At 56.8% G+C, this 57,671-nt stretch carries 48 protein-coding genes (1 of these 48 running past the window's edge); 18 read left to right on the forward strand and 30 right to left on the reverse strand.

Translation table 11 applies throughout. The annotated features are described in order from the left end of the window. From AC2FJB_RS10715 to AC2FJB_RS10745, 7 genes are all read right to left on the reverse strand, one after another. The coding region (locus tag AC2FJB_RS10715) for a thiamine pyrophosphate-binding protein (protein ID WP_496718488.1) at positions 1–218 on the reverse strand (218 nt) is incomplete at its 3' end. A gap of 44 nt (positions 219–262) precedes the next feature. Further along, positions 263–1,666 (reverse strand): NAD(P)/FAD-dependent oxidoreductase, encoded by a 1,404-nt coding sequence (locus AC2FJB_RS10720; protein WP_496718486.1) that lies wholly within the window; start codon positions 1,664–1,666, stop codon positions 263–265. A 37-nt stretch (positions 1,667–1,703) separates the two neighbouring features. Further along, a complete protein-coding gene (locus AC2FJB_RS10725) occupies positions 1,704–2,090 on the reverse strand; it encodes a nuclear transport factor 2 family protein (protein ID WP_496718484.1) in 387 nt (128 codons plus the stop codon). Between the two features lie 21 nt (positions 2,091–2,111). Continuing rightward, complete coding sequence (locus tag AC2FJB_RS10730; RefSeq protein ID WP_117873625.1) at positions 2,112–2,615, reverse strand: universal stress protein; 504 nt, start codon at positions 2,613–2,615, stop codon at positions 2,112–2,114. A 31-nt stretch (positions 2,616–2,646) separates the two neighbouring features. Next, the gene (locus AC2FJB_RS10735; protein WP_117873627.1) at positions 2,647–3,987 is read right to left on the reverse strand and encodes a TRAP transporter large permease; all 1,341 of its coding nucleotides are present in this window, start codon (positions 3,985–3,987) and stop codon (positions 2,647–2,649) included. Further along, a complete protein-coding gene (locus AC2FJB_RS10740; RefSeq protein ID WP_117873629.1) occupies positions 3,987–4,553 on the reverse strand; it encodes a TRAP transporter small permease in 567 nt (188 codons plus the stop codon). Before AC2FJB_RS10740 ends, AC2FJB_RS10735 begins: the two co-directional genes overlap by 1 nt. A 67-nt stretch (positions 4,554–4,620) precedes the next feature. Beyond that, positions 4,621–5,637, reverse strand: a complete 1,017-nt coding sequence (locus AC2FJB_RS10745; protein ID WP_117873631.1) for a TRAP transporter substrate-binding protein — start codon at positions 5,635–5,637, stop codon at positions 4,621–4,623. Positions 5,638–5,794: 157 nt separating this feature from the next. Here AC2FJB_RS10745 and AC2FJB_RS10750 point away from each other — a divergent pair, with 157 nt between their 5' ends. Next, complete coding sequence (locus AC2FJB_RS10750; RefSeq protein ID WP_299901817.1) at positions 5,795–6,721, forward strand: LysR family transcriptional regulator; 927 nt, start codon at positions 5,795–5,797, stop codon at positions 6,719–6,721. 78 nt (positions 6,722–6,799) lie between these two features. Here the strand turns inward: AC2FJB_RS10750 and AC2FJB_RS10755 are convergent, their stop codons facing one another. After that, positions 6,800–7,144 carry a RidA family protein gene (locus tag AC2FJB_RS10755; protein WP_496718482.1) on the reverse strand — a complete coding sequence of 115 codons (345 nt, stop codon included), beginning with the start codon at positions 7,142–7,144 and terminating at the stop codon, positions 6,800–6,802. Between the two features lie 523 nt (positions 7,145–7,667). On the opposite strand from AC2FJB_RS10755, the gene AC2FJB_RS10760 reads away from it, so the two are divergent. After that, positions 7,668–9,707, forward strand: a complete 2,040-nt coding sequence (locus tag AC2FJB_RS10760) for an oxidoreductase (RefSeq protein ID WP_496718480.1) — start codon at positions 7,668–7,670, stop codon at positions 9,705–9,707. An 88-nt stretch (positions 9,708–9,795) separates the two neighbouring features. Next, positions 9,796–11,814, forward strand: a complete 2,019-nt coding sequence (locus tag AC2FJB_RS10765) for a CocE/NonD family hydrolase (RefSeq protein WP_496718478.1) — start codon at positions 9,796–9,798, stop codon at positions 11,812–11,814. 131 nt (positions 11,815–11,945) lie between these two features. On the opposite strand, the gene AC2FJB_RS10770 is transcribed toward AC2FJB_RS10765, so the two are convergent. Next, the gene (locus tag AC2FJB_RS10770) at positions 11,946–12,407 is read right to left on the reverse strand and encodes an Lrp/AsnC family transcriptional regulator (protein ID WP_496718477.1); all 462 of its coding nucleotides are present in this window, start codon (positions 12,405–12,407) and stop codon (positions 11,946–11,948) included. Positions 12,408–12,515: 108 nt separating this feature from the next. On the opposite strand from AC2FJB_RS10770, the gene AC2FJB_RS10775 reads away from it, so the two are divergent. The 3 genes from AC2FJB_RS10775 to AC2FJB_RS10785 all read left to right on the forward strand — a co-directional run bounded on the left by AC2FJB_RS10775 (position 12,516) and on the right by AC2FJB_RS10785 (position 16,292). Continuing rightward, positions 12,516–13,658 (forward strand): amidohydrolase, encoded by a 1,143-nt coding sequence (locus AC2FJB_RS10775; RefSeq protein WP_496718476.1) that lies wholly within the window; start codon positions 12,516–12,518, stop codon positions 13,656–13,658. A 14-nt stretch (positions 13,659–13,672) separates the two neighbouring features. Next, positions 13,673–14,845, forward strand: a complete 1,173-nt coding sequence (locus AC2FJB_RS10780) for a diaminopropionate ammonia-lyase (RefSeq protein ID WP_496818297.1) — start codon at positions 13,673–13,675, stop codon at positions 14,843–14,845. Between the two features lie 178 nt (positions 14,846–15,023). Next, complete coding sequence (locus AC2FJB_RS10785) at positions 15,024–16,292, forward strand: MFS transporter (RefSeq protein WP_496718474.1); 1,269 nt, start codon at positions 15,024–15,026, stop codon at positions 16,290–16,292. Positions 16,293–16,340: 48 nt separating this feature from the next. Here the strand turns inward: AC2FJB_RS10785 and ubiV are convergent, their stop codons facing one another. The 3 genes from ubiV to ubiT are packed head-to-tail and all read right to left on the reverse strand — an operon-like array spanning position 16,341 to position 18,782. Beyond that, on the reverse strand, positions 16,341–17,258 hold the full coding sequence (gene ubiV, locus AC2FJB_RS10790; RefSeq protein WP_496718473.1) for a ubiquinone anaerobic biosynthesis protein UbiV: 918 nt from the start codon (positions 17,256–17,258) through the stop codon (positions 16,341–16,343). Between the two features lie 4 nt (positions 17,259–17,262). Beyond that, a complete protein-coding gene (gene ubiU, locus AC2FJB_RS10795; RefSeq protein WP_496718498.1) occupies positions 17,263–18,240 on the reverse strand; it encodes a ubiquinone anaerobic biosynthesis protein UbiU in 978 nt (325 codons plus the stop codon). After that, complete coding sequence (gene ubiT / locus AC2FJB_RS10800) at positions 18,240–18,782, reverse strand: ubiquinone anaerobic biosynthesis accessory factor UbiT (protein WP_496718472.1); 543 nt, start codon at positions 18,780–18,782, stop codon at positions 18,240–18,242. The genes ubiU and ubiT overlap by 1 nt, the downstream gene beginning before the upstream one ends. A gap of 137 nt (positions 18,783–18,919) precedes the next feature. On the opposite strand from ubiT, the gene AC2FJB_RS10805 reads away from it, so the two are divergent. Both AC2FJB_RS10805 and AC2FJB_RS10810 read left to right on the forward strand, forming a co-directional pair. After that, the gene (locus AC2FJB_RS10805; protein ID WP_496718497.1) at positions 18,920–20,428 is read left to right on the forward strand and encodes a UbiD family decarboxylase; all 1,509 of its coding nucleotides are present in this window, start codon (positions 18,920–18,922) and stop codon (positions 20,426–20,428) included. Continuing rightward, positions 20,425–21,042, forward strand: a complete 618-nt coding sequence (locus AC2FJB_RS10810) for a UbiX family flavin prenyltransferase (RefSeq protein ID WP_496718471.1) — start codon at positions 20,425–20,427, stop codon at positions 21,040–21,042. Before AC2FJB_RS10805 ends, AC2FJB_RS10810 begins: the two co-directional genes overlap by 4 nt. A 62-nt stretch (positions 21,043–21,104) precedes the next feature. Here AC2FJB_RS10810 and AC2FJB_RS10815 read toward each other — a convergent pair whose 3' ends face one another. The 3 genes from AC2FJB_RS10815 to AC2FJB_RS10825 all read right to left on the reverse strand — a co-directional run bounded on the left by AC2FJB_RS10815 (position 21,105) and on the right by AC2FJB_RS10825 (position 27,516). Then, complete coding sequence (locus AC2FJB_RS10815) at positions 21,105–23,522, reverse strand: GcvT family protein (protein ID WP_496718470.1); 2,418 nt, start codon at positions 23,520–23,522, stop codon at positions 21,105–21,107. Positions 23,523–23,549: 27 nt separating this feature from the next. Next, positions 23,550–24,800 (reverse strand): aminotransferase class V-fold PLP-dependent enzyme, encoded by a 1,251-nt coding sequence (locus AC2FJB_RS10820; RefSeq protein ID WP_496718469.1) that lies wholly within the window; start codon positions 24,798–24,800, stop codon positions 23,550–23,552. A 241-nt stretch (positions 24,801–25,041) separates the two neighbouring features. Then, complete coding sequence (locus AC2FJB_RS10825) at positions 25,042–27,516, reverse strand: CoA transferase (RefSeq protein ID WP_496718468.1); 2,475 nt, start codon at positions 27,514–27,516, stop codon at positions 25,042–25,044. Between the two features lie 593 nt (positions 27,517–28,109). Here AC2FJB_RS10825 and AC2FJB_RS10830 point away from each other — a divergent pair. From AC2FJB_RS10830 to AC2FJB_RS10855, 6 genes are all read left to right on the forward strand, one after another. Further along, entirely contained in the window at positions 28,110–29,216 is a 1,107-nt protein-coding gene (locus tag AC2FJB_RS10830) for a saccharopine dehydrogenase family protein (RefSeq protein ID WP_496718467.1), read from the forward strand. A gap of 18 nt (positions 29,217–29,234) precedes the next feature. Next, positions 29,235–30,731, forward strand: a complete 1,497-nt coding sequence (gene amaB / locus AC2FJB_RS10835) for an L-piperidine-6-carboxylate dehydrogenase (RefSeq protein ID WP_496718495.1) — start codon at positions 29,235–29,237, stop codon at positions 30,729–30,731. A gap of 341 nt (positions 30,732–31,072) precedes the next feature. Next, positions 31,073–31,294: a hypothetical protein gene (locus tag AC2FJB_RS10840; RefSeq protein WP_496718466.1), complete on the forward strand. Its 222-nt coding sequence runs from the start codon at positions 31,073–31,075 to the stop codon at positions 31,292–31,294. 65 nt (positions 31,295–31,359) lie between these two features. After that, on the forward strand, positions 31,360–32,214 hold the full coding sequence (locus tag AC2FJB_RS10845) for a cyanophycinase (protein ID WP_117873661.1): 855 nt from the start codon (positions 31,360–31,362) through the stop codon (positions 32,212–32,214). Between the two features lie 54 nt (positions 32,215–32,268). Beyond that, positions 32,269–35,070, forward strand: a complete 2,802-nt coding sequence (cphA, locus tag AC2FJB_RS10850) for a cyanophycin synthetase (RefSeq protein ID WP_496718465.1) — start codon at positions 32,269–32,271, stop codon at positions 35,068–35,070. Between the two features lie 14 nt (positions 35,071–35,084). After that, on the forward strand, positions 35,085–36,821 hold the full coding sequence (locus AC2FJB_RS10855) for a Mur ligase family protein (RefSeq protein WP_496718464.1): 1,737 nt from the start codon (positions 35,085–35,087) through the stop codon (positions 36,819–36,821). Here AC2FJB_RS10855 and AC2FJB_RS10860 read toward each other — a convergent pair. The 5 genes from AC2FJB_RS10860 to AC2FJB_RS10880 all read right to left on the reverse strand — a co-directional run bounded on the left by AC2FJB_RS10860 (position 36,783) and on the right by AC2FJB_RS10880 (position 41,377). Continuing rightward, a complete protein-coding gene (locus tag AC2FJB_RS10860; RefSeq protein ID WP_496718462.1) occupies positions 36,783–37,199 on the reverse strand; it encodes a hypothetical protein in 417 nt (138 codons plus the stop codon). The genes AC2FJB_RS10855 and AC2FJB_RS10860 overlap by 39 nt on opposite strands. Positions 37,200–37,259: 60 nt before the next feature. After that, positions 37,260–38,039: an IclR family transcriptional regulator gene (locus AC2FJB_RS10865; protein ID WP_496718461.1), complete on the reverse strand. Its 780-nt coding sequence runs from the start codon at positions 38,037–38,039 to the stop codon at positions 37,260–37,262. A gap of 11 nt (positions 38,040–38,050) precedes the next feature. After that, positions 38,051–39,409, reverse strand: coding sequence for a TRAP transporter large permease (locus AC2FJB_RS10870; RefSeq protein ID WP_496672895.1), 1,359 nt, complete (start codon positions 39,407–39,409; stop codon positions 38,051–38,053). Continuing rightward, entirely contained in the window at positions 39,409–40,074 is a 666-nt protein-coding gene (locus tag AC2FJB_RS10875; RefSeq protein WP_117873672.1) for a TRAP transporter small permease, read from the reverse strand. Before AC2FJB_RS10875 ends, AC2FJB_RS10870 begins: the two co-directional genes overlap by 1 nt. Positions 40,075–40,138: 64 nt before the next feature. Continuing rightward, positions 40,139–41,377 carry a TRAP transporter substrate-binding protein gene (locus AC2FJB_RS10880; RefSeq protein WP_117873674.1) on the reverse strand — a complete coding sequence of 413 codons (1,239 nt, stop codon included), beginning with the start codon at positions 41,375–41,377 and terminating at the stop codon, positions 40,139–40,141. A gap of 109 nt (positions 41,378–41,486) precedes the next feature. Between AC2FJB_RS10880 and AC2FJB_RS10885 the strand changes: the two genes are divergently transcribed. Then, positions 41,487–43,082 (forward strand): GMC family oxidoreductase, encoded by a 1,596-nt coding sequence (locus AC2FJB_RS10885; RefSeq protein WP_496718460.1) that lies wholly within the window; start codon positions 41,487–41,489, stop codon positions 43,080–43,082. Positions 43,083–43,175: 93 nt separating this feature from the next. Here the strand turns inward: AC2FJB_RS10885 and AC2FJB_RS10890 are convergent, their stop codons facing one another. Both AC2FJB_RS10890 and AC2FJB_RS10895 read right to left on the reverse strand, forming a co-directional pair. Continuing rightward, positions 43,176–44,417 carry an acyl-CoA dehydrogenase family protein gene (locus AC2FJB_RS10890; RefSeq protein ID WP_496683843.1) on the reverse strand — a complete coding sequence of 414 codons (1,242 nt, stop codon included), beginning with the start codon at positions 44,415–44,417 and terminating at the stop codon, positions 43,176–43,178. 11 nt (positions 44,418–44,428) lie between these two features. Further along, positions 44,429–45,568, reverse strand: coding sequence for a phosphotransferase family protein (locus AC2FJB_RS10895; RefSeq protein ID WP_496818304.1), 1,140 nt, complete (start codon positions 45,566–45,568; stop codon positions 44,429–44,431). Here AC2FJB_RS10895 and AC2FJB_RS10900 point away from each other — a divergent pair. Both AC2FJB_RS10900 and AC2FJB_RS10905 read left to right on the forward strand, forming a co-directional pair. Next, positions 45,567–45,830 carry a LysR family transcriptional regulator gene (locus AC2FJB_RS10900; RefSeq protein WP_496818306.1) on the forward strand — a complete coding sequence of 88 codons (264 nt, stop codon included), beginning with the start codon at positions 45,567–45,569 and terminating at the stop codon, positions 45,828–45,830. The genes AC2FJB_RS10895 and AC2FJB_RS10900 overlap by 2 nt on opposite strands. A gap of 33 nt (positions 45,831–45,863) precedes the next feature. Then, positions 45,864–46,508 carry a LysR substrate-binding domain-containing protein gene (locus AC2FJB_RS10905; protein WP_496718494.1) on the forward strand — a complete coding sequence of 215 codons (645 nt, stop codon included), beginning with the start codon at positions 45,864–45,866 and terminating at the stop codon, positions 46,506–46,508. A gap of 94 nt (positions 46,509–46,602) precedes the next feature. Here AC2FJB_RS10905 and AC2FJB_RS10910 read toward each other — a convergent pair whose 3' ends face one another. The 3 genes from AC2FJB_RS10910 to AC2FJB_RS10920 all read right to left on the reverse strand — a co-directional run bounded on the left by AC2FJB_RS10910 (position 46,603) and on the right by AC2FJB_RS10920 (position 50,189). Further along, positions 46,603–47,880 carry a glycosyltransferase WbsX family protein gene (locus tag AC2FJB_RS10910; protein WP_496718457.1) on the reverse strand — a complete coding sequence of 426 codons (1,278 nt, stop codon included), beginning with the start codon at positions 47,878–47,880 and terminating at the stop codon, positions 46,603–46,605. A gap of 129 nt (positions 47,881–48,009) precedes the next feature. After that, complete coding sequence (locus AC2FJB_RS10915) at positions 48,010–49,275, reverse strand: glycosyltransferase WbsX family protein (protein ID WP_496718456.1); 1,266 nt, start codon at positions 49,273–49,275, stop codon at positions 48,010–48,012. Further along, positions 49,275–50,189 (reverse strand): class I SAM-dependent methyltransferase, encoded by a 915-nt coding sequence (locus AC2FJB_RS10920; RefSeq protein WP_496718455.1) that lies wholly within the window; start codon positions 50,187–50,189, stop codon positions 49,275–49,277. The genes AC2FJB_RS10915 and AC2FJB_RS10920 overlap by 1 nt, the downstream gene beginning before the upstream one ends. Positions 50,190–51,071: 882 nt before the next feature. Between AC2FJB_RS10920 and AC2FJB_RS10925 the strand changes: the two genes are divergently transcribed. Beyond that, complete coding sequence (locus tag AC2FJB_RS10925; RefSeq protein WP_496718454.1) at positions 51,072–51,926, forward strand: glycosyltransferase family 2 protein; 855 nt, start codon at positions 51,072–51,074, stop codon at positions 51,924–51,926. Positions 51,927–51,999: 73 nt separating this feature from the next. Here the strand turns inward: AC2FJB_RS10925 and rfbA are convergent, their stop codons facing one another. From rfbA to AC2FJB_RS10950, 5 genes are all read right to left on the reverse strand, one after another. Beyond that, positions 52,000–52,866, reverse strand: coding sequence for a glucose-1-phosphate thymidylyltransferase RfbA (gene rfbA, locus AC2FJB_RS10930; RefSeq protein ID WP_117873695.1), 867 nt, complete (start codon positions 52,864–52,866; stop codon positions 52,000–52,002). Between the two features lie 18 nt (positions 52,867–52,884). Next, positions 52,885–53,748, reverse strand: a complete 864-nt coding sequence (gene rfbD / locus AC2FJB_RS10935; protein WP_496718453.1) for a dTDP-4-dehydrorhamnose reductase — start codon at positions 53,746–53,748, stop codon at positions 52,885–52,887. After that, positions 53,745–54,785, reverse strand: coding sequence for a dTDP-glucose 4,6-dehydratase (gene rfbB / locus AC2FJB_RS10940; protein WP_496672864.1), 1,041 nt, complete (start codon positions 54,783–54,785; stop codon positions 53,745–53,747). Before rfbB ends, rfbD begins: the two co-directional genes overlap by 4 nt. Then, positions 54,782–55,351: a dTDP-4-dehydrorhamnose 3,5-epimerase gene (rfbC, locus tag AC2FJB_RS10945; protein WP_496718452.1), complete on the reverse strand. Its 570-nt coding sequence runs from the start codon at positions 55,349–55,351 to the stop codon at positions 54,782–54,784. Before rfbC ends, rfbB begins: the two co-directional genes overlap by 4 nt. A 378-nt stretch (positions 55,352–55,729) precedes the next feature. Continuing rightward, on the reverse strand, positions 55,730–57,671 hold the 3' portion of the coding sequence (locus AC2FJB_RS10950) for a dockerin type I domain-containing protein (protein WP_496718451.1). The gene runs 107 nt beyond the window's last position; only the last 1,942 of its 2,049 coding nucleotides appear in the window; its start codon lies off the right edge, out of view; its stop codon occupies positions 55,730–55,732.

Here is a 57,671-nt window from a genome sequence, read left to right on the forward strand (position 1 = left end):
TTCTGCGCAATCATCATCGACATCTTGCCGGTCGCTCGGGTGTAGCCATCCGCCATCATCCCCGCACTGCCTTCATGAGCACAGTCCCAGAACATGATCCCGGCCTTCGGGAACAAATCAGAGATCGGCATCATCGCAGATCCAATGATCCCAAACGCATGCTCAATCCCGTGCATCTGCAGAACCTTAACAAACGCCTCTTCCGTCGTCATCTTCATGTGGGTGATTCCTTATCTTTTCAGGACGCTGAAGCCCCTGTGAGTTACAGTATTTCGTCTTTGAGGTAGTAGCCGACATACGCCATGCGTTGTCCCAGACGGCGAAACGGCGTCAGGATGCCGTGGCTCGGCAACGGGGACGTGAAGATCGGCAGATCAAATGCCTTGTCCTTCTTGCCTGCAACCAGCTGCGCCATGCGTCGTCCGGCCTGAGCCGAGTACATCACGCCATTGCCGCCGTAACCCATGGCGTAGAACACGTTCTGCTCAGGATCCGGCCGGAAAATGCGCGGCATCATATCGTGGCTGACATCAACCCAGCCCCACCAGGAATAGTCGAGGTTGATATCCTTTAGCGCCGGGAACTTGCGGGCAAGTCCCTTCTTCAGCATGTCCAGATGTTTGCCGTTCTCGGCATCACGCCCTGTCACCGCGCTGCGGCTGCCGATCTGCATCCGATTGTCCGGCAAAAGGCGGTAATAGTGGCGCAGCGTTCGGGTGTCCGTCAGGGGGGATTTGGTCTGGATACCGCATTCATCCAGCTCGGCCTGTGTCAGAGGTCGTGTCACCATCGAGTTTGACAGGATTGGCATCAGGCGGTGCCTGGTGCGGGTGTTGAGACCCGGCGGAGTATAGCCCGCCGTTGCTAAGGCAACGGATTTCGCGCGCACAATACCACCCGGTGTATGCAAGTGATGTACTCCGCCTTTGGTCTGCCATCCCATGACCGGGCTGCCGGTGTGGATTTTCACGCCCAGCCTGCGCGCCATGCTGACATAACCGAAGGCCAGCTTGCCGGCGTGGATGCAGGTTCCGTCTGGTTCCCACATCGCGCCTGCGGCCTCCATGTCCCGCACATGTTTTTCATGCAGCTCATCTCGGGACAGGATACGCGAACCATAGCCGAACACATCGTTCAGCAACTTGCTCTCTTTCTTGAGCGACGACATGACTTTTTCACGATGCGCGATGTAGTAATGGCCGCCCGGCTGCGGATCACAATCGATTTCATCCGACGAGATCAGATCGTTGAACAACTCGAAAGCTTCAGTGACTTCGGCATGCATGCCTTTGGCCACATCTGTGCCCCAGCGCTGAATCCATTGCGACCGTTTCAGCCGCCCGGATGAGATCTGGGCCTGCCCGCCATTGCGGGTCGAGCATCCCCAGGCCACGGTATTTGCTTCAAGAACAACCGCTTGGATACCGTGTTCCTTGGCAAGGTGAATGGCAGTGGACAGGCCGGTATATCCCGACCCGATCACCACGACATCCGCATCCAGATCACTGGAGATCGGTCCGTCATCAGCCGGAGGTGTTCCGGCCGTTCCTATCCAATAGGTTGGCGCATGGTCGCGATTGTGACCCGGACCCGCATCCATGATGGGGTCATACTTTGGATCATAGCTGGCTTTGGGCCAGTGACGCGGGATGCTGTGGTCCACCATTCTTGTTTTTCTCCGAGGCTACGCGCAAGGCGGCGGATCAGGCTTTGAACATTGGGCGTGTCTTGCGAAGCGCCTGTTTTACGACGATCTTCCCGTCACGCACGGTAAACAGGTCTGCGCCTTCAGCTTCGACCCGCATACCGTCGGCATCGGTTCCCGAAAAGGTCCACTCGGACACGGCGCGATCGCCCTGGACAAAATGACTGTGGTGATCCCAGTGTGCGTCCTTCATGCCTGCCCAGACGCCTGAGAAGGCAGCGGCGATAGCTTCAGAACCTTCGACTTTGTTGCCGTATTTCTCGTCACCAGCCACGGTGTAGAACACGCAGTCATCGGCGAAATGGGTCATCACACCTTCGATGTCGTGACGGTTGAACGCGTCGAACGTGTCTGCCAGGTCCTGCGCAGTGAGGGTATTGCTCATGGTCTTGTCTTTCGTGGTTTTTCAGTTGGATGTTTCGTCGTCCCGGTATGGAACGACGAGCGTGGGGATATCTGCACGGCGAAGCACACGCTTGGCGACTGTGCCAAGGAACGTGTGCGAGAATCCGTGATCGTGGGCGCCCAAAACGATCAGGTCGCAATTGAGCTGATGTGCGCGTCGCAGAATCACTTCGGCGGGGTGTCCGTCGATGATTTCGATCGTTTCGATCTGATCCTGGATACCGCGATCAGCTTCGGGTAATGCAGCCCAGAATGCCTTTTGCCGCTCGGTCAGCACCGCCTTGACGTGGTCATGACGCGCTTTCAGAGCTTCATTGCGCGAGCCTGTATCTTGCATGAACATGCGAAGAGTTATCAGCGCGTCGTCGCTGAGGGGCTCGGAGACGTGCAAAACATGTAATTTTGCCCCTGTTGACGCGGCCAGGCTGGCCGCGTGCTTTAGGGCATAGGTGGAATTTCGCGACAGATCTGTCGCGAAAAGGATCTGCGTAATTGTTTGTTTCATGGTTTCAGTTCCCTTTTCCGTTCATTCGCGCCTAGTAACCGAACACGCGCGGCAGCCAGAGCGATATCTCGGGGAAGAACGCAATGATGAAGATCGCAATCGTGTTGATGAAGGCGAACGGCAGGGCGCGTAACGAAATCTCTTCAATCGAGATCTTCGATATCCCCGACGCGATGAACAGGTTTTCACCCAGCGGTGGTGTCTGGAACCCGATGCCCAGCGTACAGACCATAACCACACCAAAGTGGATCGGATCTATGCCCACGCTATAAGCTACGGGCAGCATCACCGGAACCAGGATCAGGATGGTTGCAAGTGTCTCCATGAACATGCCGACGAACAGCAGGAACAGGATCACAAGTGTCCAGATCACATAGATGTTGTCAGTAAAAGACAACATACCTTGCGCGATCACAGCCGGCACCTGGTTTTCAACCAATAGACGCCCGAATACTGTTGCCGTGAACATGATCAGAAGAACCCGACCGGTCAGCCAAGTGGTGGTTTCCAATGCACCGAACAGACTGCTCCACGACAGCTCGCGATAGATGAACGCGCCCACGATCAGCGTGTAGAAGATCGCAACAATGGCCGCTTCTGTCGGCGTGAAGTAGCCTGAATAGATGCCACCAAGGATCACCACCGGTGCCATCAGCGCCCAGAAGCCGCGATACATCTCGCACCACATAAGGCGTGCAGACCAGCCATCCGTACTGCCGGTGTAGTTGTTCTTTTTCGCTAGAATGTAGTTCATCAGCAGCAGGCTGCCTGCGATCAGGAAGGCGGGCATAAATCCAGCGATAAAGAGCTTCGGAATCGAAACGGTCTGGAACTGGCCGAATTCTTCTACAGCTTCAGGTGGGGGCGGCATGCCCAATGCAGCGATGCCAAAAATGATCAGCGGGATCGACGGTGGGATAACGATGCCCAGACCACCTGACGAGGCAGTTATGGCCGATGCAAAACCTTTCGAATAACCGCGATCGATCATGGCCGGGATCATCAGCATGCCAACGGCGGCAGTCGTTGCCGGGCCAGAACCAGAGATAGCACCGAAGAACAGGCAAGCCATGACGGTTGCAGCCGACATGCCGCCTGTGAACGGACCCGCGAAGCTTTCGGCGACATTGATAAGCCGTCGCGACAGCCCCGAGGCCTCCATCAAAGCACCAGCCAGAATGAAAGCGGGTAACGCCATCAGCGGGAAGGACCCAACCGAGGTAAAGGCGATCTGTACGAATTTGATCGGGTTTTCACCCAAGTAAAGAAAGGTGATCAAGGTTGAGACGCCAAGCGCCACGGTGATCGGAGCACCGATGAACAGCAGAAAGAGAAATCCGCCGAACAGCAGTGGGATAATTTCAGCGCCCATTACTTTTCTCCCTCAGAGCTGGAAGTGGTGTGGCTATGGCTTTCGGCCTCGGCTTTGACAGCATCTAGATCAATCGAATCCGGATCGACTATCTCTTCATCCAGCACGAGTTTTCGGTAATTCACCTGGATCACGCGGATGGTCATAAGGGTGAATGCGATAGGCAAGACGATATAGACCCAGCTCAGGTGGAACCCGAGGGTCTGCGACGACTGAAATCGATTCATCTTGTTGAAGATGAAATCAATCGCCAGATAGACGAAAACGACATTGAAGAAGATCCAGAAGAGATCCGCGAATGCCTCGATGTATTTGATCGCGCGGGGCGACAGGAACTTGAACTGAAACGTCACCCGATTATGGGCGCCCATCTTTGCCGCGTAGCTGGCGCCAAAGAAGACAAACCAGACGAACATGTAGATCGACAGTTCTTCGACCCAGGAAAACGAGAACGCAAATAGCGTTCTCACGATAACCTGAAGAAACAACAGACAAACGAATATCGCCAACAACGTGCGACAGATATAGCTTTCGATGTTGTCTACAAATCCCCAAAATTTCGACATCTGACCCTCCCTTTTTGTAGGGGGCACCGTCAGGCACCCCCCATTTCATGGACCTTTTGGTCCTTGCTTATTGCGAAACCGGCTCGCGGCCGATTTCAGCCAGCACAGCGTTGAGCTTTTCGACGCCACCGATGCTTTCATAAAACTTCGGCCACACGGCGGTGGTTGCCAGTTCGATGAATTCGGCCTCGTCGTTCTCAGGGTCGACGATTTCCATGCCTTTTTCGATCAGGATCTCTTTGATCTCAGCTTCCTTCTCGCGCAAGAAGTCGGCAGACGCCTGTGTCGCGGCTTTACCGGCTTCAAGAATGATCGCCTGATCTTCGGCGGACAGTTCCTGGAATACCTGCTCGGAAATGATGAGCGGTTCGATCGAGAAGATGTATCGGATGTTTGTCACATACTTCTGAACTTCGTAGAACTTCATCGCGTTGATGGTGGTGTAAGGGTTGTCCTGACCGTCAACAACTTTGGTCTGCAGCCCGGCGAAAGTTTCCGACCATGCCATCGGCGTCGGGCTGATACCCCAAGACTTATACGTGTCGATCATGATCTCGTTCTTGGGAACGCGGATCACGAGGCCTTCCAGATCGGCAACCGACTTGACCGGCTTTTTTGAGTTGGTGAGAACGCGGAAACCTGTGTAAGTCCAAGCGATGATGCGAACACCGGCGTCGTTGATTGTGTTCTCAGTCAGTTCCTGACCGATTGGGCCCTGGGTCAGCTTTTCGGCGTCCTCAAGGCTGAGGATCACGTAAGGCAGGGTGAACACGCCAACAGTCGGCGAGAACGGGGTAATGTTGTTGATCGCCAGCAGCGACATATCGAGCGTGCCAATGGCCGCGTCGTTGACGGTATCCTGCTCGGATCCGAGCTGACCGTTCAGGAAAAGAGTTGCCGTATGATTGCCACCCGATAGCTCTTCAAGGGCAGCTTTGAAGCCCAGTCCCGTTGCTTCTTGGCTGGAACCCCCGCTGTCGCCAACTGCGATTTTGAAGTTCTTCGCGTCAGCCGCGCCTGCGACCATCAGTGCGGCAACGGATACGGCTGCACTGATGGTGCCTAGCTTCTTGATAAATGACATGGATTTCCTCCCATTTGTCGTGTTTCGAGGTGCGCGCTGACCCGGGGAGAGATAGGCCAGTCCGATTCTACCTCGGCGACACGAAGCTAACTTGCCAACATGGTTTCGTCGTTGTTAATATTTGCGCGAAAGGTTTCACAAATATCAAACATACGATATGAAACAGAACAAACTTGATACCCGGATCGGGGACACCGACATCCGTCTTCTGCGCGTTTTTAAAACCGTCGCGGAAAGTGGTGGAATTACTGCCGCCGAGATCGAGCTGAACATCGGAAAATCGACGATCTCGAAACACTTGTCTGACCTGGAACTGAGGCTTGGCCTGAAGCTGTGCAACCGGGGACCGTCAGGATTTTCACTGACGGAAGACGGCGAGAAGGTGCTGACGGCGGCAGAAGACCTGCTTATTTCCGTGGCGCAGTTCAGAACCGAAGTCAACGAAGTCAAACAGCAATTGGCCGGCAGTATCCGCGTGGCTCTGTTCGATCAATGTACGACCAACCCTGAGGCCCAACTTGCCCGCACCATTCACAAGTTCAATGAGGCCGCACCGGCGGTTCACATTGAACTGTCGCTGGAACCTCCCAACGTGATCGAAACAATGGTCATCAGCGGGCATCTGGATGTCGGCATCATCGCGTTGCACAGACCATCGGCAAGCCTGGACTACACACCGCTCTACGGGGAAAACATGTTCTTGTACTGTGGGCAGGAACACCCCCTGTTTGATCGCCCAGATCCGGAGTTGCATTTGAGTGATCTTCGCAAGTTCAACTACGCCGGCTTGAACGTAAACTCTCCGAACCTCATCGTTGGTCAACAACTGGGGTTTCGACGTGCCGCCAAGGTGCAAAATGAGCAGGCACTGGTTATCCTGATACTTTCAGGCCGCTACCTTGGGTTTCTTCCGGACCATCTGGCGCAGGAATTTGTCGAACAGGGGATTATGAAGCAGGTTTTACCGCGGGAAATCAAATACAGAACCCGTTTCGCGGCCGTAGCCAGAAAACAACCTGCGCCAACACGCGTGGCCAAGTTGTTTCTGGAAACATTGGAAAAGGTGCATTCTCAGGTGCAGTAAGAACGTGCTCAGGGCGTCTTGTTTTCCAAACCCAAACCCGCCCGCCTGGAAGCAGCGCACGACGCGAGGCCGGGCGGATCAATCGCAGGCTGCGGTAACGATCATTTCGACCTTCAGAACATCACGGGCCAGTTTCGCCTCGCCACAGGCACGGGCCGGGGCGTGGCCCTCTGGCACCCAGGCATCCCAGACCGCGTTCATTTCGGCAAAATCGGCCATGTTCGACAACCAGATCACACATTGCAGGATGCGCGTCTTGTCACTGCCGGCCTTGGCCAGAAGGTCCTCGACCTTGGCAAGGATGTCACGGGTTTGATCCGCAACCGTTGCGGCATCCGAAACCTGTCCGCACAGATAGGCGGTTCCATTGTGTTTGACGATGCGGCTCATGCGCTGGCCGGTTTCGATGCGAGTGATGGTCACTACTGCTGTCTCCTGTCACGAAAGGTATCTTCCGACTGGGCGATAGAGTGAATCGATGCCAACTGCCACCCCGGGCATTCAACCATCGAATAATCGCCAACCTGCCGTGCGGGATCATTCAACCCGACAGCGCACTTATGTTGGGTGATCAAATATTTCGTGCGGTTTGGAGGTTCGACAAGTGACCTAACCTCTCTGTCGCTCTTCTTCCCAAGGTGTTGCAGTGCGTAGTGAGCCAGTCGGTCGGCGACCTGCAGACAGGTCGTTTTCACCGGTGTTCTTTCTGTCCTGTCTTGCGGTCATCCGCCAACGATCTGGGTGAAACATCCCGGTGTTGGGTGACAAGGAGTTTGACGGAGAAATCCCAGTCTGTTTTCAATCGGCACAGAGTTCCACCGCTCGCCTTAAACTCGGAGCGTCATATGCCACCCGACACTACCACCACAGTACTTTTTGCATTGCCGCTACGGGACAGCGAGGTTGGTCAACTGATGTCATTGGTTTTGAAAAAGGACGGGTGGTCATGATCCGCGATGTGTTGCTGCAACCGTATCAGCTGAAACATCTGACGCTGAAGAACAGGATCATGACGACCAGTCATGAACCTGCCTACCCCGAAGACGGCATGCCCAAGGAGCGTTATCGCGCCTATCATGAGATACGTGCGAAAGCTGGTGTTGCCATGACCATGACAGCTGGGTCTGCCACCGTCAGCCGCGACAGCCCGCCGGTATTCAACAACATCCTTGCCTACAAGGACGAGGTCGTACGCTGGATGGCTGAATTGACGGATGCCTGCCATGCTCATGGTTGCGCAGTGATGATCCAATTGACCCATCTGGGGCGACGCACGGGTTGGAACAAGGGCGATTGGCTGCCCTCCGTCTCTTCGTCGCATTATCGTGAACCGGCCCACCGGGCTTTTGCGAAGAAGATGGAAGACCATGATATTGAGCGGATCGTGAGCGATTATGCCGATGCAGCCGAACGTATGAAGGCCGCAGGTCTCGACGGAATCGAATTGCAAGCCTATGGCCACCTGATCGATCAGTTCTGGTCACCGCTCACCAATACGATGGACGCGCCCTATGGCGGCAGTCTCGACAATCGGTTGCGGTTCGGCTTCATGGTTCTGGATGCGATCCGCGACCGTGTCGGGACGGATTTCATCGTTGGCGTCCGCTACACAGCAGATGAGGTTGAAAAAGGCGGCATCACCGAAGAAGACGGACTGGAAATCGCCCGAAGGCTGCGCGACAGCGGTCAGGTCGATTTCCTGAACGTCATTCGCGGCCGTATTCATACAGACCCTGCCATGACGGATGTGATCCCGGTGCAGGGCATGAAAAGCGCACCACATCTGGATTTTGCCGGGCGCGTACGAGCCGAAATCGGGATGCCGACCTTCCATGCGTCACGCATTCCCGATGTGGCAACCGCACGACATGCAGTGGCGTCCGGGTTGCTGGATATGGTCGGCATGACCCGCGCACACATGGCCGACCCGATGATCGTGTCCAAAATTCAGGCCGGTCGGGAAGATGACATCCGCCCCTGCGTCGGCGCAACCTACTGCCTGGACCGGATTTATCAGGCCGGTGAAGCCCTTTGCATTCATAACCCTGCTACCGGGCGCGAATTGTCGATGCCGCACGTGATCACCGCGGCCAAGTCCCGCCGCCGGGCGGTCATCGTCGGCGCAGGGCCCGGAGGGCTCGAAGCGGCACGGGTTGCGGCAGAACGCGGTCATGACGTTACTGTTCTGGAAGCGGCCTCAGAACCCGGCGGTCAGGTTCGTCTGGCCGCGCAGTCCCGACGCCGGGCCGAGATGATCGGGATCATCGACTGGCGCATGGCGCAATGCGCTGCACGCGATGTCAGGTTCCAATTCAACACGTTTGCAGACGCGGGTGACCTAAAAGCATTTTCGCCCGATATTGTGGTTATCGCGACCGGAGGGTTGCCCGAGACGACGATATTGGAAACCGGCAACGATCTGGCGGTTTCGGCGTGGGACATCCTGTCCGGAGACGTGCACCCGGGCGAAAACGTGCTGATCTACGATGATGCGGGCGACCACCCGGCCCTTATGGCGGCCGAAATCATCGCCGAGTCCGGTTCGCGGGTTGAGATCATGACCCGCGACCGCAGCTTTGCGCCTGAAATCATGGGCATGAATCTGGTGCCATATATGCGTGCGCTGCAAAAAACGGGAGCGCTGTTCACCGTAACCCGGACGCTGAAATCGTTGGTACGCTCAGGCAATCAACTGGAAGCCGCCATTGGAACGGATTACTCGGATCTTGTTGAAAAGCGCATGTATGATCAGGTGATCGTCAATCAGGGCACCTTGCCTCTGGACGATCTCTATTTCGAACTCAAGCCGCTTTCGCGAAATCTTGGCGCTGTGGATCACGACGCTCTTGTCGCGAATTCGGGTGACATGTTTCCGCTGGTGAACCCGAAGGCTGACTTTGATCTGTATCGGATCGGAGACGCCGTTTCCTCGCGCAACATACACGCAGCAGTCTATGATGCGCTGCGGCTTGGCCTTCGGTGGTGACGCCGTCAGAGAATGCGCTTTGAACACGTACCACCGATTACCTGTACGGCATGAAACCACTTTTGCGCCCGAACGAAAAGGACCGGACATGAGCAATATTGAGGTCATCGAGACTGTTTGGATACCGCTACCTGACGGCACGAAACTCGCGGCGCGCCTGTGGCTGCCGGAAAACACGAAAATCGTCCCTGTGCCCTGCATCCTGGAATACATCCCCTATCGTCGTCGGGACAGAACACGGATGCGGGATGAAAGCATGCACCCGCATTTTGCGGACGCCGGCTATGCATCAATCCGCGTTGATATCCGGGGTTACGGTGACAGTGACGGCGTCTCCGAAGACGAGTATTCGCATCAGGAAATTCAGGACGGTCACGACGTCATCCAGTGGATTGCCGATCAGGACTGGTGCGATGGAAATGTCGGATTGTTCGGCAAAAGCTGGGGGGCATATAACGCGTTTCAGGTGGCGGCGACACGTCCTCCGGCGTTGAAGGCGATAGCCCCGGTTATGGGCACAGACGACCGGTGGCGCGAGGACATTCACTTTTACGGCGGATGTCTGGCCAACGACAATTTCTGGTGGGGCTCGATCATGCAGCTGTACAACGCCATGCCACCAGACCCAGAGATTGTCGGCGCGGACCGCTGGCTTGACATGTGGCGCGAGCGGTTGGAAGGCGCTGAGTTCTGGCCGGCCATGTGGCTGGAGCACCAGACCCATGACGAGATGTGGCGGCGCGGTTCGATCTGCGAGAATTATGCCGACGTGGATGTGCCGGTCTACTTTTTCGGCGGTTGGATGGATCTGTACCGGGATACGCCATTCCGCATCGCCGAACACCTCAGCGGACCGGTCAAGATCCTGATGGGGCCATGGGCGCATCTTTACCCGCATGAAGGGGTGCCCGGCCCCAAGGCTGATTTCGTCGGAGAGGTCATCCGGTTCTGGGATCACTGGCTGAAGGGAAAAGACACAGGGTTGATGGACGAACCGCCCTTGCGGTTTTTCCTTCAAGACAGCACAGCGCCGACCGGAACGCATCTGGAACGCACCGGGCGCTGGATCGAAGAGCCGAGCTGGCCGTCACCGAATATCACCAATGCGTCCCTGTGGCTGAATGAGCTGACGCTTGAGGCAGACCCCGTTTCCGGAGCAGAGCTTGCGATTTGCTCGCCGCAAAGCTTTGGGGCAGCCGCAGGTGATATGTGCTCTTTCGCCATACCCGGCGACATGGCGGCAGACTGCCGGATCGACGCCGCAGGCGCATTGCAGTTCAAAGCGGCACCACTTGAAGACGCACTTGATATTTTGGGGCAACCGTCCGCCGATCTGAAGGTGTCAGCAGATCAGGCTCAGGGCTTTGTCGTTGCATTGCTGGTAGACGAAGCCCCGAACGGTGCGCAGACGCTGATTGCACGGGGATTCTGCAACCTCAACCACCGGCTCAGCGATACAGAACCCACACCGATCACACCCGGAGAGGAGATGGCAGTAACCGTCCCGATGTATGGAACAGGATATCGGGTTCTGTCAGGTCATCGCATCGTCTTGCAGATTGCTTCGGCTTATTGGCCTGTTCTTTGGCCCGCCCCCGAACCTGTAACGCTTTCGATAAGGCCGGGTCGCTCGTACCTGTCTCTTCCCATCCGCAACCAAGGCATTGAAACAACAGAACCACGCCCGCTGCCCGAACCGATAGCGTCCGGTGCCCGGCCCAGAAAGACCAAAGTGAGATCGGGCTCGATGGAGCGCTCGGTCCACACGGACCTGACGAATGGCGAGGTAACTCACAGGTTTTTCCTTGACGGAGGCGTCTTCGGGCCGGTGGGTGATTTCTGTCTCGACGATATAGGGACGGTGCTCAGCGACGTGTCAGATCGGAGATATACAATCCGTCCGGGCGACCCGCTTTCGGCTGTTGCCACGATGGAGCAGACCGCCGGTTTCGACCGTGAAGGCTGGTCAGCCAGGATCTGGACCTATTCCGAACAACGGGCAACGGCCACCGAGTTTCATTTGATCTCGCGCCTGAAGGCATGGTCGGGGGAGGAGCTGATCTTTGAAGAAGAGAATTCGCATGTCATTCCGCGCAACGGAATGTAGTTGAAAACACTGTAGAACAATTGCGTTGAGACCCTTGACGGGACTTGCCTTTGCAGTCCTGTCAATCCAACCGAATGGTCCAAGCCTGCGCGGGAATGTCTGGACGGGTCTGTCGTTGCACCATGTACCGGTCAGAAACCCAAAGCGCTGCCGGATTTGATGGTATCCATTGAAACGAAGGTTTTGAACTTTCGAATATTTCCGTTTTCAAAGAACATCCGGCGGGTGAAATCTTCGTAAACCGCCATGCTTTCGACGACCACGACAACCATGAAATCCACCTCTCCGGTCACATAAAAGCACTGCTGGACTTCCGGAGCATTCAGCAGGGTTTTCTTGACGGTATCAATCTCGTCAGGGGTTTCGCTGACCAGTTCAAGTTCGACAAAGATGGTAAGCTGAAGACCAACGGCTGCCGGATCAACAATGGCGACATTGGCGCGGATCACGCCCTCGGCCTCCATCCGGCGGATACGGCGCTGCACAGAGGGTGCAGACAGGTTTACGGCCTCGCCAATCTTGTGCTGCGTGGTTTTGTTGTCTTTCTGCAGGATCCGCAGGATCGCGCGGTCGAACTCGTCTAATTGTGTCATGTGAAAGAAACTTGCATGATATGCATCAAACTAGAGCCCATTTTTCAGGTCAGTTGCAATAAAATTGTTTCGACCACGTTCACAATGCATCGAAGGGAAAGAGTCGCCGTGACCGCATTGACAGAAAGCCTGCCTGCGTTGCGCCATGAGTTTCATCGCAACCCCGAGCTTGGATTTCAGGAAATCTGGACCAAAGCACGGATTGCCGGGCATCTGCGAAGCTTGGGCATCGAGGTATACGAAGGTGTCGGCGTTGTGGGTGTCTTGAAGTCGGGCAAAGGCAACCATGCCATCGGGCTGCGCGCGGATTTCGACGCGCTGCCGATTACCGAGGTCAATACGTTTGCCCACAAGTCGCAGAACGAAGGTGTCATGCATGCCTGTGGACATGATGGCCACACGGTGATGCTGCTTGGGGCCGCCGAATTGCTGGCCAAAGATCCGGCGTTTGACGGCACGGTTGTCTTCCTGTTTCAGCCCAATGAAGAGCATGGGCTTGGGGCAAGGGCGATGATCGATGAGGGCGTTTTGAGGACCTTCCCGATTCAAGAGGTTTACGGCGCACACAATCTGCCCGGTGAGCCTGTTGGCCGGGTTTCAACCCGTGCCGGAGTGATCTGTTGCAGTGAAAGCCTGTTCGAGATCACGATTACCGGTCAGGGCGGTCATGCCTCGATGCCCCATGTCGGGCGCGAAACGATCACGCCTGCGGCGGAACTGGTATTGGCCCTGCAAACCATAGTTTCACGCAAGCTTGCACCTTCATCCGGCGCGGTTGTGTCAGTAACCGAGTTCATCACCGACGGGCAGCGAAATGTGCTTCCGGGGTACACGGTTCTGAAAGGTGACGCGCGGGCCATGTCACCGGAAGACCGTACGTTGATAGAGCGCAATATGCGCCAGATCGCAACCGGTGTGGCCGAAAGCCATGGCGTCGAAGTGACTGTGGATTTCCGCACCGAGTTCATCGAGGCAAACAACGATGACGATGCCGCATCGCACGTCATTTCAGCGGCAGCAGCCACGGGCCTTGAAGTGGACGGAGACCGCTCTGCTATGTCTTTTTCGGAAGATTTCGCTGAGTTTGCTGCCGTCGTGCCCGGGTGTTTCCTGCTTATTGGCAACGGGACCGAAGGATCAAATGGTCGTCCGCTGCACTCGGCTGATTACGATTTCAACGACGAACTGCTCCCGCTGGGCGCAAAATTCTGGGCAGAGCTGGTGCGGCAGCGCCTGCCGCTGAACCCCTGACAGGACACATGACCATGACAGAAATCATCGCTCATCAGGCAGGCAGGCCGGGTTTTGGCGCCGCTGCCGAAACCGTATTGACAAAACAGGATTTCGATCGCGCGGCTAAGGAAATCACCCAATGGGAGGGGTATGCGCCCACGCCTCTGCATTCTTTGCCCGCGTTGGCAGCCGAGATTGGCGTCGCGGAGGTCCACTACAAGGATGAAGGTCCCCGGTTTGGGCTTGGCAGTTTCAAGGCATTGGGGGGTGCATTTGCCGCGTTGCGTGTTCTGCAACGTGAAATATCACGCCGGACGGGCCAGGATGTGTCTTTGGAAGATATCCGCACTGGCCGCTGCGCTGATGAAGTTGCCGGGATCACGCTTGTTTCGGCGACCGATGGCAACCATGGTCGGTCCCTCGCGTGGGGGTGCAAACGGTTCGGCGCGCCTTGCCGGATCTACATTCACGCCGAAGTCAGTGAAGGCCGCGCGCAGGCCATGCGTGATCTGGGGGCTGACGTCATGCGCATCGATGGTGACTATGACGCCTCGGTCGATCAATGTCGACGGGAAGCCGACGAGAATGGCTGGTTCGTGGTTTCGGACACATCCTGGCCAGGTTACACCGACCCGCCGCGCGACGTGATGTCGGGCTACGGCGTCATGGTCAAAGAAGTCGTGAATGCAATGGACGCGGCGCCGACGCATGTCTTTCTGCAAGGAGGAGTCGGAGGGCTTGCCGCGGCAGTTGCGGCAGCATTGCGTCAGGCCTGGGGTGATGTCTCTCCGCGCGTCGTGGTTGTGGAACCGCATCTGGCCGCGTGTTTGTTCGAAAGCGCAAGGCAGGGGCAAGCCGCGTCTGTAGAAATCGATGAAGAGACCATTATGGCGGGTTTGTCCTGCGGTGTACCGTCTCCGATGGCATGGGAGATTTTGCGCAGTGAAGCCTCGGACTTTCTGACAATCGGCGATGAGCTGATACCGCCAACCGTCCGCCGCCTGGCGCGTCCGCAAGGCGCAGATCCGGTGATCGAAGCCGGAGAGAGCGGCGTTGCCGGATTGGCTGCATTGATTGAAGCGGCAAACAACCAAAAGCTTTTCCGGAAGCTTGGTTTGACGGCGCAGTCTCGTGTTTTGACGATCGGATCCGAAGGTGTGACGGATCCCGATATCTATGCCCTGATCATGCAAGGCGACGTGTAGCTCAGCCGCGTTTCTTGCGGTCGCAGATGCCAATCAGCTTAGTCCAAAACCCAGTTGCAATGGGTCCCAAGACGGTTGAATCCGACATATTGGCCTGCAACGGAGAAGTTCCATCAAACGACATTTCGATGTCGTAGGAGTTGTATACAGGCCTGCCCCGCATGAGTAGCCGTTGGCTATGATACGCGCGTTAAATGAAAACTGGGCGCTGTTCCTTGGGATGTTCATGCTAATGGTTGCCAACGGTCTGTTGGCGACGTTGCTGACGATCCGGGGGGCCAGCCTGGGCTTTAGTGACTTCACGATTTCCGTCATGCAGGCAAGCTATCCCTTGGGCGCGCTTGCGGGGACGGCGCTTGCCCCAAGGCTGGTCGAAAATGTCGGGCATATTCGGGCGTTTTCGGCCCTCGCCTCGCTGGTTTCAATTGCGGCCATTGTGCATCTGCTGACCAGCGACGCGATCAGCTGGAGCGTGATGCGCTTGCTTGGAGGGTTTTGCTATCCAGGGCTTTATGTCATCACCGAAAGCTGGCTGAACGCAAAAAGCGAAAACAGCATGCGTGCTCAGGTTCTGTCGCTGTATTTCATTATTCAGCTTGCCGGCCCAGCCCTCGGAACGGCCATGGTCGGTTTCCCCGACCCCACCGGAAACCTGCTGTTCGGCCTTGTTTCCATCCTGATTTCGCTTTCGATCGTGCCGCTTCTTCTGTCGGGCAACAGGGCGCCGGAATATGCCGCACCGGAACGCATGTCGGTTCCCGTGCTTTACAAGGTTTCGCCCATCGCAGTCATCGGCATCGTTCTGGTCAGCATCGGTGTCGCGGCGTCCTACATCTCGTTGCCGCTTTATGCGTTGCAAAACGGCTTTACGACGGCGCAGGCGTCAGGGGCGCTGGTGGCGGCGTTGATCGCCGGTGCGGTGGTACAATACCCGATCGGCTGGCTGTCTGATCACACGGACAGACGCTATGTGGTCATTGGGCTGGGCGTTATAACGACCCTGTCCAGTCTTTGGATGGCCATCGATACATCACCGTCTCATATCGTCTATGGTTTTGTACTGATCGCAATCGGGCTGTACCCTGCGTATTCGATCCTGACGGCGCATGCCAATGATCAACTCAAGCTGTCTCAGATCGTTCCGGCCAGTGGCACGATGGTGCTGCTACTGAATGTCGGCCTGCTGGTGGGAACCATGCTGGGACCGAACTCTATCTCTTTGTTCGGCGGGCGCGGTCTTCAGTTTCTTCTGGCGGTTATCGGTATTGCGGTCGCCCTTTTCGCATTGATCCGGCGTGTTCAGGTGGCCGCGCCCACCGACACCGGCGATGTGCAGGTCGTGGGGATTATCGGCACCGGGCAACCCGGGGTTTTGCAGGCCGAAACCTGGGTTCAGGAAGAAGAAACCAAGGCAGACCCGGACTCATCCCACGGGTTCAAAGCATAGGCTGTTTCATTCGCGTCAAGCGCGACGGACGTCGTGCCAATGTGGCGGTCAAACGGAGATCGAAGCCGCCTTTGAAGCACCGGACCATTCTGCACCACAGGACCCCGTCAGAAATCCGTCGCTCAACCGAATATCAGGATCAGCACCACGCAGGGCGCGCTCCAGTTCGCCCTGGGGAAGATCGCCGTCGATACGCTTTCGATACAGTTCGCACAGTTGATGGAAGCCGCCAGATTGCGGTGACAGGCGCAATGCCGAGATGCCAACCTGTTTCAGCAGGTCGATCTGATAGTCCGTACAGGCATAGCTGTCTGACAGGGTCTGCACACCGTTCATTGCCATGAACGGCTTGCCGTCACCCGTAAGAACGTCCAACCCATCCGGATCGTCTTCGCAGGCAAACTGGCAATTGTCCTTGCTGCGCCCATGCAATCGCGCGTGGTAACAGCGCCCGGAAATGGCCAGCGGCAACCTGCCATGCCCCCATATTTCGATCGCGACTCCCAAGTCCGAGGCAGCTTGCGCAAGCGTTTTGACCGAAGCGACGGGCAGTTCCGGCGGAAAACAAACCCGGCGCGCGCCCCGAGCGGCCAACCATTTCAAAGTGCCTTCGTTGTAGACATTTACCAACGGGCCAACGGTGAACGTGCAGGTGCCGGGCAAATGTGCCAACACGGTCAGATCGTTGATCTCGACCATGACGCCCATTTCTGCAAGCTCAGCCGTGAGTTTGCGCTCGCGTTTCAGAGTCACCAGGGCTAGGCTTGTCAGCGCAACCTCTTTGCCCGCTTCGACCAATCGGGAAATCGCCTCGGGGATACGATCCTGATAAAATGGCAAGCGCTTGGAACAGACCAGTTCTCCGAGCACGACGCGGTCGACGGGCGATCGGGCCAGATCATCGTAAAACGCAGCCCAGGTTTCGGCGGGCCAGAAGAACTGGTTCGGGCCTACTGTCAGATCCATCGGATTATCTCCACGTCTTCTTGTACGCGCCGGTCGTCATGGCCTGACCTTCGGACAATCGCGCAAGCATTCCTTCCGGCATCGGCTGGCCTGACTCCAGCGCATCGACCGCGACGCGAAAATTCCGAACGACCTGTGCGACATAGGATTTGGACCGTTGGCGCCCTTCGATCTTCAAGGCTGTCACACCTGCTTTTTGCAATTGCGGGATCAGCCGTTCTGCGTTCAGGCTGACGGGATCCTCGAACAGGTGCCCGGTTTTTTCACCGGCGGAAAAACACCCTTTGCACAATGTCGGATAAGGAGCGGGCTCATCCCGTTCGACGCGGTGGATCAGGTAACCGCCAAGGCGCGCGTTCAACGCGCCCTGTTCTTCTTGATACTGCACATGGCTGGCAGGAGAGCAGACACCGTTCATATTGGGAGACAACCCGGTGGCATAAGAGGACAGCGAGCATCGCCCCTCGGCCATGACACAAAGACCGCCGAACACGAAGACTTCGGTTTCGACGTCGGTTTCAGAGTTGATCGCGGCAATTTCCGGCACGGACAAAACGCGTGGCAAGACCACCCGTTTCACACCGAAGGTTTCGGCATAGAAATTGATCACGTCAGCATTGGCCGCCGCGGCCTGCACGGACAGGTGCCTGCGTAATCCGGGGTGGTGTCGCGCGGCGTAGTCCAGCAAACCCAGATCGGCGAGAATTACAGCATCCGCATCACAGGCTTCGGCATCCGCCACTGCCCGTTTCCAGATCTCTTCGCTGCCCGCCTGCGGGAAGGTATTGATTGCAACCAACACCTTCGATCCGTGATCGTGGGCAAAGGCAATTCCAGCCCGCATTTCAGCGCGATCGAAGTTGAGACCCGGAAAGTTGCGCGCATTGGTTTCATCATTGAAACCACAGTAAACAGTGTGAGCCCCGGCCTTGACAGCTGCACGCAGGGCGGTGGGCGTTCCCGCCGGGCAAACGATCTCCATTACCATAAAACAGCGTCCTCGGGTCGGGTCAGGTAAAGACCGGTTCGACGCTCTGCAAATGCGATGATCTGCTTCAGTGGGCGTGCAAGCGGGCCGGAAAGGGTTGCGGCCTCGTGCGCAAGATCCAGCTCTGCGTCGTCGATTGCGTAGCGCAACGCCAGTGCCGCGGCTGTGTCGCCCTCGATCACCAGATCGCGTGAAAAGAACAGGGCATCACCGTCAAACGCGCCGTGCACCAGCCCCAGCAGCGCGGCCAGTGGGCCGGAAATTCGCGCAGCCCCAACCACGCGCCCCCGACTCAACCTTATCCTTGGCGTGCCACCATTCGGTTCGAGGAGAAGGACAACCGGCAGATCCGTTGGATCGAGCACAAACGCGACCCGGCTGTAATCACCGAGCCGGTTGAGCAGGTCCGGGTGTTTCCCGGTTATCTTTCGGGAAAACGCCGTCAGTGACAGCGACAAAGGTGCAAGCGGAACAAACCGCAGGGTCGCTGCCAGAGCGGCAGGGCATCGCGGTATCTGGTTTTGGGGATCGGACAAACAGACCTCCTGCTGTCTCAACAAAGTGAACCGGTGCGGCCTTCCTAAAGCCGCCCCGGTACCCGGGACTTGACGGTTGTCAATTCGACCTGCCTCTTTCGCTGCTAGAGGGTGAGTACCACCGCCGGAGCAAACCCATTCGAACTCTGCCGCCATATCCCAGCCTTCGGCATTTTCTGAAATGGTGTCAGGAAACAGGACAGTTCAGGCGCATCCCTGACCCGGTTTCCGTGTGCCATCAAATGACCGCCGTCCACCGCGCTGTGTTAGAGGCCAATGGGCCGGTGTTGCAGTTTGACACACCGACAGGTGTACCCTCGGGGCAGTGCGACATACCGGTTGTGGTCAACCTGTTCGGAACTTCGGAACGCGTCGCCGCCGGACTGGGCGTTTCTTCCGAAGGGCTGGACGATTTTGGCGCATTTCTGGCCGCGCTTCGGGCCCCGACGCCCCCGGACGGGTTGCGGGATGCGCTGTCCCGGTGGCCGATGCTGAAGGCCGCATTGTCCACGCGACCGAAGCAGGTCAAAACCGCCGTTGTTCAGCAGGTTTGCCACCGCGGGGCCGATGTTGATCTCTCTTCGCTGCCGATCCAGACGCACTGGCCCCAGGACGTGGGGCCTCTGATCACCTGGCCTGTTGTCATCACCCGGCCCCGTGGCAGCGACCCCGACGCGGCACAGACTTACAATGCCGGCGTCTATCGCGTTCAGGTGCTGGACCGGAACCGTCTGATCATGCGCTGTTTGCCACATCGCGGCGGGGCCGCTCATCATCGCAGTTGGGCGCAGCACGGCGAAAAGACGCCGGTCGCAATTGTTCTGGGCGCAAACCCCGCGACCTTGTTGTCAGCGGCTCTGCCCCTGCCCGAAATGATGTCTGAACTGACATTTGCCGGGGCCCTGAACCAGAACCGGCCACGGTTGGTTCCAGCCAAATCCGTCCCACTGCTGGTTCCAGCAGATGCCGAGATCGTTCTTGAAGGCTGGGTTTCGCCAAGCGAGACAGCGCCCGAAGGGCCGTTCGGAGATCATACCGGGTATTACAATCCCGCCGAGCCTTTTCCGGTGATGTATGTCACGGCCGTGACCCATCGCGAAGCACCTTTGTACCTGTCAACCTATACCGGACGCCCGCCAGACGAACCTGCCATCATTGGCGAAGTGTTCAATCGCCTTGCCTTGCCGACCATTCGCGCTCAAATTCCCGAAATCCACGACCTCTGGCTGCCGCCTGCCGCCTGTTCCTATCGCATCGCCATCGTCGCCATCGACAAGCGATATCCGGGCCAGGCCCGACGTGTGATGATGGCGCTTTGGGGAATGCTGCCGCAATTCAGTTATACAAAGATGATCGTTGCGGTCGACGCTGATATCGACCCCCGAAACTGGGACGATATCGCTTGGGCGCTTGCCACGCGCATGGATCCAAGCCGTGATGTGATGACCCTGGACAGGACGCCTATGGATTATCTGGATTTCGCCTCACCCGAACCCGGCTTGGCCGGAAAGATAGGAATCGACGCCACGACAAAAACAGGCAGTGAAACACGGCGGGAATGGGGGACGGTCATGCGTACCGACAAGGTTGATCACGCATTTGCGGAAGACCTGATAAACAGATTGATGCCGGAGCTGAGAACATGACGAAAACCCGTGTAGTCTTAGGCGTATCAGGCGCTTCCGGTGCGGTTCTGAGCCTTGCGGTGGCACGACACTTGAAATCGGCGGATATCGAAATCGATCTGGTCGTCAGTCCAGCTGCCCGTCTGACGCTTGCGCAGGAATGCGGCCCGGATGCTCTGAAGGAATTGCGGCAGTCGGCAACCCGTCATCACGCGTCCGCGAATGTTGGGGCCAGTATAGCGTCCGGTTCGGTGCCGGTATCCGGGATGATCGTTGCGCCCTGTTCCATGCGATCACTGGGTGCGATCGCGCATGGCTTGGACGACAACCTGTTGACACGCGCGGCCGGAGTTCAGCTCAAAGAACGACGCCCACTGGTTCTGCTGACACGAGAAGCGCCGCTGACACTGGCGCATTTGCGCAATATGACAGCCGCCGCAGAAATGGGAGCCATCATCCTGCCCCCTGTGCCTGCTTTCTATTTGAATCCAGCCAACATAACCGAAATCGCAGATCAGATCGCAGCGCGCGCAGTTGATTGTCTGAAGGTTTGCGACCCGGCGACGAAACAGTGGCATCCCAAAAATGAGGTGGACCTTGTCGAACGGTCCGAAAGCGAATTTCATATTCCATAGCCACAGATCGCGGATGAGATCTGCGGCCATGGGATGACCTTGATCGGGCGTGGCCGGTTGCTTCAGCCGCGTAGCCTGCCACCCTGAGGATCGAACGGCGCCCCTGTCAGCACCCGTGCTTTATGTGGTTTGCCAATCACCTGGATCACCACTTCATCTCCGGGCTGTGCCACCTCGGGGTTGCGGAAACCCAATGCCAGAGATTTCCCGACTGAATAACCGTACGCCCCCGATGTGACGCGGCCGACAGGCGTACCATCAGGTGTAAAGATCGGCTCACTGCCGGTGGCGTCGGCATCCTCGGTGACGTACAATTCGAAGACGGACAGGACCTCGCGGGGTGCATTGTCCTTTATGGACAGATAGGCGGCTTTGTGCAGGAAGTCCTTGTCCAGCTTGATCAGACCCGTCAGCCCGACTTCTTGCGGCCAGTATTCCTGAGAATACTCCCGTCCCCAGGACCCATAACCCTTTTCGATGCGAAGCGACCCAAGCGCTCGTCCACCCACGTGGCCGCCGCCGCAGTCTTTGGCGGCTTCGAGCAACGCAGAGTAAAGCGCGACCTGATCGGACTCGGCGCAGTGCAGTTCCCAACCCAGATCGCCGGTAAAACTGACCCGGATGGCCACGCATTCAACACCTGCAACGGTGATCTTCCGGGACCGCATGAAGCGGAACCCTTCGTTGGAAAGGTCTGTATTGGTCAGGCGCGCCAGCGCCTCGCGTGATTTCGGGCCGGCGATGTTGAACCCCGCAACGCGGTCTGTTGCGACTTCAAGGGTCGTACCCTCGGGCATCTCAACCATTTGAAAGAAACGCTGATGATAGCGTTCAGCCATACCGGAGCCAATCATCATGTATTCGTCTTCCGCAAGCTTGGTGATGGTAAAGTCACCCGCCACGCCACCGCGAACCGAGATCAGCGGCGTCAGGCAACTGCGGCCCACATCGGTGGGCACGCGATTGGCCACCAGACGATCCAGCCAGTCATAAGCGCCCGGTCCCTTGATCACGTAGTTGGCAAAGTTCGAGATATCGATGACACCCACGCTGTCCCGCAGCATCTGCACCTCGCGCCCGACCGGATCAAACCAGTTCTGACGGGTAAAGCCGGCGGTCTCTTCTGTGCCGGGTTCATCGGCAAACCACAGTGGGTGTTCCCAACCACAGTTGAGACCAAAGACACAGCCCATCTGTTTCTGCATCTCGTAGGCGGGGCGCACACGGGCCGGGCGGCCTGCGCTGCGTTCTTCATTCGGGAAGTGGATTTTGAAGCGATGGGTGTAGGCGTCTTCGACTCGGGCCTTGGTGAACTTCTTGTCGGCCCAATCGCCAAAGCGGGCGAGATCCCAGGCGAACATGTCATATTGCGGCTCACCCTCGATCATCCATTGCGCCGCCAGCAGCCCCAGCCCGCCGGATTGCGAGAAGCCAGGGATCAGACCGCCACAGAGGAAATAGTTCTTCAGCTCGGGCACCGGTCCCCACAGCATGTTGGCATCGGGCGACCAGATCATCGGGCCGTTTATCACCCGTTTCACCCCGGCTGTGGCAGCGACCGGTACACGTTCGGTGGCGCGGATCACGTTTTCCATGATCCGGTCCAGATCGTCGGGGAACAGATCATGAGCGAAGTCGAGCGGCGTGCCGTCTTCGGCCCAGAACTTCATATCTTTTTCATAGGCACCGATCAGCAAGCCGTTGCCCTCTTGTCGGAAATAATACTCGCCGTCCCGGTCGGCGATAGACGGCAGACGGCGGCCCAGGCTGGCCACTTCGTCGATGCTCTCGGTCACGAAATACTGATGTTCAGTCGGTTGCAGTGGTAGGGTCAAGCCTGCCAGCGCTCCGACCTCGCGCCCCCAGAGACCCGCCGCGTTGACCACCCATTGGGTATGAATGTCACCCTTGGTCGTACGAACGATCCAACTGCCATCGGGTTGCTCTTCCGTGGCGATCACCGGGCAGAACCGCTCGATGGTGGCCCCCATCGCACGGGCCCCGGCGGCATAGGCATGTGGAACACCCGACGGGTCCACATTGCCGCCATCGGGTTCGTACATGATGCAGCGGATGTCATCAAACTGCGCCAGCGGGTGCAGCTCTTTGGCCTCTTCCCGGCTGACCTCGTGGAAATTCAGCCCATAGAACCGGGCCTTCGCCTCTTGCAGGCGCAACTGCTGCTCGCGCTCTTCGGTCTGGGCCAGATAGAGCGATCCGGGCTGGAACACCCCGCAGCTTTGGCCGGTTTCCTTCTCCAACTCCTTATACAGGTTCATCGTATAGTGCTGGATACGGGTGATATTGTTGTTGTCATGCAGACCGTGAATATTCGCCGCCGCATGCCAGGTTGAGCCGCTCGTCAACTCGTCGCGTTCCAGCAGAATCGAGTCCGTCCAGCCAAGCTTGGCGAGGTGATACAGGATCGACGTACCGGCAAGGCCGCCGCCGATGACAACAGCTTTTGCATGGGTTTTCATGAGTTATGTCCTTGGATATGGCGCGGCTCAGGCGGCGATTTCTTTCATGACAGCAAGGAATTTAGCGACTTCGCCAATCGAGTTGTAGTGACACATCGAGACTCGCACACAGGCGTCATAGCCAAGCGGCGTCAGGATATTGCCGGAATAGTGATCCGCCTTGCGCAGATGCGTGCGAATACCTTGTTCGTTCAGCCTTTTGACGACCTCGGACGAGGCCACGCCTTCGACACGCAGCGATACCAGACCTTCTCGCGCGGGATTGTCGGCCCCGCCCAGAATGGTGACTTTCTCCATCTCGGCCAGGCCGCTCAGATTGCCGGTGCCGTGGATCATCGCGTCGGTCAGCGCCTTTTCCTGCGCATGGATAGCATCACCCGCCGCCAGAAACTTGCCGCGCCGATCTTCGGCATCGCTGACCTGACTGCCCAGCCATTCGAAATAGGACACGACGTCTGACATAGTGGCATAAGCTCCGGTGTCGCGCGTGCCCATTTCCCAGTTGTCCGCTGGGCCATCCAGCAAGGCGTTGTGGTCCAGCGCGGTCAACCGTTCCGAAATCCAGGCGACACCGTAACCATGGCGCGAAAATACCTTGTAGGGTGAGATCACATAACCATCGACGTCATAGGCGGTCAGATCGATCCGGCCATGCGCTGCGTGCTGGATGCCATCGACGATGATGAAACAGTCCGGAGCCACGGTTCGGATGGCCTGAGAAACGGCAGCGACATCAACGCCCATTCCTGTCACCGGAGAGGTATGCAGGATCGTCGCCACTTTGGTATCCGGTGTCACAGCCGCGGCATAGGCTTCGGCCGAGACGGTGCCGGTGGCGTCAACATGGTGCAGCAAAACGTGGGTTTGCCCGGAAATGCGCGCCCAACGATCACAGGCCGAACGCGTGGCCGGGTGTTCCAATGTGGATCCCAGCACAACGCCCGGACCTGTTCCCAGACATGCGTTCATGATCAGCCGGAACAGCAGCTCTGTACCGCTTTCACCCACAAAGAACTGCCCGCCGGGTGCGTTCATGAAATCCCGCAAATCCGCCTTGGCCGCGTTGATCGTGGCAACCAGCGCATGAGATCCCGGATTGTCGCGCCCTTGGTTGTCCGGGATGGCGGCATAGCGCACCGAACTATCCAACACTGAATTCAATGTCAGTGCGCCTCCGGCATTCTCGAAAAAGATCCGCTCACCCTGTTCGGGGCAATGATCGATCTGGGCAAAGCGGCTGCGGATTTGTTTCAGCAGGCTCTCTGATATTTGGCTCATGGTCAGTGGTTCTTGTTTCGTTGTGTATGCAAAGCAGTGCTTTGACGAACCTAGGACGGTTCCTGCCGCAAGACATGCAAAAAAAACTGTGGCAAAGCGTTTGAATATTCTGTGCAAGTCGCGCGGGCACCAAACCAAAGCTTGTCACGACAGATACCACCCGTCGCCGGTGCCGAGACTCCGTGCCTGCGGCGGCGGATGGCATATCTCCTTGATTTCCGAACCGTCTGTGGCTGGTCGTTTACTCCGGCAAGTACTTTTCCGACCAGCTTTCAGCGGCTGATCCAGCAGAGATCATCGCATCGATATCCTCATCTGCATAACCGACGCTTCGCAGAATGCTGCGAGTATCCGCGCCGTATTTCGGCATCGGTCCCGGAATGACGATCCGGGCGCTTTCGGGTCGCACGGCATTTGGGGCAACCAGATCGCACCGCCGGCCCATGGGATGCATGTCATGCCGAATGACACTGAACGTTCCCCGCGTCAGGTCGATATTCCCGGCATTTTCCGGCTGCAACACGGCGTCGCGCGTGTCATGCAGCGATCCCAGAGGCATGACGGTGCTGGCGGAACCAGAAAACGCCTTTTGCCAGTATTCAACAGGTTGCCTGGCAAAACGATCCGCAAGAGCGGCCTGCAATTCCTTTTCCGGCACATCGGCCATGGTGGCAAGGTCTGAGACACGGCGCAGGGCTTCGCGCTGTTCGGCGGGTGCGGCAAAGAACATCCACCCGTCAGCCGCGCGATAGCAATGGTAGAATGGTCCCCAGCCCATTGCCTCGCGCCCGGAAGGTTCGTCAAAAGGCGCGCGGCCTTCGAAATCATACATCAACTGCGCCTGAATGAGGTTCCCGGCCGCCGCCAACGCAGCCCGCGCAATCCCGCCTTTGCCGGTTTTCTGCAATCTCAGCAAGGCCGCACCAAGCGCAACACATGCGCAATAACCGGTCAGCACGTCAATCGTACCGAAATGCGCGTGTTCTTCGGGTGTCGCCATGCCACCGCCAAAACGCACCATGACCCCTGTCGCCGCCTGCGCCAGGTCGTCATACCCCAGATGGTCCGACTTGGGTCCGCGCGCAGGACCGCCAAAGGCATCGAGTTGCACAAGTATGAGGCGGGGGTTGATCGCCGCCAGCTCTTCCTCGCTCAACCCCAAGGCATCGCGCTGCTCATCCGTGCCGTTCATCGTGATGACATCCGAGGATTCGATGAGCCACCGCAACGCCTGCTTTCCGTCATCCGAGCTCAAGTTCAGCAAAACACTTTGTTTTCCACGATGTGCGTGCAGGCCGAAAACCACGGTATTCCACGGATCGACCGAAGGCTCCACCGGCTGAACGGAAGTCACCTTTGCGCCAAATCGCGCCAGCGTGGACCCAATCGTCGGACCGGCGATCACGTTGGTCAGGTCCAACACCTTTAACCCCTCTAGCCAGCCTTGGTCACTTGCGGCTGGCGGTCCGCTGCGCGGCGGTTCAGCAAGTATCGTTGAAACGGGTGCGTCATCGGGATCCGGGCCCGGTTTTTTGACCAGCGCAGCGCCATCATCCACAAGCCAAGCAACATTTCCCATCTGCTTCATGTTCCCATGACGCGGGTCCTCTACCTCCAACACCAAACCTGAGGCCAAAGCATGTGGATCGGCCAGCCATTCCTTGCTGAACCGTTGCGCCGTTCCGGGCACCTTGGCAGACCCGAAAAGCGCTTCCCACTCATGAGACGGCCTTGTCAGGAAGGCCTTCTTCATCGCGCTGGACACACGCGCGCGATCCCTTGCTCCGACGGGGTAGTTGCGCAGCGACCATTCGTCTGGCCAGTCTGCAGCATCGAGATAGGCGTCGAAGTCCGGCAATTGATCGGCAAGGTCTTTGAGGCCAAGCGTCTCCAACACCCGCCGCGGATGTGTTTTCACACTGCCCGCGACCACATAGAACCCGCGCCCGTCGGCGCAGGTATAAGTTCGATAGAAAGGGTCCAGGAACTCTTCCAGTTCCGCAAAGCTCAGATCCGTTGGCAAGCCTTCGGCTGCGCGCCTGTCAAGTTCCACTTCGCGAGGAGACTTGTAGCGTTCGGGATAGTCTTCAATCTGCTCACAATTATAGACCAACCCTTCAAGCAACGCCGAAGCCAGAGGCACCTCGATGTGATCGCCTCCGTTCCGATCACGTGCAGCCAAAGCAAACTGCACGGCCATCGCGCCGAATGAAGCGCCATAGGCCGATGCCAGCGTCAAAGGCGAAAAGGATGGGTTGATGCCCATCAAGCGCCGGTTCAGCCCCATATCCGTGAACTGCCCGGTACGGGCAGCGATCACGGCTTCCCACGCGGGAAGATGTGCCAGCGCGGGATCGGTTGAGGCGAACCCCGGAAGTGACAATGACACGATGCGCGGATTTATGTCGCGCAGAGCTTTCGGACCCAGGCCCAGCCTCTGCATCACGCCGGGCCGGAAGTTCTCGATCACCACGTCAGCCCGGGCCACCAATTCGCGTGCGACCTTCAAACCCGCGTCCGATTTGAGGTCGATCGTCACAGCGGTTTTGCCACGTGACAGCGTATCAGTGGCCGGTTCTTTCAATCGCGGGCCACCGGGCGGGTCGATGCGGATTACTTTTGCCCCCAAATCGGCAAGCATCATGCCAACCAGTGGACCGGCCAGGTATTGGCCAAAATCGAGGACACGAATATGATCGAGCGGCCTTGCAGTCATTCGTTGCTACTCATCCAGAATGATAGATTGACTTTGCAGCGTGGGTTGTTGGCAGGTGTTCGCCATGCCCTTCCCGGAGCAGGCTGAATTGCCAAGCTTGGAACATAGTTTATCAATGCAACACCTGTCCTTATCCCGCGCGATAGAGTTGTCCCTACTGAGAGTCAAAGCCTCCTTCTGCGACAACTGGGCATACCATGCAGCCGAGCAAAGCCAAGGAGTTGTCCGATTTGACCAGGGGATGTCGCAAACGAGAAACATAGCTCAAAACTGCTCGTTTGTCGCATATTGAGAAGCGTTCCGAGGTCCGGATGGAAGTGGATCGGTCGCTATACGAGACCACCAGAAGATTGAGGCCAGAAACCAGAACGAGGGCTCGCTGAACGGCCGATGAAAGTGGACCTTCCAAGGTACCAAACGGCGCAAAACATATGATTACGGCGCGACACACCAGCGGCAATTGCAATTTCGTCATAGTGTCGCTTTTTCCGTCTTTATGCCATCTTCGTACATCAATTCGTCAAATTCACACCTATGAAATGTCACGGCTACTTGTCACGCTTGGCACAGGATAGGAAGAAGCGGAGATTTTTATGTCCTGGAATGTGTGCGTTGTCGGCGCTGGAAAGATCGGGCAGATGATCGCAACCCTTTTGAAAGGGTCGCCGAATTACTCTGTGACAGTGGCAGATCATGATCTGAAAGCTCTTGGCGATATCGCAAAAATGGGCGTTGGAACCAAGCAGATTGACGCCAAAGACGCGGACGGTCTGGCCCGGCAACTGAACGGATTCGATGCAGTCATCTCTGCGGCCCCGTTTTTCTTGACCCCTACGATTGCAAAAGCATCGAAAACAGCCGGCGCGCATTATTTTGACCTGACCGAAGATGTCGCGGCCACAAGCGCAGTACGTGAACTTGCCGAGGACAGCGCGACTGCATTTATGCCTCAGTGCGGTCTGGCACCAGGTTTTGTCGGCATCGCCGGGGCTTCGCTGGCGTCGGAGTTTGACGAGATTGACAGCCTGCATATGCGGGTGGGGGCATTGCCGCTTTATCCGACCAACGCGCTGAAATACAACCTGACCTGGTCCACCGACGGGTTGATCAACGAATACTGCAACCCATGCGATGCCATCGTGAATGGCAAGCTGGTCAAGACCGCGCCGCTGGAGAACTACGAAGTGCTGGGCCATGACGGTGTGGAATACGAATGCTTCAATACCTCGGGCGGTCTGGGCACTTTGCCGGAAACGCTGGAAGGCAAGGCGCGCGCTGTGTCCTATCGCTCGATCCGCTATCCGGGCCATTGCGATATCCTGAAACTGCTTCTGAACGACCTGGGACTGGAACGCCGCCGCGACCTGCTGAAGGAGATATTCGAGGCCGCCCTGCCCCGCACCGATCAGGATGTGGTGCTGGTATATTGTACCGCAAAGGGCAAGATCGACGGTGTGCTGCGCGAAAAGTCCCTGATCAACAAATCCTTTGCCCGCAGCATCAACGGACAGGTCTGGAGCGCCATTCAGGTCACGACCGCCGCAGGCGTGCTGGGGGTGGTCGATCTGATGCGGATCGGAGCGCTGCCCTCGAAAGGCTTTGTCCGGCAGGAACAAGTCAAGCTGGACGATTTCCTCAACACTGAATTCGGCCAGCTGTATCGCGCTGGTGACGTCACCGAACAGAACAAGGCGGCCTGAGATATGAAAGACATCGTTATGACAGCCCAAACCACGCTCGCAAATCTTGATCTGACCGAGGCCCAACTGAGAGGCGGCACGCTAAAGGTCACGTCACCGATTGACGGAAGCCTGCTGGCCGAAGTGCATGAGACGCAGATCTCTGACATGGACGCCATCTTTTCCCGTGCCAAGGCTGCGTTCAAGGAATGGCGCGTGGTCCCTGCCCCGCGCCGGGGTGAACTGATCCGCCTGTTGGGCGAGGAGTTGCGCGCGGCCAAGGATGACCTGGGCGCTTTGGTCAGTTGGGAAGCAGGCAAGATCACCTCGGAAGGTCTGGGCGAAGTGCAAGAGATGATCGACATCTGCGACTTTGCCGTCGGTCTGTCGCGTCAGCTCTATGGTCTGACTATCGCATCCGAACGTCCTGGCCACCGGATGATGGAAACCTGGCACCCTGCAGGACCGGTCGGCGTGATCTCGGCCTTCAACTTTCCGGTCGCGGTTTGGTCGTGGAACGCCGCTCTGGCAATTGTTTGCGGTGATCCGGTGATCTGGAAACCGTCCGAAAAAACCCCGGCGACGGCACTAGCCTGCCAGAAGGTTTTCGAACGCGCCCTGACCCGATTTGGCGATGCGCCGGACGGTCTGCTGCAAACGCTTATCGGTGGCGCCGATCTTGGGGAAAGGCTGGTGGCCAGCGAAGATGTTCCCGTGATCTCGGCCACGGGATCGACCCGCATGGGCCGCGCTGTCGCCCCCATCGTCGCACAGCGCTTTGGCAAGTGCATTCTGGAACTGGGGGGCAACAACGCAATGATCGTCGGCCCTTCGGCTGATCTGGAGATGGCAGTGCGCGCGATTGTCTTTTCGGCAGTAGGCACCGCTGGTCAGCGCTGCACCACGCTGCGTCGGCTGATCGTGCACAACTCTATCCGGGAAGAACTGGTGAGCCGTCTGAAAAAAGCCTATTCGGGTCTGCCCGTTGGCAATCCTCTGACAGAGGGCACATTGGTTGGTCCGCTTGTGGACGAAGCGGCGGGCGCGGCGATGACCGCAGCTTTGAAAGCAGCCGAAGCAGAAGGCGGTTCGGTGTTCGGCGGCAACCGCGTTACCGAAGGCGTTCCGACAGGCGTCTACATGGAACCTGCGATTGTCGAAATGCCCGATCAGACTTCAACAGTAAAAACCGAAACCTTTGCGCCGATCCTCTACGTCATAGGCTATGATGATTTCGAAGACGCGGTAGAGCTTCAGAACGACGTACCGCAAGGCCTCTCATCCTGCGTGTTTACCCTGAACATGCGCGAGGCCGAGCAGTTCCTGACCGCGGCCGGGTCCGATTGCGGCATTGCCAACGTCAATATCGGACCTTCAGGAGCAGAGATCGGTGGCGCTTTCGGCGGAGAGAAAGAAACCGGCGGCGGGCGTGAAAGCGGTTCGGACGCGTGGAAAGCTTATATGCGTCGCCAGACAAATACCGTGAATTACTCTGCCGAACTCCCACTGGCTCAGGGCGTCAAATTCGACATCTGAGTATCACTGGAAAGCCGTTGGGGAAAACCTCGCAAAGCTTGCGAATACATCATCCGGGACAACCAGTCCCGGGTGATTTTCAATATTCATTCAAGCATGTTATGGCGGCAACCAAAGCACAGGCAAGGTCAGCTTCGTTTACGCGGTTATCCACCGGGCAGCATAGATCCGGCACCTGACTAACCAGACCTGTTTCAGGCCAGGGGTTCGGATGCCGACACAGCAGCGGTCATTCCGGGACTGATTGATTGCCATGCGTTTATCGCCGGGGTAGCGGCTGACTGCCCGCCTCTTTTCATGAAGGCAATCCAACACCTTTCGGCGAGGGGTTGTCCGGGGCTTTGCGCGACCTCATTGATCAGGGGATGGTCCTGTCCGATGCGCTGGCGCTGTTCACCTCATACGTGGCCCATGCGCTGAAGCCGCATCGCGCAGGTCGCCGGAAAGCGGGAATGGGCGCCGATCCGGTGGTTCTTGACGAAAACCTTGCTGTACGGCATGAGATGGCCCCGGGGGGAATGGCATGTCCGCGATGGCCAGGTAGCCCGACGCGGCATGTATGAACAGATTTAAGCGTCCGAGCGGTCCCCGGTGATTGCCCGCTTCAGCACCGGAAGGTAGTTAAGATATGTGCCCTGCACCCGTTGATGCAGAGACCCCACGCGGGTTCATTATCCCGATCGGAGGCGGCGAAGATCGCGTCAAGGAAATGCAGATCCATCGCAAGTTCGTTGAGCTTTCTGGCGGCGAAGATGCTGACATCGTCGTAATCCCGACAGCCTCGATGCTGGAAGAAACAGGACCCGATTATAACCGCATCTTTTCAGAGCTGGGCGCGGGCAAGGTTGAGTTCCTGCCTATCTCGCGCAGGGCGGATTGTGACAACCCCGAGTATGCCGAGATGCTTGACCGGGCGACCGGAGTTTTCATGACCGGTGGAAACCAGTTGCGCCTGTCTGCGATTCTTGGAGGAACTCTGGTCGCCCAAAAAATACGCCGACGTAATGCAGCCGGTGTACCGGTTGCCGGAACTTCGGCGGGCGCCTCGATCATGTCCGAGCATATGGTGGCCGGTGGAAGCGGCAACTCGGCACCTGCCGAAGGCAATATCACACTTGCACCGGGCATGGGCCTGACCAATGCTGTCATCATCGATCAGCATTTCACGCAGCGGAACCGTTTGGGTCGGCTGCTAACAGCTTCATCTTTCAACCCATTTCTGATCGGCCTTGGCATTGACGAAGACACGGCCGCCTTCATCGGACCCGACAACGTCTTCGAAGTCATCGGCAGCGGTTCGGTTACCGTGGTCGACGCCAGCCAGTTGACACATTCATCAATGTGGGACGCCCGGCGGGGCGAAGCGCTGAGCCTGCTGGGACTTCGGCTTGACGTTCTGGGCGAAGGGTGCCGTTATGATCTGACGGCTCGCCAGGCTTTTCCGCCAGATGAGCATATGGCGTTCTGCACGTTGCCGGATTAATCCGGTTAAGAGGCCGCCAGCGGGGGAAATTAAAGTTAACCAACGAGGAGCCTCATGAAAATAATCTCGACCAATGTATTTGTCGGCCCGAATGTCTGGGCAAGTTTCCCGGTTATTCGCCACGTCATCGATCTTGGTGTTCTGGAAGAGTGGCCCTCGGCAAAAATTGGTTCCGAGTTTATCGATGCATTGATCGAGGCGCTTCCTGGTCTTGCCGAACATGGCTGTTCCTATCGCGAACCCGGCGGTTTCATCCGCCGCCTGCGCGAAGACGAAGGCACGTGGCTGGGTCACGTTCTGGAACATTGTGCCATCGAGGTTCAGAACGTAGCCGGCTCCGATGTGACCTTTGGCCGGACGCGCGGCACAGGCGAACCGGGCCACTACAACATGGTGTACGAATACCGTCAGCGCGACGTTGGTCTGGATGCAGGTAAACTTGCGATGCGACTACTGATGCACCTATTGCCGCAATCTTTGAAAGAACAGGTGGATTGCGATTTCGACCCGGACTTCAACTGGGACGATGAGCTGCGCAGTTTTGTTCTGCGCGCGCAGCGCAAGGAATTCGGCCCGTCGACTGGATCGCTGGTCAAGGCGGCGCAAGAACGCGACATACCCTGGATCAGGCTCAACTCTGGCTCGCTGGTGCAATTCGGGCACGGCAAATATCAAAAACGCATTCAGGCGACGATTACATCCGAGACCAAACATATCTCGGTCGAGATTTCCTGCGACAAGGAAGATACCCACAACCTGCTGAACGATCTTGGCCTTCCGGTACCGCAACAGCGCATGGTCCACTCCGCGCACGAAGCAGTGCACGCTGCACGGCGTATTGGCCATCCGGTGGTCGTCAAACCGTTGAACGCCAATCATGGGCGGGGGGTTTCGATCAATCTGAACTCGGATGAAGAGGTCGAGGCTGGCTTCGCCGAGGCCAAGGAACATTCCCGCAGCCGCGCCATTCTGGTGGAAAGCTTTGTCACCGGGTTCGATCACAGGATGCTGGTGGTAAATAACAAGCTGGTTGCAGTAGCCAAACGGGTTCCGGGCCATGTGGTCGGTGACGGCACACACACGATTGCCGAGTTGGTCGATATCGTGAACGAAGACCCGCGCCGGGGCATCGGGCATGAAAAAGTGCTGACCATGTTGGAGATCGACAATCAGGCCAAACGTCTAATGGAAGCCGCGGGCGTAACCGAAGAAACCGTATTGCCAGACGGTGAGGTTTTCTATCTGCGCTCGACCGCGAACCTTTCGACGGGCGGCACTGCAATCGACCTGACAGATGTGGTGCACCCCGACAACCGCGACATGGCGGAACGTGCCATCATGGCGGTTGGGCTGGATGTGGGCGGCGTCGATTTCCTGATCGACGACATCACCAATTCCTACAAGGACATTGGTGGTGCAATTGTCGAAGTGAACGCAGCACCCGGGTTCCGAATGCATGTGGCCCCGTCCGAAGGACAGCCACGCGATGCGGCAGGCAAAGTGATCGACATGCTGTTTCCGGCCAATGAGGAAACCCGCATCCCGATCGCCGCGATCACCGGCACAAATGGCAAGACGACAACGTCACGGATGCTCGGGCATATCATGAAGACCAGCGGCAAGATCGTTGGCATGACCTCTACTGACGGTGTCTATGTAGACGGAAAACTGAGCGTCAAGGGTGACATGACCGGGCCAAAATCGGCACAGATCGTCTTGCGCGACCCGATGGTTGACTTCGCCGTAATGGAAACCGCGCGCGGAGGGCTTGTGCGGTCTGGTCTGGGATACCAGCGTTCGAACGTGGCGGCATGCCTGAACGTCTCGGCCGACCACCTTGGCCTTGGCGGCATAAACACGGTCGAGGAACTGGCTGTGGTGAAACGCGTGGTGGTGGAAAGCGCCACGGATACAGCGGTTCTGAATGCCGATGACATCAATTGTCTGAAAATGGCCGATTATGCCGGGTCAGATCAGATCTTCTATGTCACAACCAACCCCGGCCACGGCCTTGTCAAGGAACATATCAAGGCGGGCGGAAAGGCTATCGTGCTGGAAAAGGGCATGAGCGGCGACATGCTGACGATTTATGACAACGGGCTGCATATTCCGGTACTATGGTCGCATCTGATCCCTGCCACGTTGGAAGGCAAGGCAATCTTCAACGTTCAAAACGCCATGTTCGCTGCAGCGATGGCGTATAGTTTTGGGGTTGATCTGGACAACATCCGGCACGGGTTGCGCACCTTCGATACCAGTTATTTCCAGGCTCCGGGGCGCATGAACGTCTATGACGAGCATTCGTTCAAGGTGATCCTGGATTACGGCCATAACCCCGCCGCACTCAAAGCGATGGCTGCGCTGGCCGATCAATTGGAGATCAAGGGTCGCAGACTGTGCGTGGTTGCCATGCCTGGCGACCGGCGCAATGAAGATATTGTAGACGGAGCAGCCGCGCTGGCCGGACATTTTGACCATTTCATCTGCAAGGCCGATGACCGCCGCAGGGGTCGGGGGCACGACGAAGTGCCGCAAATGATGCGTCAGGCACTGATCGACAACGGGGTCGACGACGCATCCATTACAATCATCCCGGATGAGGTTGAGGCCGTAAATGCCGGGCTGGAGCAAGCAGCGCCGGGGGATCTGTTGGTGATCTTCGGCGACGAAACGACACGCTGCTGGAAACAAATCATCTATTTCAACTCTGACAGTAAAGCCCCAGATACCGAGGATGCACCGAGGACCAGTCCCGCCGACAATTCGTTCGAGGACATGTTCGAAAGCGATCAAAACCTGATCCGAGACGAGCGCGGCGTGCGTTTAGCTCGTGAGATCAGCGAAGACGCCGACTGAGCGGAGGCGCCGGAATGGACCGGATTGAAGAGCTTGAAACCGCGCTGACCATTGCAAGCGCGACCGCTGATAATATTCAGGTGGATGACGCCCGGCGTCTGACTGGACCCGGCCTGCTATGGAATAAACCCGGGGCAGTGATGGATGTATTTTTCACCGAGATTGACCCATCTCGGGTCTCTGCGCTGTGGGAGAAAAATGCCCGGCGCGTGCTGGACGCGCTGGGATGGCAGGATCAGGACCTGGCATATCGCACCTTTACCGGCGGCATCAATCTGGTGATATCCGCACCGATGGATCAGCTGTATTCTGCGATCTTCGCGGCGCAGACGGCATGGCACTTCTGTGCCGCCGAATTGTTGGGCGCAACTTCCGGTGACTTTGATCAAATGGTGGCGGATGTCAAAGCTGTCATGGCCAAAGAAGCCAATCCCCGCCTGATCGAGCTGATCACAGCGGCCGAGGCGCATGGCGTGGACATTCTGTGTGACGATGATGAGATTTCAATCGGCCACGGCACAGGCAGTCAGGTCTGGCCGGTCGATGCGCTGCCCGCCCCCGGTGACGTGGACTGGTCCAGCCTTCACAACATTCCCGTTGCGTTCATCACCGGAACCAATGGCAAGACCACGACGACCCGATTGCTTGAAGCGATCGCGCGCGCCTCGGGCAAAGTCGCTGGGTTGACCTCGACCGAGTTTGTGCGCGTGGGCGACGATATTCTGGACCGAGGTGATTACTCGGGCCCCGGGGGCGGCCGGATGTTGCTGCGCGACAAGCGGCTTGAGATCGCATGCCTCGAAGTGGCCCGTGGGGGGATACTGCGCCGCGGCCTGCCGACGCGTGCGGCCACGGCGGCGGCTGTCACCAACGTCGCGAATGACCATTTGGGCCAATACGGCGTCAATACCGTGCCGGAACTGGCGCAGGCGAAGTTTGCCGTTCACCGAACGCTGGTCGAAGGCGGTGTGCTGGCCCTGAACGCTGACGACGCGTATGTTCGGGCCGAGGCAAAAAACACGTTGGCGAATATCTGGTGGTTTTCGCTGGACATGCAGAACGATCTGATACGTCAAGCCCGAGAAGCGGGCCGGCGCTGCGCCTATTTGCACCAAGGCAACATCATCTATTTTGATGGCAGTTCCGAAAGGAACGTGATTGCCGTGTCAGGTGTGCCCCTGACAATAGGCGGGGTGGCGAAATACAATATTCTGAACGCATTGGCAGCCATGTGCCTTGCTCTGGCGCTGGATCTACCCTTTCAGGCGGTGCGGGATGGGCTGGCGGGTTTCAAACCTGATGCACAGGACAATCCGGGGCGCTGCAACGAGTTCAATCATAATGACGCGCGTGTTTTTGTAGACTTCGCACATAACCCGCACTCGATTTCCGCCGTGTGCGATGCGCTGTCAGGCCTTCCGGCAAAACGTCGCTTTATCATGCTCAGCCATGCAGGTGACAGATCGGATCAGGACATTCGGGACGTCACCGCGACGGCTTTGAAGTTCCAACCCGACGTGATCGTTGCCGCTGAACTGGAAGGTTATCTGAGAGGCCGGGCCTTGGGCGAAATCCCGGACCTGATCGAAGGGACGGCTTTGCAGAACGGATACAGGGCTGATCAGATCCAAAGGGCCCGATCCCCTTCTCAGGCGGCCGCCAATATTCTGGATCAACTCGAGCCCGGGGATCTTGCCTTGTTGCTTGTCCTATCAGAACGCGACGCTGTACTTGAGATGCTGGGCGCGTAGGTGCAACGCCCGTTGGAGTATCCCGGTGATCGATTGAAAAGCAAACCAAGCTGACAATCGGCTTGCGGCGGCCAGGAAATCACCGCCATGAGGGACTGTCAGCCCGGTCATTGATTTTCTCAGATTGTGTGGACTTAATCCATCGTTCGAGTTCGCCGGCGGAGGCTGAGCCAATTCACTCGCCGACGTTGTCAAACCCTTGGCGCCAATGGTGATCTCTTCACAATCATCCGAGACATTGCGGAACAGATCGATCAGGCCGGTAAAGCATGGGTGGTGTCGTCCTACCTTTACCCTCAACAGATACGATCCGGTTTGGGTGGACAATGTCGTGAGGTGCTTATCTCTGCAGAAAAAAAGCTGCTGAATAGCCTTCACCGTGCAGGTTCAACTTCTCAATCCTGACATTATTCGATTGCAGGTTTTCCCACTGCGCAGTTACTCGCCCAACAGACGCGACAGGTGTTCTGAACCCCTGCGCAAGGTGTCGAGAAATGACATCAGACTGCCAACATCATGCCGTTGCGTTGGGGCATGAACTGAAAGCGTGGCGACAAGCCTGCCCTGCGCGTCCTGTACTGGCACCGCGATTGCCACCATACCTGCCATGAATTCTTCGTCGTCGGTGGAGAATCCCCGCTCGGCCGTCATCTTGATTTCGCTCAACAAAGACTCCGGCTCTGTCAACGAACGGGTGGTCTGCTGTTTCAGTTTTCCCGCCGACAAGAACCCGTTCAGAGTTTTGGGGCGCAAGGTGGAAAGGTACATCTTGCCACTGGCCGTGCAGTGGAACGGCACCTGGGTTCCGATTGGCAATTGAATCCGTAGCGGCCATTTGGTTTCCACACGGTCGAGGTAGATCATGCCTTCTCGATCCGGGATGGCCAGATTGCATGTTTCGCCCACTTCGTCCGCCACACCGCGCAGGATGGCAAGACGCGCGGTCCGCAGATGTTCGGCGGACATGGTATTCACGGACAACAGCCGCAATCGTCTGCCCGGACCATAAGACCGTCCGTCAAGATCACGTTGCAGAAACCCCTCTGCTTCTGCCGTTTGCAGCAAACGATGGATTGTGGGCTTGGCCAATCCCAATGCGTCGATCAGGTCCGAGGGTTTGACCGCCACCCCGCGCCGTGCCACCTCTTCAAGGATCAGCAACAGGCGCAGGTTGGTGGGTATCTGAGGTTCTCGGTCTTTTGTATCCGTCTGGGCCATTCCTTCACATTCTAGTTATTTGGCAGTAGGATCAAGGCCAGTTCGGGGACCAGCGACACCAATATCCAGACTGACAACAGGGCCACCAAGTAAGGCACCGTGTAGCGCAGCAACCGGAAGTACGGCACCCCCGTCACGCCCGAAGCTACATAAAGGTTAAGCCCATATGGCGGCGTAATAAACCCGATGGATGCCCCGACAAGGAATATCACCGAGAAGTGAATCGGGTCGACTCCGACCGAGGCCGCTATCGGCGCGAGGATCGGGGCCAGGATGATCGTGACCGGAAGGCTTTCCAGCACCATGCCCGAGAAAAAGACAATCACCATCGATGTGAACAGAACCGCATGGTACCCCCCCATGGAGGTCACGAAGTTTCCGATTGTTTCCTGAGCACCAAGCAGCGACAGGATTTGCTGCATCACCACCGAAATTGCGATCAAAGGTGCCAGGATACCCGTAATCTGGGCAGACCTGATAACGATTGAGGGGATCTCAGGAATCGTGAACCCTTCGACCACAAACATTTCGGCGAAACTCTTTTCGGTTGGCGGAATATCGTTCCGGGCCCCCATGATCCGGTTGATAGGGTGGCTGACCAGCCCCGCAATGACACAAAAGCCCACGGTCACACCCGCGGCCTCTGTCGGAGAGAACTTGCCAGTATAAATGCCCCAGAGCACAAGACCGATGGCGAAAAAGCCGAGCCAGGCACCAAAGGCGGTCTTCAGCACCCGGTTCAATTGCAGTGGGATCAGATAGCCCCACCCGTTCATGCGGCAGATGATCCAGCACGCCAGCTGCATCCCGATGACCATCAGCGCACCGGGCAGAATACCGGCGACGAACAATTCGGAAATCGGGAGGTTCATCAGAAAGCCATAGACGATGAAGATGATCGAAGGGGGGATGATGATACCGACCGTGCCGCCCGCAGCAGCGGTCGCTGCGCTGAACCGTTCGTCATAGCCGCCTTTTACCATCTCGGGGTGAAGCATCGACCCGATGGTCGCCGTTGTGGCTGAGTTCGACCCGGAAATCGCCGCGAAAAGCCCGCAGGCACCTAGCGATGCCATTGCCAGTCCACCACGTATCCAGCCCAGGCAGGCATAGGCAAAATCACTGAGCCGTCGCGCGATACCGGATTTGTTGATCAGGTCTCCGGTCAGGATGAACAACGGCATCGCCAACAGGGCGAAGCCCTTGTTGAAGACGTTCAGCAGTTCGGCCCCCATATTGTCCAGTGTCAGACCAAGGACAAAGGAACATCCGATGACCCAGTAGCCGATGACCAGCAGCACCGGCACGCCCAGCATGAAGAGAAAGGTGACCCCCAGCGAGATCAGTGTAACAAGTGTTCCGTCTGTCATCAGTCTGCCCCGATCACGGCCTGCTTGATCAGCGGCTCGCCTGTTTTCCAGTTGTGCAAATCATCCGCGAGGTTTTGAAACACGCGACCGACCATCAAAAAGAATGACAATGGCGCTGCCAGCAGGAACCACCACTGCATGATATTGTCCGTGCCCAGAACGATCTGAAAGTTCGAGGCCGAAAGCGCCACCAGCCGCGAGGTGGTCACGATGACAATCACCGCAAAGATGAACCACAGCACGGCGTCCAGGAACAGGCAGGCCAGTTGCCCGCCACGGGGCATGGCCGTACGGAATTCGCTGAAACTCAGATGCGTTCGTAGTCGCACGTTGTAGGAAGCACCGAACCAAGCCATTACCATAAACAGAAGCGGAGGAATGGTAGTGGACCAGGGTTCTTGATCGTTGAAAACAAACCGGTCGATCACGCCCCAGAAAATGATCAGCGCAATAGCAAGATAAGAGTACACCATGACCGAACGTTCCAGATGACGCTCGATCAACGGGACTTTTCGATAGATCAGCATGACCAGCAAACCCCCGATCGCGGCAACGACCGCACCAACGATCCAAGCGGCGTCGGATTCCAGAGCGATTTGTATCTCAAATGAATCCTGGCTGAGAAAAGCGCTGAAAATTGCGCCAATGTCTGCCCAAAGTGACATGAAGCCCGTCCTCCCAGTCGGTATTGTTTGAACCGGCCCGTTTGGGCCGGTTCTGGCAGTCTAATCAGGCCTCGCCCTTCCACCAGCGGCGCGGCTCGACGTTTTCTGGCAGCGTGTCCGCAGGAATCTCGCGCGCGATGTCGTAGATCTCCTGGTAGGTATCGATGCCACCGGCCCACTTGTTCAGCCGTTCGCGCCACTGCGCCCACGGTTCTGGGTTAAAGTTCGGAGCACACATTTCTTCGGCCAGCTTGATCTGATCATCCGGAAGGAAGGCTGGGCGTACGCCGTTTTCCGCAAATATGGTATGCGGCAGTTGCGGATCCGAGAACCCAACGGTGTTCAGCAGCGCCGCCTCGTTCGCGCCCTGGATCAGAGCTTGCGTGAAGTAGGACGACTCCATCACAGCATCCTGCAACTCGCCGCCCAGCCCGTCGAATACTTTGGCAGACATCGAGGTATGTTCTGTGCCGCAGAAGAACTTCAGGTTCACGGATTGCGAGACCACAGGTGCCATGTTCGCATACGCCACCGCCGAAGCCCAGGTTTCCGCCCCGTCGATTAGACCGGTTTTGAGCGCATCCAGCGTTTCTTCCCATGCTACCGGCACAGGGTTCAGATTCAGCAGTTGCATTGCGATCCGACCCAGCTGCGTGCCCGTCACGCGGTTCTTGGTGCCAAACAACTCTTCAAGCTTGGTCACGGTCGGCTTGTCGGCAAAGGTCGAGCCCATTTGCAGTCCGCGCAGTTCGCAGTGGGTGAACAGGAATTTCAACCCGTGCCGCTTTTCCAGCGGGTCGCGCAGGATGCGCTGGCTGGCCGGGCTGTAGAAGAAATGATACTGCGCCGCACGGCTCGGGAACATGTAGGCATAGTCCAGAACGTTCAGATAAGGCGCACCGCCGGCCGAGTTTTGGGTCGAGGCTGCGTATATATCGACGATTCCCTGCTGCGTTTTCTCAACGCAGCTGAGTTGTCCGCAGATCTGGTTGTCGCCGATGAACTCGATCCGAATCTCACCATCGGTCCTCTCTTCCAGATCGCGCGCGAATTCGATGGCTCCGGCGCGTTCAATCAGAAGGTTGCGGGTGTTGAAGCCCGAAGCACCGAATTTCAACGTGTGCTTTGGTTCTTTAGAAAAGCGTTTTTCGTAAGTGGATTCTGCCGCTTGCGCCAGATTTGCCAGGCTCATCGCCCCGCCAAATCCTCCTGCCGCAAGTAGCGTCGAGCTCATGCCGTAACGACCCGCCACCCGGAAAAAATCCCGCCGCGAAATACCACTCAGTTTTCGACCAATCTCCATTGCTTACCTCCCTGTTCGCAATTATTGAGACGTTTTGTATCAAAAAAGACTAGTATAATTCTTGCATCTTGCATAGAGTTTTTTTCAACGACGTTGGAAGGAGGCGGTCATGGAAGTGGATTATGCGGTAGTTGGCGCGGGGTCTTCGGGTTGTGTCATCGCCAACCGGCTCAGCGCCGACCCCAACACGACCGTCGCGCTGTTGGAGGCCGGCGGCCGCGACACCAACCCCTGGATCCACATCCCGGTTGGCTATTTCAAGACCATGCACAACCCTTCGGTGGACTGGTGTTACAGGACCGAGCCTGATCCCGGTCTGAACGGGCGCTCGATCGACTGGCCGCGCGGGAAAGTGCTGGGCGGCTCATCCTCACTGAACGGTTTGCTCTATGTGCGCGGCCAAAAGGAAGATTATGACCGCTGGCGCCAGATGGGGAATGTCGGTTGGGGTTGGGACGACGTGCTGCCGCTGTTTAAACGCAGCGAAGATCAAGAGCGCGGCGAAGACCCGTATCACGGTGTCGGCGGGCCGCTATCGGTGTCGAACATGCGCATTCAGCGACCGATCTGCGACGCATGGGTCGCGGCAGCACAAGCCGCCGGATACCCTTTCAATCCAGATTACAACGGCGCAGATCAGGAAGGCGTAGGGTACTTTCAGCTGACCACCCGCAATGGCCGCAGGTGCAGTTCAGCCGTGGCGTATTTGAAACCAATTCAAAACAGGCAAAACCTGAAAATCATCACGAACGCACTGGTGACACGCATAAAGCTGGATGGGAAACGGGCGACCGGACTTGTCTATAGGGATCGCGCAGGCAATGAGATAACCCTCAAGGTACGGCGCGAAGTCATCCTGTCCGGCGGTGCAATCAACTCTCCTCAAATTCTGATGTTGTCGGGTATCGGCGACCCAGACCACCTGAAGAAAAACGGGATCGATCCGGTACATGCCTTGCCCAGTGTCGGCAAAAGACTGCAAGATCATTTGCAGGCCCGTCTCGTTTTCAAATGCAATGAGCCCACATTGAATGACGAGGTGCGCAGCCTGATCAATCAGGCCCGCATTGCGCTCAAATACGCGTTGTTCCGCGCAGGTCCGATGACCATGGCAGCCAGCCTTGCAACTGGATTCATGAAAACACGCCCGGACGTGGAAACGCCCGACATTCAGTTCCATGTACAACCATGGTCCGCCGACAGCCCCGGCGAAGGCGTACACCCGTTTTCCGCCTTTACCATGTCCGTGTGCCAGCTGCGGCCGGAAAGCAGGGGTGAACTGCATCTGAACGGCCCGGACCCGTCACAGCATGTAAAGATCATTCCGAACTATCTGTCGACGGAAACGGATTGCCGGACCATCGTCGACGGCGTGAACATCGCCCGCAGAATCGCTCAGCATAATCCGCTGGCATCGAAGATTTCCGAAGAGTTCCGCCCGACATCTCAACTCTCTGCCGACGATTACGAGGGCACTCTGGACTGGGTCAGGTCGAATTCCGTTTCGATCTATCACCCAACGGGGACCTGCGCGATGGGTACGAATGAAACCGCAGTCGTAGATCCTGCGCTAAAGGTTCACGGCATCGAAAACCTGCGGGTCGCGGATTGTTCGATCATGCCCGAAATCGTCAGCGGCAACACAAACGCCCCCGCGATCATGATCGGAGAAAAGGCGAGTGACTTACTTGCCGCCGGAACATAGCGCAGCACGCTCCGTGTCCAAATGCCCAGACAATCCGGGCAACTCGGCTTGCATATCTTCGGGATATTCGGATGATACCATCCCTGCCCTGACTTACCGCGGAGGCGGCGTCAGCCATAGCGCGGACATCCCATAGTTGGAATTCTTCAACTCCTGTTTGGCAATAGCCTGAAGATGAACCTCATCAGGACCATCGGCGTAGCGCAACGCCCGGGCCCAAGTGTAACTGTCGGCCAATGGCGTGTCAGGCGTCATGCCCATTGCGCCAAAGACCTGCATTGCACGGTCCGTAACCGTTGCATGCACCTGGGGCGCTACCACCTTGATCAGAGATATTTCGCGGAACGCCTTTTTCGCGCCCACCTGATCTATCTTCCAGGCCGCCTTCAGGGTCAACAGCCTGGCCTGTTCGATCTCTAACCGGGATTTCGCGATCCATTCGCGGATCACGCCTTGTTCCGAAAGTTGCTTGCCAAAGGTCTTACGTTCCTGGGCGCGCTCCACCATCAAGTTCAGTGCCATTTCCGCCGCCCCGATCGAGCGCATGCAATGATGAATACGCCCCGGCCCAAGCCGGGCCTGAGCCAGTGCAAAACCGCTGCCCTCTTCGCCCAGCAGATTGCCGACCGGGACGCGCACGTCCTTGAAAACCAGTTCAGCATGACCTTCGGGATCGTGCATGTTCAGGATCGTCGGATTGCGCACGATCTCCAAACCGGGCGTATTCTTTGGAACGATGATCATGCTTTGCTGTTTATGGCGATCGGCGTTTGGGTCGGTTTTGCCCATGACGATGAATAGTCTGGTGTTGGGGTGGCAAGCATTGGTGATAAACCACTTGCGGCCATTGATGACGTATTCATCACCCGCGCGCCGGATAGATGTCGTTATGTTGGTCGCGTCCGAACTCGCCACATCCGGCTCGGTCATGGCAAAGGCCGAGCGAATCTTGCCGTTCATCAGCGGCACCAACCACTCTTCGCGCTGCTCGGGCGTGGCGAACATATGCAGCAGTTCCATGTTTCCGGTATCCGGCGCGTTGCAGTTGAACACTTCAGACGACCAGCTCACCTGCCCCATCATTTCTGCCAGGGGCGCGTAATCAAGGTTTCTGAGCCGCGTACCGGGCTCATCATCCCGCAAGGAGGGCAGGAACATGTTCCAAAGCCCCTCGGCGCGGGCCAGCGACTTGAGGTCTTCCATGAACGAAACTGGGAAATTGCCGGCTTCTATTTCCTCTTTATGGTCGCGAATGCGCGGATAGATGTGCGCCTCCATAAAGGCTTTTAGCCGGTCGTGCATTTCTTCGGCGCGTGGCGATGGAGCAAAATCCATAGTGATCCTCTTCAGTGAGTTGCAGCGGCGACTTCGTCGAGCGCCATTTGCGCCAGAGGGGCCACTAGGTCCTTGAACGCCATCGCGTTCTCGTTCGATGCATTCCCCGCCAGCGCACGACTATAAACACCCTGAGCAATCGCAGCCATCCGGAAGAAGGAAAACGCCAGATAGAAGGTCCAGTTTTCAATTTCTGGCAGTTCACGCAGCGAACAATACCGGTCGATCATCTCAGCTTCGGAAGGGATATTCAAAGCAGCCCGATCCAGCCCCTGCAACCCCCGGATCAGACCGGTCGGCGGCAACCGGAGACAGACACAGAAATATCCTAGATCAGCCATCGGGTGGCCCAGCGTCGACAGCTCCCAATCCAGAACGGCAGTGATCTGCGGGGTATCCGAAGCGAAGATAAAATTGTCTATGCGAAAATCGCCGTGGATCAGACTGACCGAACCGTCACCATCAGGCAGATTACGGGCCAGCCAGCTCATAAGCCGCTCCATCTCGGGAAGGTTGTTGGTTTCCGCAGCGCGATACTGTTTGGTCCAGCGGCTATACTGGCGTTCGAAATAATTTCCCGGCTTCCCGAAACCAGACAGACCGATGGCACTTATGTCAACCGAATGCAGCGCAGCCAGAACGCGGATCATTTCGTCAAAAATCGGACGATGGTCCGCCACGTCCAATTCAGGGAGCGCCGGGTTCCAGAAGATCCGCCCCTCCTGGAAGCTCATGACATAGAACATGGAACCGATGACATCCGTGTCCTCACACAGCACGTAAGGTTTGGCAACCGGAACCGCAGTGCCATGAAGTGCCTTGAGAACACGATATTCCCGATCCACTGCATGGGCCGAAGGCAGCAGGTCACCGGGCGGCTTGCGGCGCAGCACGTATTTCGAGCCACCGGCCTTCAGCAGATAGGTTGGGTTCGACTGCCCGCCTGAAAACTTCTGATAGGACAAAGGACCGGCGAAACCTTCGATGTGGCGCCCCAAATATGTCGAAAGCCGCTCGATATCGAGTTCGAGGCCGGATGATGTCATGCACAAATCTCCGTTTTCCGCCGGGATGTCATACAGCTTACCGCCACCAATGACATTTGTGAAATTTACTTGCATGATCGTCAGCATAAATCTGGTGAATGACATGACGACCAAGCTCAATAAGATCGACCTGAATCTTTTTGTTGTTTTTGACGCCATCTATACCGAGCGGAATCTGACCCGCGTTGCCGAACGCCTGTCGATCACACAACCGGCCGTCAGCAACGCCCTGACCCGGTTGCGCAGGGCACTGAACGACCCGCTTTTCGTGAAAACCGGCACGGGGATGCAACCCACAGCCCTGGCAGAGAGCATGTCGGACAGGATCTCTGCCGCTCTCCGCCAGTTGCAAGCCGCATCGGCGTAGGGTGAACGGTTCGACCCGTTTACCAGCAAACGGCTGTTCCGGGTCAGTTTGGTCGACCTTCACAGCCTCATCATCCTGCCCGGGCTTTTGTCCGGGTTTCAAGGCACGGCACCGCAGGTCGAACTCAGCCTCGTGCGCATTCCCCGCCGGGATACGCGCAAGGCGTTGCAGCAGGGCACGATCGACATCGCGTCGGACATTCCGATGCCGGACAGTTCGGATCTGATCAGCCGGACCATCATGAAGGACCGTTACGTCTGTGCCATGCGGCCCGACCACCCGCTGGGTTCGGGCCCATTGACGCTGGAGCGTTATCTTCAGCTGACACATCTGCATGTTTCCTCACGACCTCAGGGGGCAAGTCCGGTCGACATCGTCCTGCGCAAACTGGGTGCGCGGCGCAAACTCGGGCTTCAGATGCAAAGCTATCTGAACATCCGGGACATTCTGCACAAGACAGATATGGTTGCTACGCTGACCGAATGCAGCGCGCGTGAAATGGGGCTGCGCATGTTGAGGTTGCCGGTTGAAGTACCTCCGATCGAACTTCGCCTGTATCGGCATATCCGTTCTGACGGCGACGAAGCAGTACAATGGATGTTCGACCAAATCGCAGGTCGCACTGGCAGACCAAACGATTGGGAACAGCATCAAATGGTCGATCAGAGTAGTGACTGAACCATAAGCAACATGAGTCGGCAGGATATCAGAGGAGCTTGCCTTCCGATCCTCGAATCCGGGAAGTCGAAAACTTCACGTGTTGATCTGACCCTCAGACTTTTTTGGGTAATGCGTCATACGTTGCCTGAAGATAGGCAAAGCCGTATCTTCGATCAGGCTCCAGATGGGTCCCCTCTGCCCACTCGTTCCACGCGTTTATGAAAACGATTTTTTCGTCAGCACTGTATTTTTCCTGCGCAAGAACCTGACGACACAAGTGTTCCGTCCAGCGCCTGTAGGCATCGATTGAGAACCGGCCCATAATCCGTGGAGCATCCTGATTACGCGCGGTATTGTCCCAGGAAAGCGTGGAGGACCGAAACAACTTGTATTCAGGTTCCGGCTTTTGAAGTTCTGCCTCTACCACGGCTTGATAGTCCAGAACGGCTCCCGTGAATTCTGGATTGTGGATCCCCATCTCATCCGTGATGTCGGTGCGCTTTACCTGATGCGGAGGGAACTCCATAGCAGCGTCGAAACCCAGTTTCTCGGGGTCGCCAATATCAAAAGTCTGGGCAGCTATGAGATACAGGTCCGACTCGCCCCAGCTCTGCGCCTCTTTTCGCCATGCTGCGGTTGTTTCCTCGATATTCGGTATGATGTTCGCACGGTAAACGATAAAAACAGGCTTCCCATCTATCCGAATATAGCGCGGATCATCAAAGTATTTACGTATATGGCGGAGAAGGTTCAGGGAATCCTCGATCGAATGGTTCTGCGCGATAAGAACGTCATGCGCCCGCCCGTCCCAGCGGCGCGTCCAGTTTTCATTTGCCCATGTCAGGCAAAAAGGCATGTCAACCTCCGGATTGCCCAACATTTGTTCGAGCGGGTGTTCCATCAGGGTCTTTCCGCCGAACCAATAGTAGTAATAGGAGAAGCCTCCTATCCCGTAAGATTTCGCGATCCGCGCCTGTTCGACCATGATCTCTTGCAACCGCAAGTCGTAGTAGCCCAGATGAATCGGACAGTGAGGCTGGTAATGGCCCGGGTAATTCGGAACGGCCTTTCCGACATTGGTCCATTCAGTAAAGCCTTTACCCCACCATTCATCATTCTCTTTAAATGGGTGAAATTGCGGCAGGTAATGCGCGATCGCCCGTACTGCGGGATCAGCTTTCGCAGGCGGGTCGAAATGTTTGAACTCTTCGGCCTGACCAACGGCTTCAAATCCCTGCCTGTTTGATTGCCCAGGTTTGTCCCAACCCCGTTTGGGGTCTCTTTTCTTGGCTGAATTTCTGAACCGCCTTGCCGTACGTGGCGACAAAGGTGGGCTGAGTTTCGACGCCGCGGTCAGCAAATAGTAAAGCAGGGTATCTTTGACGGACATTCTGTTTCCCGTACTAAGGTGCGTCGTGCCGACTATGACAAAGAAAACCTTTTTTTCTACGCAAAGCACGAGACAGAGTTGCATGACAAGTACTTGGAACTTTCATGCAACTCAATCCAGCGTGGTTTTCTATTTTGTGCGGGCCGCGGACAGCCATTGCTTCAGCAACCGACCGCTGACCGTATCGCGCAAAAGACGGAAAGCCCGTTTGGCCAATGATTTATTGGCACCATATGGAACGGGTTGCGCGTGACCTTGGGTGGCTTCGCGACGGCGCGAGATCTCGGGCACGCCCACATGCGTCCAGTCGGTCAGCTTTGACCCCTGTAGAGCGGCTTTAGTCGCGTGTAAAAACGCGTGCCCATACTCCCGATCCGGTTCAAGATGACATCCTTCCGCCCATTCATTCCATGCATTCACGAAAACGAAACGTTCCTGGTCAGGGAAATCCTGAGCGGTTTTGCGCAAGGCTTGCGAGAGCCAATATTCATAGTTCTGCGGCGTTCCGTTCAAAACAATCATGGCATTTTCTTTCCGCCGGGCAGTGTTGTCCCAGGACGGAAAAACCGATCGATGAACGTTGTTTTCCGGTCCATAGTTGTGACCCAAGTACTGTTCTGCGATCGCGGAAAAGTCGACGCAATGGCCTTGGAAATCGTCGAACAAATCCACCTCTGGCGAGAGGTTGGGCACGTTGATGCTGTGGGGCGGGAATTCCACACCGGAATCAAACCCGTATGACGCGTAGTCCCAGTTACGGTGCGTAAGCGCACAGGCCAGATGTATTTTGGGGATGCCAACAGACGCGCAATAGTCTCGCCAGACCTGAACGGTTTTGCGCGAGTTCTTCAGATGTTGTGGACGATACACAATCAGGAACGGAGCGCCATCTACTGTTATGTAGCGAGGGTCACGAAAAAAAGGCTCGATCGACTTAATGAATTCCAGATCGTCTTCGGGCTTGTACTTCTGCTCAATGAGGATCTCGTGTTCAGCCGCATCCCAGCGGCGCGTCCAGTTCTCATTCGCCCAGCAAAGACAAAACGGCATATCGCTTTCAGGATCCGCAAGCATTTCGTCGACGGGACGTTCGAGCAGTCGCTTTCCGGAAAACCAGTAGTAATGGTAGCAGAATCCATCAATTCCGCTGGCTTTGGCCATTTCAATCTGCTCAAGCCGCGTTTCACGGACCCGCAAGTCATAAAACCCCAGATCTGTAGGAAGATGAGGTTGATAATGCCCGGTGAAAAGAGGCTTGGCTTTTGCGACATTTGTCCACTCGGTGAAGCCCTTGCCCCACCACTCATCGTTTTCCGGGATCGGATGGAACTGAGGTAGGTAGAAGGCAATAGTCCTGATACTGCCAAATTCACGATTGGCGATGCTCGTGGACATTACTTCTTCAACCCCAACATCCGCGCGAGCGATTTTTTTTTCTTCTTGGCCAGTGGGCCCGGATCAACGCGCGAACCTGTGCCTGAGTTAACGGGACCGATCGTTGATTGCAGGTCAACGTCCTCGGACAGAGGCAAACCAGCCATCATGTTGGTCCAATGCTGTCTGGTTTCTTCATCGGGTTGTTCGACGGGTAAACCCATCAGGTAGATATCATTTACCGCGCGTTCTTTGGGGACCGATCTACTCACGACTTGGAACACATGAGAATAGCGATTGCGCTGCAATGCAGCCTGAACATCCTGAGGCAAACGACTCCACCGGTGGCAAAACTCCGTCATCTCTGGCGAACGAACCACAAACTCGGCTTGTTCAATGCTCATACCCTGCGAAGACAGCAGGTGCTGAACATTTTTGATGCCGAAAAACCGGACATGGGTTCGATCCAACAGGCCCCAGTCACGATACTCGAAATCTTCATCGACAAGACAACCAGCAATCGCTGCATGGCCAACATGCGGCAGCGAAAGAATCACCGACCCCGTGTCGTTCAAAAGCGATTTCATGCCTGAAAGAACGCTCCACGGGTCGTAAACGTGTTCCAGAACGTCTGCAGCGATCACGTAATCGAAAACCCCGTCTTTTTCGCGAACGATGTCACTCCATGAATCATCGTTGAGATCCATCGGGTACACCGAACGGGCAAACGGTTTTAGCTTCTCGATCGCCGAAGGGTCGATCTCAAGCGCCACAACATCACATTCCAACGTGCCGGAAAGATGGCGCGTGATCGAACCAGGCCCGGCCCCGATCTCAAGCACCTTGGACCCGGGCTTTACCATGCGCAGCACACGTGCAGGTGCTACATCACTAATCATATCAATGTCGTATTCGTAAGTGTGTCTATCGCTCACTGCAATTCTTCCGTGATGCTTATTTCGTGCTTCAATTCGGCTGCTATATAGTTTGGTCTGGTTCTGCAATCCCCAATACCAAACCGATACATGAGGCTTCAGATGTTATACCCAGATAATACTCAGTTTCGGCGGTTACTGTTGCACAAAACTTCCCCGGCAGCAATGACCCCTCGCCTTGGGCCATTGACAACGAAGATTCTCCGCAACCACTTCCAAAGTAACGCTTTTAGACTGAATTGTGGTTCGAAACCCGTTCACCTCGGAGAGTCGACATACGCGTGACTGTCGAGACGTATTTCGTGGTTTCCTGCCGCATTCCATCAGAGGCATGCTTGAAATAATTGCATAGTTTCCGCAGCTTACCGATATCGCGGAAGGTTGCGGTTTAGGCAGTATGATGTCTGTCAGATGCGCGCTTGGTACAGAGCGCGCACCCTTGCGTCTGCAACCATTTGCAACACTTACGGTGCACCGCATGCGCATTACTCTGGCAAATGGATTGCACCGGGATTCCTATATCGCTTTCAAGGCGTGCTGCTACTTCTTGGTTTCAAACTGACGACAGGCAACAATCTGCTCACTCACCTCATTTGTCGGAAATCGGAAAACCACAAAGACGTACATCGCACTGCTCAGAGCAAAAAGCCCAGCACTTCCCAACGTGTTTTCGCCAACCTGCCACCCTCGTTGATCGGTTTTATGTCCTGGCTTCACCGGTTCAAACCGCTTCAAATACTTCACAGATTGTTGTCGCTGAGCGGACAGGGCCACAGAGTGCACTCTGCAGCCCAGACCTGTCACACTGGAACCGGGGTTGACCCTAACTGTGTTTGAGAGGAAGTAACAATCAGGTCCATTCCACAGAGACGGCAGGCAGGATTGTCACAGATTACGATCATAAGCGTTTGCTACAACAGCACCGGGGTCCTGCCTGAGATGCTGAATTCGATCCCCGAAGGCGTGCCCACGATTCTAGTCGACAATGGGTCGGATGATATTGAAACGGTGCGGCAATTGGCAAAGGCACACGGCGCAACTCTGGTCGAAAACCCTGAAAACATTGGATTTGGCCGCGCCTGCAACCTTGGTGCCGCCAAAGCAACCTCGGACCTGCTTTTGTTTCTGAACCCGGATTCTCAATTGTTGCCCGGAGCGTTAGACGCTCTACAAGAGGGGGCCGACTATCATCCGGATGCGTCAGCATTTAATCCTGCTATTCTCGACCGGAAGGGGGCACCTCGTTTCAGGCGCTACAGTGTGATCATTCCCCGAAATGAGACCCTGCCCAGGAAAACAGCCAATTCCGACTTTGAATTGCCAGTCCTCGTCGGCGCCGCGTTTCTGGTCCGCCGCGAAGCATTCGAAGCGGTTGGCGGGTTTGATCCCGAAATCTTTCTGTATCATGAAGACGATGACCTGAGCCTGCGGCTCAAGGCTGCCTGCGGTCCACTGTACTATATTCACAACGCTCAGATGCGCCATGCCAGAGGCAAGTCTTCTCCAGGAAGCCCAGCCATCGCTGGCCTGAAAGGCTGGTATATGGGGCAATCGAGAGTTTATGTCGCCCGCAAACATGCAGTCCCGATGGCTTTTGGTCGAGCCCTGGCATCGGCGCTTCTGCAAATGCTGTCACCGGTTGTGTTGTTCTCAGCGAGAAAACGCGCCAAACAATGGGCCTTCTTGCGCGGCGTTTGGCATGGCCGAAATGCCCGACCTGCCCCGTTCAGACCTTGATTACAAAGCGTGAAGCAGTTTGCGGCCTGGGCACAATCCAGTCTGAACACGTAACCGTGAGACAGTTCCCGGCCTAGCTCAAAAGCCCCTTCAGATAGGTGCCGTACGTGGACTTGGCGAACAGGCGCGCGCGCGTATCAAGAGCCTCGTCGTCGATCCAGCCATTCGCCCAGGCAATTTCATCCAGGCTGCCGGTCTGCATACCCTGACGTTCCGTGATCGTGCGCACGAAGTTTCCCGCATCCAGCAAAGACCCGTGTGTGCCGGTATCCAGCCAGGCAAAACCGCGCCCCATGGTCTGCACATCCAGCAAACCTTCGTCCAGATACATCTCCAACAGCGACGTGATTTCCAGCTCGCCGCGATCTGACGGTTTGACCTCAAGCGCGCGGGCCGGAGCATCGCCATCCAGAAAATAAAGACCCGTCACCGCGTAGTTCGACGGAGGTACCTTTGGTTTTTCGACGATCGCGCGGGCTTTGTTTCCTTCGAAATCCACAACGCCGTAGCGTTCGGGATCAGCGACCCGATACGCAAAAACCGTACCGCCGCGCTCCAGTTGATCCGCCTCGAGCAGCAGGTCCGGAAGGCCATGTCCGAAGAAAATGTTATCACCCAGAATCAACGCAGACGGGGCACCATCCAGAAAATCCTCGGCCAGTGTATAAGCCTGCGCCAGACCATCAGGAGACGGTTGCACAATCCAGGTCAAGGACAACCCGTATTGACTGCCATCCCCCAACAGGCGCTGAAACTGATCCTGATCCTGAGGGGTGGTGATGATCGCGATTTCGCGGATCTGCGACAGCATCAAAACACTCAGAGGGTAAAAGATCATCGGCTTGTCGTAGATCGGCAGCAACTGCTTCGATATCGCCATGGTAATCGGGTAAAGCCGGGTTCCGGACCCACCGGCAAGAATAATGCCTTTGCGCTGCATAATCTGTCCTTTCAAGGTTCAGCTGGTCGCTGACTTCAACTCGCTCAATATCTCGGCCAGTCCAGCTTTCCAGTCGGGCCTGTGAATTCCGAACACATTTTCAAGCCGCGAACAGTCCATACGTGAGTTCAGCGGCCTGGGCGCAGGCGTTGGGTACGCTTCGGTTGGAATATCTTCGATCTGAACCGACAAGCCGGATTGAGAAACAATTTCACGGGCGAAATCCGCCCAGCTGGCATCGGGTGCACCGGAATAGTGGAACACACCGCCTTTGGCTTCGAGGCCGGCCTTGGCCATTTCAAGCAAGGTGTCGGCAATGTCGGCAGCAGGTGTTGGCCCACCGATCTGATCTGCGACAATGGTCAGCTTGTCACGGGTCTCTGCCAGTCGGATAATGGTCTTTACAAAGTTCTTTCCGTGGGCCGAAAAAACCCAGCTTGTGCGCAAAATGGCGTGCTGTCCACCAGCCGCTGCAATCTGGCGTTCGCCGTCCAGTTTGGTTTGACCATAGGCTCCCAACGGCCCGGTCAGATTATCGGTGCTCCAGGGGGTCGTTCCAGAACCGTCAAAAACGTAGTCTGTGGAAATATGCAGAAAGGGCAGGTCTCGGGCCGCGGCGGCATGCGCCATTGCTCCGGGTGAATCTCCGTTGATCCGCTTCGCCAGCTCTCTTTCTTCTTCGGCCTGGTCTACGGCAGTATACGCTGCTGCATTGATGATCACGTCCGCATCCGTGTTCCGGATGGCTTCTGCACATTGCGTCGGATCCGACAAATCGGCCGCGGCGCGATCCAGGGATTCAACCAAGACATCATGTGCCTGTCCGCGACGTCGCAACTCGGTCGCCACCTGCCCCCCGTGGCCGAATACCAGCGCCTTCATTTGGCAACACCCAGTCGCTCACCCACACCGCTGCGGGCCTGCAGGGCGTTTAACCACGCGCTGTTGTCCAGATACCACTGGACTGTCTGTTCCAGACCAGTTTCAGGCGTATAGGAAGGGCGCCAGTTCAGTTCCGTGCGAATCCGGGTCGGGTCAATAGCATAGCGCTGATCGTGACCGGGGCGATCAGCGACGAACGTGATCAAATCCGCATATGGAGTTTCACCCGGCTTGAGGCGATCCAGAATTGCGCATAGCATTCTGACAAGATCAAGATTGGTCATCTCATTCTCGCCACCGATGTTGTAGCTGCGGCCCAGTTCGCCCTTTTCGAGAACCAGCAACAGGGCTTCGGCATGGTCGTCGACGTGCAGCCAGTCGCGAATATTGTCACCTTTCCCGTAAATCGGGATCGGTTTGCCTGCCAGCGCGCTGAGGATGACCACGGGGATCAGCTTTTCCGGGAACTGGTAAGGGCCGTAATTATTGGAGCAATTGGTAAGAACCACTGGCAGGCCGTATGTTTCACGCCACGCCCGCACGAGATGATCCGATCCCGCTTTCGAGGCCGAATAAGGTGAGTTCGGCTGGTATGGGCTGTCTTCGGTGAAAAACCCAGTTTCACCCAAGGATCCAAAGACTTCATCGGTTGAAATATGATGAAACCGAAAATGCTCGGGTCGGCCTGCACCCACCCAATAGGTGCGTGCGGCTTCCAACAATACATAAGTACCGGTCAGGTTCGTGTCGATGAACGCTGCCGGGCCATCGATCGAACGGTCAACATGGCTTTCAGCGGCCAGATGCATGATCGCGTCGGGCTGGTGCGTGTTCAGAATTGCCGACATCGCGGCCGCATCCCGGATATCCGCATGTTCAAAAACGTATTCCGGCACATCCGCGACAGCGGCAACATTGTCCAGACAGGCCGCGTAGGTCAGGGCATCGACATTGACGACCGAATGCCCATCGGCAATCGCGCGACGGATAACGGCAGAGCCGATAAAGCCCGCCCCGCCCGTAACCAGAATTTTCATTGTGTGCCCTCGAATACGAAAGGTGATTCAATTTCGCGCAGAAGTGGTGCGATCCGATCTTTCTCGGACAGCTGGGGTTCTGAATTGTTCTGTGGCCATTTAATGCCGATATCGAGATCGTCCCAACGAACCGCACCTTCAGTTTCCGGCGCGTAGGTATCAGAGCACTTGTAGACGATTTCGGTCTCCGGCTCCAACGTCACAAACCCATGCGCGAATCCCACCGGAACCAACAGCATCCGCCCATTCTCGAAACTCAGTTCTTCACCGACCCAGTGACCATAGGTGGGCGAGCCTTTGCGGATATCGACCGCGACATCAAACAGCCGCCCACGACCGCAGCGCACCAGTTTAGCCTGCGCCTTTGGCGGAGCTTGAAAATGCAGTCCGCGTACCGTGTTCACCGTGCTCGAAAGGGAATGATTGTCCTGAACGAATTGCGTATGAATCCCTTGTGCCGCAAAGCCGTCGGCATTGTAGGTTTCCTCAAAGAACCCGCGATGATCGCCAAAACGCTTCGGGGTAATCAGTTTCACTTCCGGAATGGAAAGCGCCAATATTTCCATTGTTACTAGTTTTCATCTCTGTGTTGAAGTCTCGGCCTGCTATGTCACATTTGCTCCACCAACGCCAAGACCTATGTTGTCCGATCAGCAATTTGAGCGGCTTATCGGTTCTAAAGGTCAGGCGATTATCACAGGCAAATTGCGATTCTGGTAGAATCCATTGAAAATACTGGGCCATCTCCACATGAAAACACAGGGATGGAACAGATAACGAAGCCGCAGGCGCGACAACGCTTGGGCCAAAACCAAAAGCACCACGATGTGGTATGGCATTCGAGCGCTGAGCCTGGGACGTGTCAATTTGGCCGTAAAAGCCAGCCAGTGCCATCCCGTTTTTAGAGTTACAAACCTTGCTTCACCCGAGACGTCACTCGACGTTCAGGTCGCTTCGAGATTACCCAATAAGATAGACGTCATGTCCGCGTTGATAACCCCATCCAAGGCCACAACATCGATACCCGTTTGATAGGCTACATTGTCCTTGGTTATTCCGGAAAGGTCCGCGTTTTCATCCAGAAATACCCATTCAGGGTCATGGGCCGTGGGTTGTCCGACCGCGACTTGCAAAATTGCAAGCGCATCCAGAGCGTTCACGGTGCCATCCCTGTTGACGTCTGCGGCTATCAGGTTTTCCGCGGTCGCTGGACCCCATGTCGGATCAAGACCAACCGAGATACGCAACACTTGCAAAGCGTCCAGCGCGTCAATCTTCCCGCTTGCCGTGGAATAGTGTTTGGTGATGTCCAGCACTCCGGGAAAGGTGCCATCCGGCAATTCCAGTTCGAACCGCCCCTGATCATCTGCGGTAGCGGATACCGTACCCCCGCCGTCTGGCGTGAACCGGATTTCCGCGTCCGTCAGCCCCGGATTTGCGGCCTCGCTGTCCACCGTAATCTGCCCGACCAATCCATCAGAGCTGCCCGGTGTCTGCCCGCCCAGGTCCCCGAAATCTACCGGGATGTGATCCGGTCCGGCGAAGCCTGCGCCAAAGATATCCGTGCTTGTCAAAGTGCCGCCCGAGGCGGATTGGACCTGCACGGTCTCGCCACGATATTCGATCTGAGCACCGTTTGCCGTGCTGGTAAAGGTCAGTTGCTGAGGCGACCGCAACAGAAGGTAGTCGAACATATCCAGTCGATCCAGGCCCGCCTGAAAATCGGTTATTGTGGTCAGACCACTACCGGACTGCATCACGAAGATGTCGGCCCCTGCACCACCCGACATCGTCGTCGCACCCTTCCCCGCGATGAGAATGTCGTCTCCGGCGCCTCCCAGTAGGGTCGTGTCCAGAATACTGCCGCTCAGGATATCGTCCGACGCACTCCCGTTCACCGTACCGAACCCTTTTCTTACCGCACCCAGATCATCAACCGGAACAGTCAGGACAGTCACTCCGGCATCCTGTTGCGATGTTACGAAAATTTGCAACTCATCACCCACATGCGCAACGCTAATCGATTCGACATTCTGCAACCCACTCGCCACCGTGTCCGCGAAACTGTCCAGATGAACCAGTTGACCTTCGAGTGTCAGAGTGAACAGAGACAGGCCATCATCGCCGCCGCCTGCAACCACAAAGACCCGCCCGTTCACGTCTATGACCGCCAGATCCTGAACCGATTCAAACCGCGTATGAAGCGTATCAAGCACATGGTCCGTCGCCTTCAAACTTCCATCGCTGTTCAATTGAAGAACACTGAGAGAGTTGCTGCCGGACCCCGCCACCACAACCCAGGATTTACCGTATGCCTCTACGGTCTCGACATCCGTTGGGGTTGAAACACCAAGGGTTCCGAGTGCCGAATCATTGTTGATCTCGGTTAACGTGCCGGTGCCGGAGTCGATGCGGTACGTCGCGACAGAGTTTGTTGCCGCGTCACTTGAGATCAGAAAATGTTCCGAACCCGACCGCAATGTCTGCATGGCATCCGCTGTGCCGGCAATCAAACCCGCAAGACTGAGCGTCCCGTTCGCGTTCACATGATAGGTTCCGATATTGTCGGTATCCGCATGCGCCATCGCAAGGACATCCAAAGACCCAAGTGAAAACTGCTCGATGGCCGAGATATCTCCGCCTCCGTTGAGCGTTCCTGTTTCTTTCAGGCTACCGATCGTTCCGTCCGCGTTCACGTCATACCCGACCAGGCCCGCGGCAGTGTTGATATCGAGCGCAATCTGCTCGGTTCCCGCCAGCGTTATCGGCGTGGCACTGCGCCCCACCTGGAAGGTGATCGAACCGCTGTAATATTCTGTGTCAACCAGCTGCGGCAGGGCACCTTCGGCCAACCGCCAGACTGCGACGCCGCCACCCGGACCGGTC

This window comes from Ruegeria sp. CDSC085 (assembly GCF_059610465.1).

What these genes read in the sequence shown, in the direction of transcription:
- AC2FJB_RS10720 (WP_496718486.1), bottom strand. Translation starts at nt 1,666, where the DNA reads ATGGTGGACCACAGCATCCCGCGTCACTGGCCCAAAGCCAGCTATGAT.
- AC2FJB_RS10725 (WP_496718484.1), bottom strand. Translation starts at nt 2,090, where the DNA reads ATGAGCAATACCCTCACTGCGCAGGACCTGGCAGACACGTTCGACGCG.
- AC2FJB_RS10730 (WP_117873625.1), bottom strand. Translation starts at nt 2,615, where the DNA reads ATGAAACAAACAATTACGCAGATCCTTTTCGCGACAGATCTGTCGCGA.
- AC2FJB_RS10735 (WP_117873627.1), bottom strand. Translation starts at nt 3,987, where the DNA reads ATGGGCGCTGAAATTATCCCACTGCTGTTCGGCGGATTTCTCTTTCTG.
- AC2FJB_RS10740 (WP_117873629.1), bottom strand. Translation starts at nt 4,553, where the DNA reads ATGTCGAAATTTTGGGGATTTGTAGACAACATCGAAAGCTATATCTGT.
- AC2FJB_RS10745 (WP_117873631.1), bottom strand. Translation starts at nt 5,637, where the DNA reads ATGTCATTTATCAAGAAGCTAGGCACCATCAGTGCAGCCGTATCCGTT.
- AC2FJB_RS10750 (WP_299901817.1), top strand. Translation starts at nt 5,795, where the DNA reads ATGAAACAGAACAAACTTGATACCCGGATCGGGGACACCGACATCCGT.
- AC2FJB_RS10760 (WP_496718480.1), top strand. Translation starts at nt 7,668, where the DNA reads ATGATCCGCGATGTGTTGCTGCAACCGTATCAGCTGAAACATCTGACG.
- AC2FJB_RS10765 (WP_496718478.1), top strand. Translation starts at nt 9,796, where the DNA reads ATGAGCAATATTGAGGTCATCGAGACTGTTTGGATACCGCTACCTGAC.
- AC2FJB_RS10770 (WP_496718477.1), bottom strand. Translation starts at nt 12,407, where the DNA reads ATGACACAATTAGACGAGTTCGACCGCGCGATCCTGCGGATCCTGCAG.
- AC2FJB_RS10780 (WP_496818297.1), top strand. Translation starts at nt 13,673, where the DNA reads ATGACAGAAATCATCGCTCATCAGGCAGGCAGGCCGGGTTTTGGCGCC.
- AC2FJB_RS10785 (WP_496718474.1), top strand. Translation starts at nt 15,024, where the DNA reads ATGATACGCGCGTTAAATGAAAACTGGGCGCTGTTCCTTGGGATGTTC.
- ubiV (WP_496718473.1), bottom strand. Translation starts at nt 17,258, where the DNA reads ATGGATCTGACAGTAGGCCCGAACCAGTTCTTCTGGCCCGCCGAAACC.
- ubiU (WP_496718498.1), bottom strand. Translation starts at nt 18,240, where the DNA reads ATGGAGATCGTTTGCCCGGCGGGAACGCCCACCGCCCTGCGTGCAGCT.
- AC2FJB_RS10810 (WP_496718471.1), top strand. Translation starts at nt 20,425, where the DNA reads ATGACGAAAACCCGTGTAGTCTTAGGCGTATCAGGCGCTTCCGGTGCG.
- AC2FJB_RS10815 (WP_496718470.1), bottom strand. Translation starts at nt 23,522, where the DNA reads ATGAAAACCCATGCAAAAGCTGTTGTCATCGGCGGCGGCCTTGCCGGT.
- AC2FJB_RS10820 (WP_496718469.1), bottom strand. Translation starts at nt 24,800, where the DNA reads ATGAGCCAAATATCAGAGAGCCTGCTGAAACAAATCCGCAGCCGCTTT.
- AC2FJB_RS10825 (WP_496718468.1), bottom strand. Translation starts at nt 27,516, where the DNA reads ATGACTGCAAGGCCGCTCGATCATATTCGTGTCCTCGATTTTGGCCAA.
- AC2FJB_RS10830 (WP_496718467.1), top strand. Translation starts at nt 28,110, where the DNA reads ATGTCCTGGAATGTGTGCGTTGTCGGCGCTGGAAAGATCGGGCAGATG.
- amaB (WP_496718495.1), top strand. Translation starts at nt 29,235, where the DNA reads ATGACAGCCCAAACCACGCTCGCAAATCTTGATCTGACCGAGGCCCAA.
- AC2FJB_RS10845 (WP_117873661.1), top strand. Translation starts at nt 31,360, where the DNA reads ATGTGCCCTGCACCCGTTGATGCAGAGACCCCACGCGGGTTCATTATC.
- cphA (WP_496718465.1), top strand. Translation starts at nt 32,269, where the DNA reads ATGAAAATAATCTCGACCAATGTATTTGTCGGCCCGAATGTCTGGGCA.
- AC2FJB_RS10855 (WP_496718464.1), top strand. Translation starts at nt 35,085, where the DNA reads ATGGACCGGATTGAAGAGCTTGAAACCGCGCTGACCATTGCAAGCGCG.
- AC2FJB_RS10865 (WP_496718461.1), bottom strand. Translation starts at nt 38,039, where the DNA reads ATGGCCCAGACGGATACAAAAGACCGAGAACCTCAGATACCCACCAAC.
- AC2FJB_RS10870 (WP_496672895.1), bottom strand. Translation starts at nt 39,409, where the DNA reads ATGACAGACGGAACACTTGTTACACTGATCTCGCTGGGGGTCACCTTT.
- AC2FJB_RS10875 (WP_117873672.1), bottom strand. Translation starts at nt 40,074, where the DNA reads ATGTCACTTTGGGCAGACATTGGCGCAATTTTCAGCGCTTTTCTCAGC.
- AC2FJB_RS10880 (WP_117873674.1), bottom strand. Translation starts at nt 41,377, where the DNA reads ATGGAGATTGGTCGAAAACTGAGTGGTATTTCGCGGCGGGATTTTTTC.
- AC2FJB_RS10885 (WP_496718460.1), top strand. Translation starts at nt 41,487, where the DNA reads ATGGAAGTGGATTATGCGGTAGTTGGCGCGGGGTCTTCGGGTTGTGTC.
- AC2FJB_RS10890 (WP_496683843.1), bottom strand. Translation starts at nt 44,417, where the DNA reads ATGGATTTTGCTCCATCGCCACGCGCCGAAGAAATGCACGACCGGCTA.
- AC2FJB_RS10900 (WP_496818306.1), top strand. Translation starts at nt 45,567, where the DNA reads ATGACGACCAAGCTCAATAAGATCGACCTGAATCTTTTTGTTGTTTTT.
- AC2FJB_RS10895 (WP_496818304.1), bottom strand. Translation starts at nt 45,568, where the DNA reads ATGTCATTCACCAGATTTATGCTGACGATCATGCAAGTAAATTTCACA.
- AC2FJB_RS10910 (WP_496718457.1), bottom strand. Translation starts at nt 47,880, where the DNA reads ATGTCCGTCAAAGATACCCTGCTTTACTATTTGCTGACCGCGGCGTCG.
- AC2FJB_RS10915 (WP_496718456.1), bottom strand. Translation starts at nt 49,275, where the DNA reads ATGTCCACGAGCATCGCCAATCGTGAATTTGGCAGTATCAGGACTATT.
- rfbA (WP_117873695.1), bottom strand. Translation starts at nt 52,866, where the DNA reads ATGCAGCGCAAAGGCATTATTCTTGCCGGTGGGTCCGGAACCCGGCTT.
- rfbD (WP_496718453.1), bottom strand. Translation starts at nt 53,748, where the DNA reads ATGAAGGCGCTGGTATTCGGCCACGGGGGGCAGGTGGCGACCGAGTTG.
- rfbB (WP_496672864.1), bottom strand. Translation starts at nt 54,785, where the DNA reads ATGAAAATTCTGGTTACGGGCGGGGCGGGCTTTATCGGCTCTGCCGTT.
- rfbC (WP_496718452.1), bottom strand. Translation starts at nt 55,351, where the DNA reads ATGGAAATATTGGCGCTTTCCATTCCGGAAGTGAAACTGATTACCCCG.